Here is a 56,659-nt window from a genome sequence, read left to right on the forward strand (position 1 = left end):
ATGAGCGGGAAGCCGGCGATGTCCTGCTTGATCGCGTCGAAGTCGAGTCGCGCGAGCGGCGTGCCGACCTGGTCGGACAGCGCCTGTCGCAACGCGGTCTCGTCGACGCGGTTCGTGCCCTTCACCTCGATCGTCTGCAGCGCCATCAGCGGCGAGAAGACCGCCACCAGGATCGAGACGCCGAGCACGAGCACGATGCCGGCCGCGGTGATCCAGGCAGCGCGGCGGTGGCGGCTGCGGCGGGTGAAGCGACGGACCTCTGCCCGCTCGAGCAGGCGGCGTCGGCGCTTCGCGACGCGCGCCTCGCGTGCGGTCTCGGCCGCACGGACGCCGGCACCGATCGGTGCGTCGTCGTGGTGGACCGGCCGGGAGGCACTGCCCGCGTCGAGCACGTCCGTCACGGTCGCGTCCTGGTCGCGTGCACTGCCCGCCGCGCCCCCGGACGGTCGTCGCGCCCCGTCTCCTCGGGGCGCGTTGCCCGCGTCGGGGCGCGAATCGCGGTGGTCCTCGTCCGGTGTGTACTCGCGCAGGCGGTCGGCGACGGCCCCGAAGCCGGCGCCGACGCGGCGGCCGGCCGCGCCCGCGAGGGTGCCGACGCGGTCGCGGGACGAACCGGACGCGTCGGTGCCGGCGGTCGTGTCGGGGGTGGGCTCGGCCGTCTCGACGACCGTTGCCTCGTCGGCGGACGCGGGACGGGCCTCCCGGTCGTCCGCGGGGCGCCCACGGAACGGGAGCCGCGGCATCGAGGGACCACGACGCTGCCGGGGCGCGTCGGCGCCTTCAGCCGGGACGTCCCTGCGGACGTCCCCTTCGTCGAACCCCTCTGGTCGCTTCACCGCGTCAGCGCGCCGTCGACGTGGAGGGCACCGAGCACCTGCGGGATGATCCGGTACACGTCACCGCAGCTGAGCGTCATGATGATGTCGCCGTCACGGGCGACCGCGGCGGCACGGGCGGCGGCCTCGTCCCAGTCGGGCAGGAACTCCACGCGGGACTGGTCGGCGAAGCGCTCCTGCACCAGGGCGCCGGTCACGCCGGGCTCCGGGTCCTCGCGCGCGCCGTAGACGTCGAGGACGACGGTGTGGTCGGCGAGTTCCTCGTAGACCCTGGCGAAGTCACCGGCCATCAGGCGGGTGCGGGAGTACAGGTGCGGCTGGTGGATGGCGATGATGCGGCCGTCGCCGACGACGTTGCGGGCGGCCTTCAGTGCTGCCGCGACCTCGGTCGGGTGGTGCGCGTAGTCGTCGTAGACGGACACCCCGCGCTCGACGCCGTGCAGTTCGAAGCGGCGCTGGGTGCCGCCGAAGGCCTCGAGCCCGCGGATCGCGTCCGCGGCGCTGACGCCCAGGCCGGTCAGGACCGCGAAGGCGCCGACGGCGTTGATCGCGTTGTGTCGGCCCGGCACGCGCAGCGTCAGGTGGTGCGCTTCGCCGCCGGAACGGAACTCGACCTCGACGCCCGCCGACTCGATGATCCGCTCGATGCGCACGTCGGCGTCGACGGCCTCGCCGAAGGTGACGACCTCGGGGGCGTCGGCGCGCTGCCGGATGCCGGCCGTGACGGTCTTGGCACCGGCGTCGTCGCTCGAGATGACGATGCGCTCGCTCGCCTTCGCGGCGAACTCGACGAACGCCTCGGTGAACGCTTCCTCGCTGCCGTAGTGGTCGAGGTGGTCGGCGTCGACGTTCGTGATGAGGGCCACGGCGACGTCGTAGAGCAGGAACGAGCCGTCGGACTCGTCGGCCTCGACCACGAACAGGTCGCTCGTGCCCGGCGCCGAGCTCGTCCCGAGCGACTGGATGACGCCGCCGTTGACGAAGCTCGGGTCGAGGCCGAGCTCGACCATCGCGGTGACGATCATGCCGGTCGAGGTGGTCTTGCCGTGGGCACCGGCGACCGCCACGAGGCGGTGCTCGGCGATCAGGGCGGCCAGGGCCTGCGACCGGTGCAGCACCGGCAGAGCGCGGCGCTGCGCCTCGAGCAGTTCGGGGTTGTCCGGCCACAGCGCGCTCGTGACGACGATGGTGTCCGCGTCGCCGACGTTCGCGGCGTCGTGGCCGATGTGCACCGCGGCACCGAGGTCGCGCATGATGCCCGTCGTCTCGGTCTCACGGGAGTCGCTGCCGGTGACGCGGTGGCCGGCGGCCAGGAACATCCGGGCGATGCCGCTCATGCCGGCGCCGCCGATGCCGACGAAGTGCACGGTGCCGAGGTCGTCCGGGATCGGCTGCGTCAGGTCGGGCTTGATGGTCATGGTTCCTCCGTGGTGCTGGCTGCGCCGGTGCCGTGCTGCGCGTGCCTCGCGGCGTCGAGGACGAGGTCGGTCATCCGGTCGGCGCCGTCGCGGTGCCCGACGCTGCCCGCCCGGACCGTCATGTCCGCGATGCGGGACCGGTCCTGCAGGATCGTCAGGAGCTGGAACGTCACCCAGTCCTGGTCGATCTCCCCGTCCGCCACGAGCACCGCTCCCCCGGCGTCGACGACGTCCTTCGCGTTGTGGCGCTGCTCGCCGTTGCCGACAGGGTACGGCACGAGCACGCTCGGCAGCCCGACCGCGGTGAGCTCGCAGACCATGCCCGCGCCGGAGCGCGACACGACGAAGTCACTCGCCGCGTACGCCAGGTCCATCCGGTCGCAGTACGCCAGCACGTGGTAGCCGTCGAGGTCGCTCGGACCGATGTCGGACGCCGCACCGACGACGTGCAGGATCTGCCAACCGGCACCCACGATCGTCGCCGCGGACGCGTTGATCGTGCGGTTGATGCTGCGGGCGCCCGACGAGCCTCCCGTGACGAGCAGCACGGGGTGGGACGGGTCGAGCCCGAACTCCGCGAGGGCCGCAGGCCGGCTCGCACGACGGTCGAGCGACTCGATCTCACGCCGGAGCGGCATGCCAACGACCCGGCCGTGCCGCAGTCGGGTGTTCGAGAAGGTCAGGCCGACGTGGTCGGTGAGGAACGCGGCGAGGCGGTTGGCCAGCCCGGGCTTCGCGTTCTGCTCGTGCACGACGATCGGGGTGCCGGTGCGCCGGGCAGCGATGTACGCCGGTGCCGCCGCGTAGCCGCCGACGCCGAGGACGACCTCGACCTCGCGCTCCCGGATGATCTGCTCGGTCCGCTTGACGGCCGCTGCGAACCGCTGCGGGAAGCGCAGGGCCGCGCCGCCCAGCTTCCGGGGGAACGGGAGACGCGGGATCGTGAGGAGCTCGTAGCCGCGCATCGGCACCAGGCGGGACTCGAGACCCTCGGCGGTGCCCAGGACGAGCACCTCGGCGTCCGGCTCGCGCTCGGTCAGGCGGTCGGCGACCGCGAGCAGCGGGTTGACGTGTCCGGCGGTGCCACCGCCGGCGAAGAGGTACTTGCTCACCGGAGTCGTCCGTTCGTGGTGGTGCTGTCGAGGGGCGGGTTCGTGGTGCGCGGGTCGTTCTTGCCGGGCAGGTCACGGGCGAACGACAGCACGACGCCGATCGCCACCAGGGTCATGATGAGCGCGGACCCGCCGGCCGAGATCAGCGGCAGTGGGACGCCGAGGACCGGGAGCAGGCCGAGGACCACGGCGATGTTCACCAGCGCCTGGCCGATGATCCACGCGAGGATGCCGCCCGTGACGGTCTTCACGAACGGGTCGCGGGACTGCCGGATGATCTTGATCATGCCGACGGCGAGCACGACGAACAGCGCGAGCACGACGACGGCGCCGATCAGCCCGAGCTCCTCGCCGATGATCGCGAAGATGTAGTCGTTGTCCGCCTCGGGCAGCCACGACCACTTCGCCTTGGAGTTGCCGAGCCCGACACCGAACACGCCACCGGACGCCAGCGCCCACATGCCGTGCACGGGCTGCCAGCACAGGTCGGCGTACTGGTTGGAGTCGGTGCAGCCGGACAGCCACGCGCTGATGCGCACCTGACGGGACGACGAGGCCATCGTCACGAACGGCAGCATGACCGCCATCGCCGCCAGGCCGACCAGCAGGTGCCGGGCCCGGGCGCCACCGACGTACAGCGCACCGAGGACCAGGATGAGCATGATCATCGCGGTGCCCTGGTCGCCACCGAGGATCACGAGGCCGAGCGACAGGAGCGAGGCGATCCCGATCGGGATGAACACCTCTTTCCAGTCGTCGAGCTTGTCGCGCTTGACGTACATGATCGCGCCGATGCCGAGCACCAGACCGAGCTTGACGACCTCGGACGGCTGCGCGGTGAACGAGCCGATGCCGATCCAGTTCCGGTTGCCCTGGACGTCGATGCCGAGCGGTGTGTAGACGAGGAGCTGCAGGGCGAGCGCGGCGCCGAGCAGGCGCATCGCCCACTTCCGCCACAGCCGCGTCGGGACACGACTCGCGACGAGCATGAGCGGGACGCCGAGGACCGCGTAGAGCCCCTGGCGGGACGCCGCACCGAAGAAGTCGTGCGTCGCGGCGTACTGCTCGACGCTCGACGACGACAGGACCATCACGACGCCGAAGACGACCAGGAACAGCGTGACGCCGAGGATCGTGTAGAAGGTGCTCGACTCGGCGACGAAGACGTTCTTGACGGCGACGAGTGCGCCGTTCGTGCGACGCGGGGTGCCCGTCGCCGTCGTGCTACGACTGTTCGGAAGATCCGTCGTCGCCATCGGCGTTGCCTCCCAGGTGCTCGTGGACCGCCGCCGCGAAACGACGCCCCCGGTCGGCGTAGGAGCCGAACTGGTCGAACGACGCAGCCGCCGGGGCGAGGAGGACCGTGTCGCCCGGTCTCGCGACCGATGCGGCATGCCGGACCGCCTCGGGCATGACCTGATCAGTGTCCGTCGTCTCCACCTGGAGCACCGGCACCCCGGACGCGTGTCGCGCGAATGCCTCCAGGACGGGGGTCCGGTCGGTGCCGATCACCACGACGGCGCGGACACCCGGGCCGAAGCGCTCGACCAAGCCGTCGACGTCGACCCCCTTGAACAGCCCGCCGACGATCCACACGACCGTGTCGAACGACGCCAGTGACGCGGTGGCGGCGTGCGGGTTCGTGGCCTTGGAGTCGTCGACCCACGCGATGCCGTCCGCCTGGGCCACGAGCTCGGTGCGGTGGTGGTCGGCGCGGAACGCCCGGACGGCCGACTGGATGGCACTCGGCTGGACGGTGCCGGCACGGGCCAGGGCAGCGGCGGCGAGGACGTTCATGGTCATGTGCGGGCTGGCGAGCCCGGCAGCCTCGAGGTCGGCGACGGTCGAGAGTTCGAGCGCGCTGTTCCGACGGTCCTCGGTGAAGGCACGGTCACAGAGGACGTCCTCGACGATGCCGACGTCACCGGGCGCGGGCACCCCGGGCGTGAAACCGACGGCACGGCAGCCCTCGACCACGTCGGCCTCCTGGACCATGTCGCGCGTGACGTCGTCGGCGGTGTTGTAGACGCACGCCATCACGGTGCGCTCGTAGACCTTGGCCTTCGCGGCACGGTAGGCCGCGGCGGAGCCGTGCCACTCGAGGTGGTCGTCGGCGATGTTCAGGCAGGCGCTCGCGAGCGGCACGACCGCACCGTCCCCCGAGGTCGCCATGTAGTGCAGCTGGTGGCTCGAGAGCTCGACCACGAGCACGTCGTAGCCGTCCGGGTCGCGCACGACGTCGAGCACCGGCACACCGATGTTGCCGCAGGCCACGGCACGCAGGCCGCCGGCCTCGTACATCGCGGTCGTGAGCTGCGTGGTGGTGGTCTTGCCGTTGGTGCCCGTGATCGTGATCCACGGCGCGGCGACCGGGCCGCGCACGACCTTGTCGCGCACGCGCCAGGCGAGCTCGATGTCGCCCCAGACGGTGCTGTTCCGGACGGACCACTGCACGGTCGCGTTGTGCGGCGGCAGGCCGGGCGACACGATGACGACGTCGGGCGCCTGCTCCTGCAGCGCGGCCGGGACGGCGTCGAGCGGGGTCTGCACGAAGCGGGCCCCGATGACGTCGAGCAGCTCGACGCTGTCCGACGGCGCGTCGGTCGAGTACACCGTGACCGCGCTGCCGAGCTCGACCAGGGTGTCGGCGACCGAGAAGCCGGTCGCGCCGAGGCCGAGGACGGCGACGTTCAGGCCCTTCCACCCCTCGGCGTACCAGCTGTCGAGGGACTGGAGGCGGGAGGACGAGGACACCGGGTCAACCAACGCGTGCGATCCATTCGAGGTAGAAGAGGCCGACCCCCGCGGCGACGAAGAGCCCCGCGATGATCCAGAACCGGACGACGACCGTCACCTCGGCCCACCCCTTCAGTTCGAAGTGGTGGTGCAGCGGACTCATCCGGAAGATCCGCTTGCCGTGGGTGATCTTGAAGTACGCCCGCTGCAGGATGACCGAGCCGGTGACGATGAAGAACAGGCCGCCGATCAGGATGAGCAGCAGCTCGGTGCGGCTGAGGATCGCGAGACCCGCCAGCGCACCACCGAGGCCGAGCGAACCGGTGTCGCCGAGGAAGATCTGCGCGGGCGACGTGTTGTACCAGAGGAAGCCGATGAGCCCACCGCAGACCGCGGCTGCGACGACCGCCAGGTCGAGCGGGTTGCTCACGGTGTAGCAGGCGTGCTCGGTGCTCGCGTCGAGCCGGGCACCGCCGCAGATCTGGTTCGACTGCCAGAAGCCGATGATCACGTACGAGCCGATCGCCAGGATGCTCGAACCGGTCGCGAGACCGTCGAGACCGTCGGCCACGTTCACGCCGTTCGACGTGGACACCGTCAGCAGGACGATCCAGGCGAGGAACAGCACGGTGCCGATGACGGTACCGAGCGCCATGAAGTCGAGCCACGGGATGTCCCGGACCGCCGAGATCATGGTCGACGCCGGGGGCTTGCCGTTCGACGTCGGCACCACCAGGGCGACCGTGGCGAAGATGACCCCGACGATGACCTGACCGAGGACCTTCGCCCAGCCGCCGAGCCCGAGGCTCCGCTGGCGCCGGACCTTCAGGAAGTCGTCGATGAACCCGACGAAGCCCAGGCCGACCATGAGGAAGAGCACGAGCAGGCCGGACAGCGTGATCGAGTCGCCCCCGACCAGGTGCCCGACGAAGTACCCGATCACCGCACCGATGATGAGGACGATGCCGCCCATCGTCGCGGTGCCGCGCTTCGTGTGGTGCGACTGCGGGCCGTCGTCACGGATGAACTGACCCCACCCGAGACGGTGGAACAGCTTGATGAAGAACGGGGTGAGCAGCAACGTGAACACCAGCGACACAGCGCCGGCGATGAGGAGCGCGATCATTCGGTGACACCTCCGAGGCGGTCGCCGAGGAATCGCAGTTCCGCCGACTTCGAGGACTTGACCAGGACCACGTCGCCGGGGCGGAGCATGTCCTGGAGTGACCGGACGGCGTCGTCGACGTCCTCGATGAACACCGACTCGCCGTCCCACGATCCCTCGAGGGTGGCGGCCTGGTGGATGGGCATCGCGCCGCGGCCGACGACCACGAGCTGACCGATGCCGAGACGGACGACGAGCCGACCGATGCGGTCGTGCTCCTCGGTCGAGAACTCGCCCAGCTCGGCCATCTCGCCGAGCACGGCGACGGTCCGCTCCCCCGGACGCACGATCTGCGCCAGGGTCCGCAGCGCCGCTGCGGTCGAGTCCGGTGACGCGTTGTAGGCGTCGTTGATCACGGTGACGCCCTCGGGGCCGCCCTGCAGCAGCTCCATGCGCCAGCGCTCGGCGCGCGTCATCGACGCGAGCGCCGCGGCGCCGTCGGCGAGCGGGACACCCCAGCGGTGGGCGACCGTCAGGGCGGCGGCCGCGTTCATCGCGTGGTGCTCACCCAGGATCGCGAGGCGCACGTCGACGTGATCCGGGCCTCCCGTTCGGCCTCCGTCTGCAGACGGGTCGCCTGCGGGGACGGGAGGCGCGGTGAGGGTGAAGCGGGTGCCGCTGCGGTCCGTCTCGATGCCGGTGATGCGGTAGTCGGCATCCGCCGACGTGCCGAAGCCGACCACCTGCGCGGCCGTCAGCTCGCGCATCGACGCGACCCGGTCGTCGTCGACGTTGAGCAGCGCGGTCGCGGACGCGGGCAGGTCGGTGACCATCTCGGACTTCGCCCGCTGCGTGGCCTCGATGCCGCCGAACTCGCCGGCGTGCGCGAGGCCCACCTTGAGCACGACCCCGACGTCCGGCTCGGCGATGCGCACGAGCGCGGCGATGTGGCCGACGCCGCTCGCCCCCATCTCGACGACCAGGAACCGCGTGTCGTACGTGACCCGGAGCATCGAGATCGGTGCCCCGACGTGGTTGTTGAAGGACCCCTGGGGCGCGACGGTCTCGCCGTGCTGCTCGAGGATCGTCCGGAGCATGTTCTTCGTGCTCGTCTTGCCGTTCGAGCCGGTGATGCCGACGACCCGCAAGGGTGCCGGCCGTCCCTCGGCGTCGACACGGTCGGCGGAGGCCATCCGGACACGGGTGACGACCTCGTGCGCGAGCGCGGCGAGGGCGGCGTAGCCGTCCGCGACGACGATCTGCGGCGCGGTGGTGTCCACCCGTTCGGGCGTGATGACGAGCGCTGCGCCGGCCTCGGTCGCGGCGGGCACGAAGCGGCGCCCGTCCGTGACCTCGCCGGGCAGGGCGAAGAAGACGCTGCCGGGGCGGACCAGGCGCGAGTCGGTCTCGACCGAGCCCTCGACCACCAGGTCGCCGGGCTCGGCGACGTCGGTCGCCTGGGCGCCACCGATCAGCTCGCCGCCGACCGCGGTGGCGATCTCGGCGAGGGTGAGCGCGATCATCGGAGGTCCTCGGCCGGACCGGAGTTCGGTTCCCAACCCGCTTCGCGCAGGGCCTGACGGGCCTCGTCGCGTGCCGAGTAGGGGGTGCGGACGCCGGCGATGTCGCGGTAGTCCTGGTGGCCAGGGCCAGCCCAGAGGATCGAGTCGCCCTCGCCGAGCAGACCGACGGCCAGGCGGATGGCGGCTTCTGGTGGGCTCACCTCGTGCAGCTCGTGGTCCGGGAACGCCTCGCGCGCGGCGTCGACCAGGGTCTTCCGGATCGATGCGGCGTCCTCGAAGCGGGGGTGGTGGTCGGTGACGACGAGGATGTCGCTGCCGGCCGCTGCGACGCGGGCCATGTCGCCGCGCTTCGTGGTGTCACGGTCACCGTCCGCGCCGAACAGCATGAGGACCTTGCCCGGCGTGAACTGGCGCACGGCGGCGAGGGTGTTCTCGAAGGCGTCGGCGCTGTGCCCGAAGTCGACGTAGACGCTCGGGCCGTGCTCGCCCGAGACGCGCTCGGTCCGGCCGGGCAGGTAGCACTCGATCGCGCTCGTCCGTTCGCCGCGCTGCTCGCGCTCGTCCTCGTCGGGGTAGCGGCGGTGGTTCGTCTCGAGCGCGTGCGCGATCGCACCGAGCTCGAATCCGCCCTCGACCAGCATGACGATCGCCAGCGCGGCGTTCGCGGCCATGTGCCAGCCGATCAGGGGCACACGGGTGGTGAGCTCGCGACCCTCGGGACCGGTGAGACGGAACTCGGTGTAGGCGGCGTGTGCCTCGACGATGTCGACGTGCCACTCGGCCTCGACGTCCGGGTGCACCGTGATCGTCGTGACCGGGATGCGGGAGTCCTGCACCACGCGGTGGCCCCAGTCGGTGTCCAGCGAGACGACGCCGCGACGGGCGTGCTCGGGCTGGAACAGCGGGAGCTTCGCCTGGTAGTACTCCTCCATGTCGGCGTAGTCGTCGAGGTGGTCGTGCGACAGGTTCGTGAAGGCCGCGACGTCGAAGACGATGCCGTCGACCCGGTGGCGGCTGAGTGCCTGTGCGCTCACCTCGACGGCGACCGCGCGCACCTCGCTCTCGCGCATCCGGGCGAGGAGCGCGTGCATCTCGCTGGCCTCGGGCGTGGTGAGGCGGCTCGTCACGCTGAGCGCACCGATGTGGCGCTCGGCGGTCGAGCTCAGGCCGGTGACCAGGCCGAGCTGCTTGAGGATCCCCTCGAGGATGTAGGACGTGCTCGTCTTGCCGTTCGTGCCGGTGACGGCGAACAGCTGCGGCAGGTCGGTGGCCTCGTCCGGGTGGGTGCGGTAGACCCAAGCCGACACGTCGCCCAGGGCAGCACGGGGGTCGTCCACGACGAGCACCGGCAGACCGGCGGCCTGCGCGCTCGCCACACCGGCGTCGTCGGTCAGGACTGCGACGGCACCGCGCTCGGCGGCCTCGGCGGAGAACTCCGCGCCGTGACGGTTCGCACCGTGCACGCCGACGAAGACGTCACCCGGCTGCACCTCGGCGGCACTCAGCGTGACACCGGTCGTCTCGACGGCGTCGACCGAGCCGACGACGCGGAGGCCGAACGCGTTCGCGAGTTCGGCGACCGCCCTCGGGGTGGGGTGTTCGGGCCGGAGGACCGGGGGGATCCGTGCGGACAAGTATTCCTTCTTCCTCACCACGTGGACGGGTAGAGCTTCGCCTCGGACGCGGAGGGGGCTACTCGGTACTTCTCGAGCACCTGGGACATGAGTGTGCGGAACGCCGGAGCCGCTCCGCTCGACCACTTGTTGGTCTGCGGCTTCGTGAACGTCACCGTGACAACATACTGGGGGTCTTCGGCGGGTGCCATTCCGGCCACCGAGGTGATGCGCTGACCGCCGTAGCCCTTCGAGCCCTCGGCCACCTCGGCCGTACCGGTCTTCGCGGCGATGTTGTAGCCCGAGATCGGCTTCATGCCCACGAGCGTGCCGCCCGTGACCACGCTCTGGAGCATGTCGGTGACCTGCGTCGCGGCGGCGGCGGACACGACGCGCTGCTTCTGCACGTCGGGCGCGTCGATCGTCGTGCCGTCCGAGGTGGTGCACCCCTTGACGAAGTGCAGCGGGATCCGGACACCGTCGTTCGCGATGGTCTGGAACACGCTGGCGACCTGGACCGCGGTCGTCGAGATGCCCTGGCCGAACATCGAGTTGATGTTCGTCTGCTGGTCCCAGTTCGGGCTCGAGCCGTAGTCCATCGACGGCTGGCCCGGGTAGTCGATCGCCGACTCCGGCTCGAACAGTCCGAACTTCTGCATGTAGTCGTAGCGCTGCTGAGCCGTCAGCCGCGAGCCGAGCTCGGTGATGCCGACGTTCGACGAGTTCTGCAGGATGCCCGTCAGCGTCAGGTTCTCGGTCTCGTGGAACTCCGAGTCGTGGATCGTGCCACCCCAGGGGAACGTGCGCGAGTAGGGCACGACCGCCTGGTCGGTCGGACTCGACTTGCCCTGGTCGATCAGGGCGGCAGCGATGGCGGCCTTGATCGTCGATCCGGGCTCGTAGCTCGCCGTGAGGGCCCGAGAACCGAACGCTCCCTTGTCGGTGGTGGCGTCCACGTCGTTCGGGTCCACCGTCGGGTAGTCGGCGACTGCGAGCAGCTCACCCGTCTTCACGCTCGTGACCGTGGCCGTCGCGGACTCCGCCTGCAGGGTCTTCGCGGCGGACGCGATGGTCTGCAACGCCATGTACTGCAGGTCGCTGTCGATCGTCGTGACGAGCGTGCCACCGTCCTTGGCCTGTTTCTTCGTCACGGTGCTGCCCGGCAGCTGGACGCCGTCCTCACCGCGCTCGTAGGTCTCCGAGCCGTTCGTGCCGGCCAGGCACTTGTTGTACGCGTACTCCAGGCCGGCCTGCGCGCCGTCGGTACCCATGAAGCCGGTCACGTTGCCCGTGGTCGCACCCGTCGGGTAGACCCGCGACGCCTGCTGCTCCTTGTAGATCCACGGGATGCCGAGGTCGGTCACGGCCTCGTAGTGCTTCACGTCGAGGCCCTTGACCAGGTAGGCGAAGTCCGACTTCGGGTTCGCGGCGATGTTCTTGCGCATGGTCGCGACGTCACCGCCGGAGGCCTTCGCCAGGGCGGTGAGCGCCGTCGACACGCTGATGTCCTTGACCCGTGTCCCACCGAGCTTGCCCGTGAACTTCTTGACGAGTCGCGGGGCGGTGGTGATGTTGTACCGGGTGACGCTGTCGGCGAGTTCGGTCCCGTTGCGGTCCACGATCGAGCCGCGGGTGCCGTAGATGGTCACCGGGATGCTGCGCTTCTGGGTGGACTGCTCGTTGAGGGCCGAGGCCTGCACGACCTGGATGTCGACGAGACGGACCACGAAGACGCCCACCAGGGCGATCACGGCGATCATCACGATGCTGTAGCGCAGTCGGCGGTTGCGGATCGTCTTCGTCACGCGGTGCGGTCCTTCCCGGATGGTGCTGAGGGTGGTGCAGACCCGCAGGTCACCGGGTGGAAGGCGCCTGGAGCTGGTTCGCGTCGGACTCTACGGAGGACTTCGAGGAACCCCCGTCCGACGCGCTGGCGCCGCTCGTCTTCTCAGACGCGGCGCTGTTGGCGGTGCTCGCGCTGCCGGTGCTGCTCGCGCTGCCGGTCGTCGAGCCCGTCTCCTTGCTCGTCGACGTGTCGCCCTGCTTCGCGGCGAGGGGGACGTCGTTCAGCAGCGAGTTCGGCACCTGGTTCTCCGTACTCGCCGTGGCCGGGTCGGCGACCGCGGGCGTCGGCGTGCCGTACACCCGGCCCGTCTTGGGGTCGAGGTACACCGGCGTGGAGTTGGCGATCATCCCGAGCGACTGCGCGTTGCGGGCCAGGTTCTGCGGCGAGTCGAGCACGCGGAGTTCCTCGGAGAGCGACTGCTGCGTGCGGGAGAGGTTCGTCTGCTCGGTGCCGAGGGCGCTCAGCGTGTAGGCCCCCTGACTGAGCACCATGCTGATGCCGAGCTGGGCGAGCAGCAGGATGCCGAGCGCGACGACCGCAGTGACGGCGTAGCCGATGCGGGGCCGTGCACGACGCTGCGCCGCGGTCGGGGTGACCTCGACGAGCTCCGGTCGGCTCTGTCGGTCCGGGCGCGGGGTGCGGGACGGGACGACGGCGGGGTCGACGAGTGCGAGGTTCGTGCTCATGTCACTTCCGGATCCGCTCGGCCGCGCGCAGGCGCACGGGTGTTGCTCGGGGGTTGGCGGCGCGCTCGGCCTCGTCGGCCAGCTCGGCGCCCTTGACGATCAGGGAGAAGGTGGGGGCGTGCTCGGGGAGCTCGACGGGCAGCCCGGCGGGGGCGCTCGACTTCGTGCGCTCCACGAGTGCCCGCTTGACGATGCGGTCCTCGAGCGACTGGTACGACTCGACGACGATCCGGCCACCGACCGCGATGGCGTCGAGTGCAGCCGGGATCGCGCGCTCGAGGACGCTGAGCTCGGCGTTGACCTCGATGCGCAGCGCCTGGAACACGCGCTTCGCCGGGTGGCCCTGGCGCTGGATCGCGACCGGGGTCGCGTCGTGGAGCACCTGGACGAGGTCGCCGGACATCGTGAACGGGGCGCTTGCTCGGCGCTCGACGATGGCGCGGGCGTACCGGCCGGCGAGCTTCTCCTCGCCGTAGCGCTGGAAGATGCGGCGCAGCTGGCCCTCGTCGTAGGTGGCCAGGACGTCGGCGGCGGTCTGCCCCTCGGTCCGGTCCATCCGCATGTCGAGCGGCGCGTCCTGGCTGTAGGCGAAGCCGCGCTCGGCCCGGTCGAGCTGCAGCGAGCTGACACCGAGGTCGAACAGCACACCGTCGACCTGACGGAAGCCCTCGCCCTCGATGGCGTCGACGATGCCGTCGTACACGGTGTGCACCAGACGGACGCGGTCGCCGAAGCGGGCGAGTCGCTCCCCCGCGATGCCGAGGGCGTCGGTGTCGCGGTCGAGACCGATGAGCGTGAGCTCCGGGAACCGTTCGAGCAGCCCCTCGGAGTGCCCGCCCATGCCGAGCGTGGCGTCGACGACGACCTTGCCCGGCCCGTCGAGCGTCGGCGTGAACAGGTCGACGATGCGCTCGAGCATCACCGGCGTGTGCGGGAAGCGTGGCGTCCCGTTGTCGTTGTCGGCCATGTGCAGCCCCTCGTCTCCTGGGCCGCGGGTCCGGATCCCCATCCATGCGACCTGACATCGGGGAAGTGATGTCAGGGCTTCACGGCTGGGAGTCCCGATCCACGGATCAGAAGATCCCCGGGATCACCTCCTCGTCGTTGTCGGCGAACGCCTCTTCGGCTTCGGCGTAGTAGGCCTCCCACGCGGTGGTCGACCAGATCTCGGCACGGTCACCGCTGCCGATGACCGTCAGGTCCCGCTCGAGCCCCGCGTACTCACGGAGGTTCTGCGGGATCGTCACGCGGTTCTGCTTGTCGGGCTGTTCGGCGCTGGCCCCCGAGAGGAACAGGCGCATGTAGTCCCTGGTGCGCTTCGACGTCATCGGTGCGGTCCGGATGCGCTCGTGGAGTTCCTCGAACGTCCGGGCACTGAAGACCACGACGCAGCGTTCCTGGCCGCGGGTCATCACGAGTCCCCCGGACAGTTCGTCCCGGAACTTGGCGGGGAGGATCACGCGACCCTTCTCGTCGAGCTTCGGGGCATGAGTACCGAGCAGCACGTCGGGCCTCCCCTCCGCTCCACCGGACCGTTGCAAGCCCCACTTTACTCCACTCCCCTCCCCACGCGCAGGATTCCGCTCCCTTTTCGCCCCGTGACACCCCTTCTGGGGCCGTTCGAGCGCCGGTTGCCGCTGAGCCATCGCCGCAGATGCCTGTCATGGCGGGGATCTGGGCCGGAATGGAGGGCGTGGAGGAAAGTGGAGGACTTTCGCAGCCGGTGGAGCGTCACGGCGGCGCGGCGGAGCACGGCCCGATGTGGTGCGGGAGGCCCGGCTGCTCACACCACGGCGCCGGCACCGCGCCGAGGTTCCACGACATGCCGCGCGCGAGTCGCCGAGGTTCCACGAACGGACGCCAGGGCGCGCGAGATGCCGAGATTTCGGAACCTCGACGGCGCTCACCCCCGCGAACGCCCCCGGAAACGCGAAAACGGGGCCGACCCGAAGGCCGACCCCGTCACGAGGGAGGAGTGTGGAGGGCTGCTACTGCCCCTGGTCGTTCCGCTTGTCCCAGCGGTCGTTCATCCGGTCCATGAAGGACCCACCGCCACCGTTGGCCGGACGAGCCGAACCACCGGACGCCGGAGCACCCGGCCGAGCGGGCTTCGCCTTCGGGGCTCGCATGCCCGGGCGCAACGCGAAGAGGACACCGGCGAGCATCACGACGAAGCCGAGGATGCCGAGCAGCGGGGCCTTGATCACGAGACCGACGATGACGATCGCGACGCCGGCGAGTGCACCGAGCACGCCGAGCGTGATGGCCGTGTACGTCGGACGACCCTGTCGACGTGTGACACGCGCCACGAAATCGGAATCGTTCTGGTAGAGGCTGCGCTCCATCTCTTCGAGAAGGCGCTGCTCCTGTTCCGAGAGCGGCATCTGGGTTCCCTCTGTTCCTGGGATCGACGCGGGGTTGAACAACCGGGCTGGAAAACACTCGGTTGAGTGGACCGATTCTATGTCCCAACCGCTCCACTAGGGTAGGGACTGTGGCTGAGAGTACGCGATTAGTGGACCTCGTATCGGCGCGTATCGACCGGGCACTCGACGAGCAGCGTGAGCGGCTCCTCGCGATCAGCCCCGATCTCGCCCCGTTCGACCTGTACGCCCGTGATCTGCTGTCCGGCGGCAAGCGCTTCCGGGCGCTGTTCTGCTACTGGGGATGGCAGTCGGTGGCGGGCCGTTCGGGCTCGTTCGACCCGCTCGCCGAGGGCTCCCGCCAGACCACGGCCGAGGCGATCGTCACGGTCGCCGCGGCGCTCGAGGTCTTCCACGCAGCGGCGCTCGTGCACGACGACATCATGGACCGCTCGGACACCCGTCGCGGGCGTCCCGCGGCGCACCGCCGCTTCGAGTCGCTCCACCAGGAGTCCGGTTTCGTCGGCGACCGCGGACAGTACGGCACGAACTCGGCACTGCTGCTCGGCGACCTGCTGCTCTCCCTCAGCGACTCGGTGTTCGACGAGGGCCTCGCGCTCCTCGACCCGGTGCGCGGCCGCATCGTGCGCCAGGAGTTCCACGCCATGCGCCTCGACGTCACCGCGGGCCAGTACCTCGACGTGCACGAAGAAACAGCCTGGCCCGTCATCGACGAGTCCGAGCACCTGCTCCGCGCCCAGCGCGTCATCGTCTTCAAGTCGGCGAAGTACTCGATCGAGGCACCGCTCGTCATCGGCGCCCTGGTGGCCGGCGCGAGCGAGTCGCAGCTCGAGGGCCTCCGCGCCTTCGGACTCCCCCTCGGCGTCGCCTACCAGCTGCGCGACGACATGCTCGGCGTGTTCGGGGACCCCGAGGTCACCGGCAAGCCCGCGGGCGACGACCTGCGCGAGGGCAAGCGCACAGTGCTCATCGCCTCGGCGCGCAAGGCCCTGGCGAGCGGCCCGCGGCAGCTGCTGGACGAGCTCCTCGGCGACCCGGACCTCGACGAGGAACAGGTGCAGATGCTCCGCGCCACCCTCACCGAGTCCGGTGCGGTCGCCGCCGTCGAGCGTTCCATCGACCGGCACGTGCAGCGTGCGAAGGCGGCGCTCGACGCGTCGCCGCTGACGCCGTCGGCACGGGAGCAGCTCGCGTCGCTGGCCGACACGGTCAGCCGCCGGTCGTCCTAGACCCACTCCCAGGACGGACGGGAGGCCCGGTGCCAGCTGGCACCGGGCCTCCCGTCTGCTCGGAACGCGTCTAGAGCAGCGACTGCGCCACGCGGCGCACCTCGGCCTTGCGACCGGCGCGCAGCGCCGCGATGGGCGAGACGCCCATCGAGTCGTCGACGGTGAGCATCCAGCGGACCGCCTCGTCGTCGGTGAAGCCGTTGTCACCGAGCACGGTGAGGGTGCCGCGCAGCTCGGGCAGGGGCTCGCGGTCCTCGAGGAACTCGCTCGGCACGCGCAGGACGCCACCGACGCGGGCCGCCAGCAGGGTCCGCTCCTCGAACAGGCGGTGGATCCGACCGGGGCTGGTGCTGAACAGGTCCACCAGTTCGGGGACGGTCAGCCAGCGCTCGGAGAGGGTCAGGTCGTCGACGGGTGCAGCACTCACACGCCCATGGTGCCAGAGCGGGGCACCGAGTGAGTACGCCTCGTTCGTCACATTCGTCACACGCACCACATCCGGCTCTCTGGTTGACTTGGGAATCACACCATGCCAGCGTTGTGCCACCTGTGAGTGCGCGCATGCACGCGCACGGGACAGTCGAGATCAGGAGAAACCGTGGACCACGCTGCAGACGAAGCCGCCCGACGCGCACGATCCGCCCGGTTCGCGACCATGCCCATCGTCCTCGCGGGCACGATCGCGGTGACCGCCGGCCTGACCGGCCCGGTCGCGCACGCCGAACCGCGACACGACGACGCGGACGCGAACCACAAGCGCCACGTCGACCAGGACCGCAACGTCGGCAACCGTCCGGTGTTCGGTACCGCGGTCGCTCGTCCGTCGCAGACCACCGTCACGACGGTCGCCGCGACGACGAAGTCCCCCACCACGGCTGTGCCCACGAACTACACCGTCCGTCAGGGCGACACGGTCTCGGGCATCGCCGCCCGCTTCGGCCTGTCGGCGCAGGAGGTCCTGGTGCGCAACGGCCTCGGCTGGAACACGATCATCCACCCCGGGCAGACGCTGCACCTGGCGTCGACGCCCGCGGTGACGACGGCGCGCACGACCACGAGCGCCGGATCGACGTCCGGCTCGGGGTCGAGCACCTCGAGCTACCACGTCAAGTCGGGCGACACCGTGTCCGGCATCGCGTCGCGGGTCGGGGTGTCGACGACGGCGCTCCTCAGTGCGAACAAGCTCTCGCAGCGCAGCGTGATCTACCCCGGCCAGACCCTTCGGGTGCCGCACGGCTCGTCCGGTGGCGGCTCGGTGTCGACGGCCGCCGCGTCGTCGGGTTCGTCGGGTTCGTCGAAGTCGAGTGTGAAGATCTCCTCGGGCGACACGATCGGCTCGATCGCCGCGTCCCACCACGTCTCCGTCGCCGCGCTGTTGTCGGCGAACGGCCTGACCTACACGAGCACGATCTACGCGGGCAAGACCCTCGTCATCCCGTCGTCGAGCTCCGCCACGGCGACCGCCGCCGCACCGTCGCGTGCCGCCGTGAGCGCCGCCGTCGGGCTGAGTGCCGAGCAGCGCCAGAACGCGGCCACCATCGTCGCCGTCGGCCGCTCCCTCGGGGTGTCCGACCGCGGCATCGTGGTGGCGTTGGCCGCCGCGATGCAGGAGTCGAGCCTGCGCAACCTGCCCCACGGTGACCGCGACTCGGTCGGCCTGTTCCAGCAGCGGCCGAGCCAGGGCTGGGGCAGTGCGGCGAAGCTGCAGGACCCGGCCTACGCGACGAAGCTGTTCTTCGGCGGGCGGAACAACCCGAACACGGGCAAGACCCGCGGGCTGCTCGACGTGCCCGGGTGGTCGTCGATGAGCATCACCGACGCCGCCCAGGCCGTGCAGCTCTCCGCTTACCCGAAGGCCTACGCCAACTGGGCGAGCGCCGCCGAGGGCTGGCTGGCCACCCTCTGAGTCTCATCCGGAAGATCGAGATTGGGTCACGACCGGTGCGCCGGTGCGGTCCCGTGCAGTCTCGATTCGTAGAATGCCGCCGATGACCACCAACGCCGCCACGGATCCGATGATCGGTCGCATGATCGATCAGCGGTACCGCGTCCGCTCCCGCATCGCGCGCGGGGGCATGGCGACCGTGTACCTCGCGACCGACGTCCGCCTCGAGCGACGCGTCGCGATCAAGATCATGCACGGGCACCTGGCCGACGACCAGGCCTTCCGCGAACGCTTCATCCAAGAGGCGAGGTCGGCCGCACGGCTGTCCCACCCGAACCTGGTCGGTGTCTACGACCAGGGTGCCGAGGACGACACCGCGTACATCGTGATGGAGTACATCCCGGGCATCACGCTGCGGGACCTGCTGCAGGAGCACCACGCCCTGACGCCGGAGCAGGCGACCGACATCCTGCGGGCGGTGCTGGCCGGCCTCGCCTCGGCCCACCGCGCCGGCATCGTGCACCGCGACCTGAAGCCCGAGAACGTCCTGCTCGCCGACGACGGCCGCATCAAGCTCGGCGACTTCGGTCTGGCCCGCGCGACGACCGCGAACACCGCGACCGGCGCCGCCCTGCTCGGCACGATCGCGTACCTGTCCCCCGAGCTCGTGACCCGTGGCGCTGCCGACTCGCGCAGCGACATCTACGCGCTCGGCATCATGCTCTACGAGATGCTCACCGGCGAACAGCCCTACAAGGGCGAGCAGCCGATGCAGATCGCCTACCAGCACGCGAACGACACGGTGCCCGTGCCGAGCGCCGCGGTGTCCGGCGTGCCGCCCGAGCTCGACGAACTCGTCGCCTGGTCGACCGCCCGCGACCCCGAGGACCGCCCGCGCGACGCCCGCGAGATGCTCGACCACATGGCCGGCAACCAGCAGCGTGCGACGGGCCAGTACCGGACCGCCGTGCTGCGGCCCGAGAACGCGACGGCGATCCTGCCGTCCGGCGGCGGCGCCACGGCCGGTACCGGTGCACCCGGCGCCGGTTCACGCGCTGCTGCCGCGGACGCACCGGCGGCGGCGACCGACGCCACGGCCATCATCGACTCCCCCGAGCGGAGCCGCCCGGCGACCCGCAACCGCAACACCGGTCCGGGCCCGCGCCGCACCGGCGCGCAGCCCGGCGTGCTGTCCCCCGCGGGGCAGCGCCTGGCCGACCTGTCCGCCAAGCGTCGCAAGCGCGGCTGGATCGCACTGTCGGTCTTCGTCGTGCTCCTGCTCATCGGCGCGGGCTTCGGCTGGTACTTCGGGCCGGGGCCGGGTGGCAACGTGCGCATCCCCGAAGTGACGGGCAAGTCGGTCTCGCAGGCCCGGCAGCTGCTCGAAGCCCAGGGCCTGCACGCGGCGTCGAAGACCGGAACCCGGTTCGACGCCGTCGTCGCGAAGGGACAGGTGTCCGTCACGAAGCCGGCCGCGGAGCGCGAGGTGCAGAAGGGCACGTCCGTGCAGCTCGTCGTGTCGAACGGCCCGAGGATGATCGCGCTGCCGGCGATCGTCGGGCAGCCGATCTCCACCGTCACCGCCGCGCTCGACGACGACTTCGAACTGCAGGACAACCGGTACGAGTTCTCCGCGGACGCCGCGAAGGACACCGTCATCGCGGCGACCGGCCGTGCGTCGGGCGGCAAGGCGCTCGACCTGACCGCGGTCAAGGCCTACGGCGAGACCGGTCCGGTCACCCTCACGGTGTCCCTCGGGGCCGTGCCCGACGTCGTCGGCAAGACCGTCGACGAGGCGTCGGCCGCACTCGACGACGTCGGACTGATCCTCGGCGCACGCACCGAGGAGTACAGCGAGACCGTCCCCTCCGGCCAGATCGTCTCCGCCGAGGTGCAGGACTCCCCCGCCGTGCGCGGCACCGCGATCGACGTCGTCGTGTCGAAGGGTCCGACACCGATCACCGTCCCCGAGGACGGCGTCGTCGGCGCGACGATCAACGAGGCCACCGCGACGCTCGAGGGCCTCGGGCTCAAGGTCGCTGTACCGGACTGCACGAACATCCTGTGCGGGTTCTACGACTGGAAGTCGAAGCTCCCGGTGACCGGTACCGACCCGGGCGCCGGGGCCACGGTGTACCGCGGCGACACGGTGACGCTCGCCTACGACCAGTAGCGGTCGGGCAGTCCGGTCCGCCGAAGCGACATCCGTCCGCCCAATCTCGCCGAAACCACCGCGAAAGCGACAGTGTGCCGCCGGACATCGGCGGCACACTGTCGCTTTCGCGGACCGGCGCCGCTGACGCCTTGGCGGGGCGGGCAGTGGACGCGACGGCACGGCGGACGGGAGGCGCGGTGCGGAGCCGCCACGGGCCTCCCGTCCGGCACGCGGAAGCGACAGAACCCCGCGAACGGTTCGCGGGGTTCTGTCGCTCTGGCGGGACTGACCCGCTCCGCTGCGCGCTACGCGCGCACGTGCGGGTGCGCGCCGAGCTCCTCGGCCACGAGGAACGCGAGCTCGAGCGACTGCATGTGGTTCAGTCGCGGGTCGCAGAGCGACTCGTACCGGGTGGCGAGGGTGGCCTCGTCGATGTGCTCCGAGCCGCCGAGGCACTCGGTGACGTCGTCACCGGTGAGCTCGACGTGCATGCCGCCCGGGTACGTGCCGACCTGGCGGTGCGCCTCGAAGAAGCCGAGGACCTCGTCCACGACGTCGTCGAACCGACGGGTCTTGTAGCCGGTGGGCGTGGTGAGGCCGTTGCCGTGCATCGGGTCGGTGACCCACAGCGGGTTGGCGTCCATGCCCTTGATCGCCTCGAGCAGCTTGGGCAGCTCGTCGCGGATCTTGCCGGCACCCATGCGCGTGATGAACGTCAGGCGGCCGGGCTCGCGGTTCGGGTCGAGCTTGTCGACCAGGGCCTTCATGTCGTCGACGCTCGTGGTCGGGCCGAGCTTCACGCCGATCGGGTTCCGCACCCGCGACAGGAAGTCCACGTGGGCACCGTCGAGGTCCCGCGTGCGCTCGCCGATCCAGATGAAGTGGCCCGACGTGTCGTAGGCCAGACCCGAGCGCGAGTCGATGCGGGTCATCGGACGCTCGTAGTCCATGAGGAGACCCTCGTGCGACGCGTAGAACTCGACGTGCTTGAGCGCCTCGAAGTCGGCACCGCAGGCGTCCATGAAGCGGATCGCGCGGTCGATCTCCTTGGCGAGGTGCTCGTACCGGGCGTTCGCCGGGTTCGACGCGAAGCCCTTGTTCCACGAGTGCACCTGGCGCAGGTCGGCGAAGCCACCCTGCGTGAAGGCGCGGACGAGGTTCAGGGTCGACGCGGCCGTGTGGTACCCCTGCACCAGGCGGCGCGGGTCGGCCGTCCGGCTCTCGGGCGTGAAGTCGTAGCCGTTCACGATGTCGCCGCGGTAGGCGGGCAGCGTGACGTCGCCGCGGGTCTCGAAGTCGCTCGAGCGCGGCTTGGCGAACTGCCCGGCCATGCGGCCCATCTTGATGACCGGCATCGAGGCGCCGTAGGTCAGCACGACGGCCATCTGCAGGATCGTCTTGACCCGGTCACGGATGGAGTCGGCGGTCGCACCGGCGAACGTCTCGGCGCAGTCACCGCCCTGCAGCAGGAACGCCTTGCCCTGGGCGGCGGCTGCGAGCCGCTCGCGGAGCTTGTCGACCTCGCCCGCGAAGACGAGGGGCGGCAGCGTCGCGATCTCGGCCGAGGCGGCTTCGGCCGCACTCGCGTCGGGCCACGTCGGCTGCTGCTTGATGGGGAGCGTGCGCCAATAGTCGAGCCCCTCGATGACGTCCGGATCCTGCAGGGCGACGAAGTCGGTCGACTCGGGCAAGGGCGTTACCTCGGTGTTCTGTGCGGGCGGCCCGCCGGGCCGCCGGAAGGCGGCAGAACGGGCGTCCCGGCGGAGTGCCGGGACCATCAGAGCCTAACGTGCGGGCGACGACTTCCGTTCCCGCATGACGGCCTCGCGTGCGGAGCTCGCGCGCTCCTTGACGCTGGTGGCGTAGACGTCGACGTACTCCTGCCGGCTCAGCCCGGCGAGCTCGTGCATGACCTCGTCGGTGACGCTCCGCAGGATGAACCGGTCGGTCTCGAAGCCCTGGAACCGCGAGAAGTCGAGCGGCTTGCCGAACACGACGCCGACGCGCTTGATCTTCGGGAAGCGCTGCCCGATCTGCTGCACCTCGCGCGTGCCGACCATGGCGACGGGGACGACGAGGACACGGCCCTCGAGGATCATCCGCGCGATGCCGGTCCGGCCCCGGTAGAGCTTGCCGTCGGGGCTGCGGGTGCCCTCCGGGTAGATGCCGAGCTGTTCCCCGCGGGCCAGCACCTGCAGGCCGGTGCGGAGCGACGCCTCGGACGCTTTGCCGCCGGAGCGGTCGATGGGCAGCTGGCCGATGGCGTTGAAGAACGTCTTCGTCGCCCACCCCTTGAGGCCCCGCCCGGTGAAGTAGTCGCTCTTCGCCAGGAAGGACAGCCGCCGGTCGAGCACGGCCGGCAGGATCACCGAGTCGATGAACGAGATGTGGTTCGACGCGAAGATGACCGGCCCCTTGGCGGGGACGTGCTCGCGGCCGACCACCCAGGGACGGAACAGGGTGAGGATGAGCGGGCCGAGCAGGAAGTTCTTCAGCAGCCAGTAGGTCATCGACGACTCCAGGTGGTGGGGCGGGCCAGAGCGACCTTACGCGGTGCGGACGCGGATGCGCCTACGCCGTGCGGGCGTGGATGCGGGCCAGGTCGGCGGCACCGACGACCCCGGCGTCGTTGACCAGCTCGGCGATCACGAAGTCCGGCTCGGGGTGGTAGCCACGCGCCGGCAGGTTGTTGAGGTACGCCTGCTTGATCGGGTCGAGCAGCCGGTCCCCCGCGCTGGCGACACCGCCGCCGAACACGAAGAGCTGCGGGTCGAGCACCGCCGACAGTGAGGCGCAGGCTTCACCGAGGTGCCGGCCGAGACGGCGGAGGGCCGCGAGGGCACCCGGGTCGTCGGCCAGGATCAGGTCGCCCACGATGTGACCGTCGAGCTCGCCGCCGTTGGCTTCGCGCGCGTCGGCCAGGGCCGAGCCGATGCCGCCGGCGTCGGCGACGTCGTTCGCCATCCGCTGCAGGGCACGGCCGGATCCGTACTGCTCGATGCAGCCACGGGCACCGCAGCCGCAGGGCAGACCGTTCGGCACGATGCGCAGGTGCCCGATCTCGCCACCGGTGCCGAAGCCGCCGCGGAACAGGCGGTCCTCGGTCACGATGGCGCCGCCGACGCCGGTGCCGATGGTGAGCATGGTCATGTCGGAGACGAGGCGGCCGGCGCCGAAGCGGAACTCGGCCCACCCGGCGGCGTTGGCGTCGTTGTCGACCGTGATGTGCAGGTCGCCGAGACGCTGCTGCAGCTTCTGGCGCAGTGGCTCGTTCCGCCACCGGATGTTCGGCGTGTAGTAGACGATCGACTGCGAGGCGTCGATGAACCCGGGAGCCGCGACGCCCACGGCGCCGACCTCGTGTCCCGAACTGAGTCGCTCGACCATCGAGACGACGTCGTCGAGCATGGCGTTCGGGTCCGCAGCGTTGGTGGCCACGCGGTCCTCGGCGATGATCTCGCCGAGTTCCGTCACGACCGCTCCCGCGATCTTGGTGCCCCCGATGTCGATTCCGATGGCGTGCACGGTCCAAGAGCCTACCGGTTCGCCGCGAACTCACGGAACGCCCGGTCACGCGCCCTATGCTGACTGTGACGCCTCGCAGGATGAGGCGCCCTCGAATCGAACCGGCAGACAAGGGAGTCACCGTGAACGATCAGCGACCCGTACCCGGCACCGAGGCGTCGACCGGGAGGCACGCATCGCGTCCGACCAGCGGCCCCGTCGCTCCTGACCACGGCTCCGCAGCGCGGCTGCTCGGCGACCGCGCCCGACTGACGCCGTCGCGTCCGATCCTGGCCCAGCGCCACGGCGACACGTGGACGACGATCACCGCCGGCGAGGTCCTGGGGCGGGTCCGCGGCATCGCGAAGGGCTTCGTCGCCGCCGGCCTCGAGCCCGGCGCCCACGTCGCCATCCTGTCCCGCACACGCCTCGAGTGGACCCTCGTCGACTTCGCGGTGTGGACCGCGGGGCTGGTCTCCGTCCCCGTCTACGAGACGAGCTCCCCCGACCAGGTCCGGTGGATCCTCTCCGACTCCGAGGCCGTCGCGATCGTCGTCGAGCAGGAGGAGCACGCGCGCCGGGTCGCCTCGATCGCACCGGACCTGCCGCACCTCGGACAGCACTGGACGATCGACGGCGGTGGGCTCGACGACCTGACCCGGCTCGGCGAGGACGTCACCGACGACGAACTCGACGCCCGGACGGCGACCGTGCACGGCCACGACGACGCGACGATCATCTACACCTCCGGGTCGACCGGACGCCCGAAGGGGTGCGTCCTGCGGCACGACAACTTCACCGCGACGGTCGAGAACGCCAGCGTCGCGATGCCCGAGGTCGTCGCGGACGGCGCCTCGACCCTGCTCTTCATCCCGATGGCCCACGTGTTCGCCCGGTTCATCGCGGCGATGTCGGTGTCGGCCGGTGTCCTGGTCGGCCACGAGCCGGACACGAAGGACCTCATGCAGGCGGTGTCGTCCTTCAAGCCGTCGTTCCTGCTGGCCGTCCCCAGGGTCTTCGAGAAGATCTACAACGCGTCCGAGCAGAAGGCCGACCTCGGCGGCAAGGGGAAGATCTTCCGGGCCGCGGCGGACACGGCGGTCGCGCACTCCGAAGCGCTGGCCGCCGGGCGGGTGCCGCTCGTGCTCGGCCTGAAGTTCAAGCTCTTCGACAAGCTGGTCTACGCGAAGCTCCGGAACGCCCTCGGCGGTCGGACCGAGTACGCGGTCAGTGGTTCGGCGCCGCTCTCACCGCGGCTGTCGCACTTCTTCCGGTCGATCGGCGTGCTCATCCTCGAGGGCTACGGGCTCACCGAGACGACGGCCCCCGCGACCGTGAACCGCGCTGCAGAGCTCCGCATCGGCACGGTCGGCCGCGCGCTGCCCGGCGTCGAGATCCGGATCGCCGACGACCAGGAGATCCTGATCCGCGGGGTCGACGTGTTCGACCGCTACTGGCGGAACGACGAGGCCACGGAGCACGCCTTCACCGACGACGGCTGGTTCCGCACGGGCGACCTCGGGCGGCTCGACGCCGACGGGATCCTGACGGTCACCGGCCGAGCCAAGGAGCTCATCGTAACCGCCAGCGGCAAGAACGTCGCCCCCGCGCCGCTCGAGGACGGCATCCGCGAACACCCGCTCATCGGACAGGTCGTGGTCGTCGGCGAGGGCAAGCCCTTCGTCGCCGCCCTCGTCACGCTCGACCGCGAGATGCTCCCGGGGTGGTGCGAGAGCCGCGGGATCACCCCGGCGCTCTCCGCGCACGAGGCCGCGTACGACGAACGCGTGCTCAGCGCCGTGCAGGAGGCCATCGACACCGCGAACGGCCGGGTCTCACGAGCCGAGTCGGTCCGGTCGTTCACGATCCTGGACACCGAGCTGTCCGAGGGCTCTGGACACCTGACGCCGAAGCTCACGATCAAGCGGTCGGTCATCCTCCGCGACTTCGCGGCGGACATCGACCACATCTACTCGGGGTCGAAGGTGCAGACGACCGCGACGCCGGTCATCGAGGAGCGTCGCGGGCGCCGCGCGTAGCGCCCCATCGTCTCGGCGTACCGGGGCGTTTCGTGCGTACCAGGTCGTTTCTTCTGACCAGGTACGCCCGATTCCGCCAGGTGCCGCGCGGGTTGCAGGGGGGCTCAGGCCTCCGGCGACTGCTCCGTCGCAGGGGCGTCGAGGACGGCGGTCGCACCGGTGGCGACGGTGGTGTCGGCCGGACGACGGTTGGTGCGGGTGCGGTGGGAGCTGAGCTCGTCAGTCTGACTGGTCATGCGGGAGTCCTGGGGGGATGGGATGGTCGTCGGTGGGAGGCCGACGCCGATACGGTACCGCTTCGTCAGGACAAAGCGACAATCCCCCGTGGGGGTGTCATGAGCAGGTGCTCAGCGGCACCCGGTCAGTGGAACCACTCCTGCGCCCGGATGTCCCGCAGCGCCTGCCGTCGGACCTCGGGATCGAGCGTCATCACGTAGACGGTGCCGTCGAGGTGGTCGACCTCGTGCTGCAGTGCCTCGGCCATCAGCCCGGTGCCCTCGAGCACCACCTCGGCGCCGTCGACGTCGACGCCGCGGACCTTGGCGTAGGGGTGTCGTCTCGTCGGGTAGCCGAGGCCAGGGACGGACAGACACCCCTCCTCCATGAGTTCCGGCTCCCCCGAGACCTCGACGATCTCCGGGTTCAGGACGTAGCCGACCTCGCCGTCGACGTTGTAGGAGAAGGCGCGCAAGGCCACACCGATCTGCGGCGCGGCCACGCCGGCGCGGCCGGGCTCCTTGACGGTGTCGATCAGGTCCTGCACGAGGTCGCGGACCCCGCTCGACCCGAGTGCGGCCGGAGTGATCGGGTCGGCGGACGAACGGAGGACGGGGTCGCCGAACAGGCGGATGGGACGGACGGTCAATTTACTGCAGCACCACCAGGAGGTCGCCGGCGTCCACCTGCTGGGTCACCGGGATCGCGAGACGGCCGACGGTGCCCGCCACGGGCGCCGTGATGGCCGCTTCCATCTTCATCGCCTCGATGCTCGCCACGGCCGCTCCGGCCTCGACGACGTCACCGACGGCGACCTTGAGCGTCACCACACCGGAGAACGGTGCAGCGACGTGCTTCGGGTCGGACTTGTCGGCCTGCTCGGCGACCTTCGTCTCGACCTCGATCGACCGGTCACGGACCGAGACCGGGCGGAGCTGCCCGTTCATCGTCGCCATGACCGTGCGGATGCCCTTGTCGTCGACCTCGCCGATCGCCTCGAGCCCGACGAACAGGTTGACGCCCTTGCCGAGCGGCACGACGTGCTCCTGCCCGGGACGCAGCCCGTACAGGTAGTCGACGGTCGGCACCACGGACAGGTCGCCGTACTGGTCGCGGACCCGCTCGAACTGCGCCGTGGGCTGCGGGAACAGCAGTCGGTTCAGCGCCTGCTGACGCTCGGGCCCCGGGGTGTCGAGGTGCGCGCGCTCGGCGTCCGGCACCGAGGTGATCTCGAGGCGGACGTCGCGGCCCGCCAGGACCTTCGTCCGGAACGGCTCCGGCCACCCACCGGGCAGATCGCCGAGCTCGCCGGCCATGAACCCGACCACGGAGTCCGGGATGTCGTACTTGTCCGGGTTCTGCTCGAAGTCGGCGGGGTCGGCGTCCACCGCGGCGAGCTGCAGCGCGAGGTCGCCGACCACCTTCGACGACGGTGTCACCTTGGTCGGGCGTCCGAGGATCCGGTTCGCCTCGGCGTACCAGTCCTCGACCTGCTCGAACCGGTCGCCCAGGCCGAGCGCGATCGCCTGCTGGCGGAGGTTCGACAGCTGACCGCCGGGGATCTCGTGCTTGTAGACACGACCCGTCGGCCCGGGCAACCCGGACTCGAACGGGGCGTAGGCCCGACGGACCGCCTCCCAGTACGGCTCGAGGTCGCCGACCGCGTCGAGGGACAGGCCGGTGTCGCGCTCGGTGTGCGCCAGGGCGGCGACCAGGGCGGACATGCTCGGCTGACTGGTCGTACCGGCCATCGGCGCCGAGGCGACGTCCACCGCGTCCGCGCCGGCACGCGCGGCGGCGAGGAGTGTCGCGAGCTGACCGCCGGCGGTGTCGTGCGTGTGCACGTGCACCGGCTGGTCGAAGCGCTCGCGCAGCGCGCCGACGAGCTTCTCGGCGGCGCCGGCGCGGAGCAGGCCGGCCATGTCCTTAATCCCGATGACGTGCGCGCCGGCCACGACCATCTGCTCCGCGAGGCGGAGGTAGTAGTCCAACGTGTACAGGTCCTCGGCAGGATCGAGGAGGTCGGCGGTGTAGCAGAGCGCCGCTTCGGCGACGGCCGTGCCGGTCGCGAGCACCGCCTCCAGGGCCGGTCGCAACTGGCTGACGTCGTTGAGCGCGTCGAACACGCGGAAGACGTCGACGCCCGTGGCGGCGGCCTCGGCGACGAAGGCGTCCGTCACCTCGGTCGGGTACGGGGTGTAGCCGACCGTGTTGCGGCCGCGCAGCAGCATCTGGATCGGGATGTTCGGCATCGCCTCGCGCAGCGAGGCCAACCGCTCCCACGGGTCCTCGCCGAGGAACCGGAGGGCGACGTCGTACGTCGCCCCGCCCCAGGCCTCGACGCTGAGCAGCTGCGGCGTGAGCCGCGCGACGTACGGCGCGACCGCGACGAGGTCCTTCGTGCGGACGCGCGTCGCGAGCAGCGACTGGTGTGCGTCGCGCATCGTCGTCTCCGTCACCGCGAGCCGGGTCTGGGCGCGGAGTGCCCTCGCCCACTCGGCAGGGCCGCTCGCCAGCAGCAGGTCGCGCTGGCCCTCGGGCACCGGGGCGCTGAGGTCGAGGGCGGGGAGCTTCGCGCTCGGTTCGGTGACCAGCGGCGACCGCTCGCCGTTCGGCTTGTTCACCGTGACGTCGGCCAGCCAGTTCAGGACCTTGGTGCCGCGGTCCTTCGACACGTGGCCGCTGAACAGCTGCGGGCGCTCCTCGATGAACTTCGTCGAGACGTCGCCTCGGGCGAAGTCCGGGTCCTCGAGCACGGCCTGCAGGAAGGGGATGTTCGTGCTGACGCCGCGGATCCGGAACTCGGCGAGGGCGCGCTTCGCACGGGCGACCGCCGTCGGGAAGTCGCGTCCGCGGCACGTCATCTTGGCGAGCATCGAGTCGAAGTGCGGGCTGATCTGCGCACCGGTGGCGACCGTGCCGCCGTCCAGTCGGACGCCGGCGCCGCCGGGGCTGCGGTAGGTGGTGATGCGGCCGGTGTCCGGGCGGAAGCCCTGCGTCGGGTCCTCGGTCGTGATGCGGGTCTGCAGCGCGGCCCCGTGCACGGCGACCGTGTCCTGGGACAGGCCGAGATCGGCGAGCGACTCGCCCGAGGCGATCCGCATCTGCGACTGCACGAGGTCGACGTCGGTCACCTCTTCGGTGACGGTGTGCTCGACCTGGATGCGCGGGTTCATCTCGATGAAGACGTGCTGTCCCTCGCGCTCGCCTTCGGTGTCCAGCAGGAACTCGACGGTGCCGGCGTTGACGTACCCGATCGACCGGGCGAAGGCCACGGCGTCACGGTGCAGCGCCCGCGCGACCGCGGGGTCGAGGTTCGGCGCCGGAGCGATCTCGACGACCTTCTGGTTGCGACGCTGCACGGAGCAGTCCCGCTCGAACAGGTGGATCGTGCCCGCCTCGGTGCCCGTCGCGTCGGCGAGGATCTGCACCTCGATGTGCCGGGGCCGGATCACCGCCTGCTCGAGGAACATCGTCGGGTCGCCGAACGCACTGTCGGCCTCGCGCATCGCCGCTTCGAGCGCCGCACGAAGCTCGGGCTTCGTCTCGACCCGGCGCATGCCGCGACCGCCACCACCGGCGACGGCCTTGGCGAACACCGGGAACCCGATGGCGTCGGCGCCGGCGAGGAGCTCCTCGATGTCACGACTCGCCGGGGTGCTCGCGAGCACCGGGACACCGGCCGCGATCGCGTGCTCCTTCGCGGTCACCTTGTTGCCGGCCATCTCGAGCACGTGCTCGCCCGGGCCGATGAACGTGATCCCCGCTGCGGCGGCCGCGGCGGCGAGCTCCGGGTTCTCGGACAGGAATCCGTACCCCGGGTAGATCGCGTCAGCCCCCGACTCGCGCGCCACGCGGATGATCTCGGAGACGTCCAGGTACGCCCGGACCGGGTGGCCCCGCTCACCGATCAGGTAGGCCTCGTCGGCCTTCAGACGGTGCAGGGAGTTCCGGTCTTCGTACGGGTAGACGGCGACGGTGCGCGCCCCCAGTTCGTACGCGGCACGGAACGCACGGATGGCGATCTCACCACGGTTCGCCACGAGGATCTTGCTGAACACGACGTCCCTTTCAGCCCGGGTTGAGGTGAGACAACCCTAGTGGCGGTAACGTTGCTGATCGTGCATGTACTCAGCGTGAGCTCCCTCAAGGGTGGTGTCGGCAAGACGACGGTGACGCTCGGCCTGACTTCGGCCGCCTTCGCCAAGGGACTGCGCACGCTGGTGGTGGATCTCGACCCGCAGTCCGACGTCTCCACGGGCCTCGACATCAACCTCGCCGGACACCTCAACGTGGCCGACGTCCTCGAGAACCCGAAGGAGAAGATCGTCCGTCAGGCGATCGCCCCCTCGGGCTGGACGAAGGGATCGCAGGGCAAGATCGACGTGATGGTCGGGTCACCCTCCGCGATCAACTTCGACGGTCCGCACCCGTCGATCCGCGACATCTGGAAGCTCGAAGAGGCGCTGGCCAACGTCGAGCAGGACTACGAGCTCGTCCTCATCGACTGCGCGCCGTCGCTGAACGCCCTCACGCGCACCGCGTGGGCAGCGTCCGACCGCGTCACCGTCGTCACCGAGCCCGGCCTGTTCTCCGTCGCCGCCGCCGACCGTGCGCTCCGGGCCATCGAGGAGATCCGCCGCGGTCTCTCCCCCCGCCTGCAGCCGCTCGGCATCATCGTGAACCGCGCCCGCGTGCAGTCGCTCGAGCACCAGTTCCGCATCAAGGAGCTCCGCGACATGTTCGGCCCGCTCGTGCTGTCGCCGCAGCTGCCCGAGCGCACCTCGCTGCAGCAGGCGCAGGGTGCCGCGAAGCCCCTGCACGTCTGGCCCGGCGAGTCCGCGCAGGAGATGGCGCGCAACTTCGACCAGCTGCTCGAGCGCATCATGCGCACCGGCAAGATCGGTCCGTACGCCGACGGTGCGGGTGCGGCCGGCGCGTAGTCGGTAGGTCGTTCGGCGTCGGGGTCGTTCGGCGCAGGCGTTGCGACGCGCCGGGGTCGTTCGGTGCCGTGTGTGCGACGCGCCGCTCGCGTTCGCCGAGGTTCCAGGACATGCCGCTCAGGTTCGCCGAGGTTCCACTCCCGAGCCCCGAGCGCGCCGAGGTTCCAAGATCTCGGAACCTCGCGGGCGCACGGATCGGGACACCCGTCCGAGTGTCGCGCCCGAGTGTTGCGTCTGCTGACGTCACGCGGTCGGTCGCTCGCGGGCGCGAGGTTCCAGGACATGCCGCTCAGGTTCGCCGAGGTTCCACTCCCGAGCCCTGAGCACGCCGAGGTTCCGAGATTTCGGAACCTCGAGGGCAGGCGTCGGGGCGGGCGCGGACCCGGGGTCAGGACGCGCGGGAAGCGCGACGAGCGGCGAGCTCGTCGGAGGGGTCGGCCGCCGCGGTGGCGTCGAGCTCGACCAGGGAGGTCTCGACCTCGCGCAGGACCTTGCCGACGGCGATGCCGAAGACACCCTGGCCGCGGGACACCAGGTCGATGACCTCGTCGTCGGAGGTGCACAGGTACACCGAGGCGCCGTCGGACATCAGGGTCGTCTGGGCGAGGTCGGACACGCCCGACTCGCGGAGCTGGTTCACGGCGGTGCGGATCTGCTGCAGCGAGATGCCGGTGTCGAGCAGGCGCTTCACGAGCTTGAGCACGAGGATGTCGCGGAAACCGTAGAGACGCTGCGACCCGGAGCCGGCAGCACCGCGGATGGTGGGCTGCACGAGTTCGGTGCGGGCCCAGTAGTCGAGCTGACGGTACGAGATGCCGGCTGCACGAGCGGCGACGGTGCCGCGGTACCCGTTCTGCTCGTCGTGTTCGGGGAGGCCGTCGGTGAAGAGCAGCCCGAGGTCGTACCGCGTCGTGTCCGACTCGGTGCCTGGGGTGTCGTTCCCACTCATGCGCTTGCCTTCCACGACGATCGAGCTCCCACCCGAAGGTTCAACGACGGGTTGAGAGTTGTTCCGAGGTCAACGGTAGCGACTCCGACCGCTCCCGCGCGGGACATCCGACTCGGCGCGTCCGGCGTGTCGAGGATACGCCCCACCCACTGACGCACAAGCCCCCGCGGAGCACCGGAACGGATCATGCGTCGAGACGACCGATCGCCGCGCGGATGAGGCTCGAGCGGATGACCTCGAGCTGGACGGCGATCTCGCGTGCCAGTTCGGTGGCCTTCGCCCGCGACGTGGCGTCGCCCCGGCGGGACACTGGCATGAGCGCGGATTCGATGAGCCCGACCTCGCGCTCGGCGGTGCTGCGGAGCGTGCGCAGGTGGCGCGGCTCGATGCCGGTCCGCTGCAGCTCGACGAGCGCCTTGAGGACGGACACGCTGTCCTCGCCGTAGGTCTCGGTGGCGGGGAGCAACGAGGCGGAGACCGCGTCCGCCAGGAGCATCGGGGACGCGCCGGCCGCGCGCGCGGTCTCGTCGCGGGTGTACCGACGTTCGCGCCCGAGGATCGAAGGGCGAGGGGCGTCCCCACCACCGGGCAGGACCGGCTCGCGCCCCGCGTCGAGGTCGGCGAGGTAGTCCTTGATGACCTTGAGCGGCAGGTAGTGGTCGCGCTGCAGGCCGAGGATCACCCGGAGGCGGTCGACGTCGGCCGCCGAGAACTTGCGGTACCCGCTGGCCGTGCGGATCGGCGTGACGAGCTCACGCTCTTCGAGGAAGCGCAGCTTGGAGCTCGACAGGTCCGCGAACTCGGGCTTGAGGCGAGCGAGGACCTGCCCGATCGTGAGCAGGTCCGGTGCCGCTGACCCCGCCCGGGCCGCAGCGGACCGTGCGGCCACTACGCGTTCGCCAGGCGCGCCAGGTCGACCCGGGACGCGTAGAACGTCAGACGGAACTTGCCGACCTGGACCTCGGCCCCGTCGGTGAGCGGCGCTTCGTCGATGCGTGCACCGTCGAAGTACGTGCCGTTCAGCGAGCCGTTGTCCTTGACCGTGAAGGCCGTGCCCTGCCGCAGGAACTGCGCGTGCTTGCGGGACACCGTGACGTCGTCGAGGAAGATGTCGGCGTCGGGGTGTCGACCGGCCGTCGTGACGTCGGAGTCGAGGAGGAACCGCGCACCCACGTTCGGACCGCGGCGCACGACGAGCAGCGCCGATCCGGACGGTAGGGCGTTGACCGCCTCGCGCTCTTCGGCTGAGACACCGGACTCGGCGGTGAGCGCCGCGCCCATGTCCATGCTGAAGGTCAGCGTGGTGTCGACCAGCCGCTGCTCCGGGGTCTTCTGACCGTCGGGCTGCGGGACCACTGGATCTGGCATCGGTGGACCTCCTCCTCTTGGCCCACCAGCGTATCGGAAAGGAGGGCTCCAGCGGCAGCCCCGAACTGGGCCTGTGGACGATCGTCCGCGGTGCGCGAACGCGCGGTCCGGGTTCAGCGACCGCGCGCGAGCAACCAGAGCAGGTACGGGGCGCCGACGACGCCCGTGACGACACCGACGGGCAGGGCGTTGCCGGGGATCGCGAACTGGGCGATGAGGTCGCTGCCGAGCGTGATCGCCGCCCCCACCGCGGCGGCCGGCCCGAGGGCGACGCGGCCGCCCCCGACGAGGCGACGGGCGATCGGCGCCGCCATCAGCGCGACGAACGACACCGGCCCCGCCGTGGCCACCGCGGCGGCGGTCAGGCACACCGCGGTGAGGAGCAGCAGCACCTTCGCGCGGTCCGGCCGGAGCCCGAGGGCCGCCGCGACCTCGTCGCCGAGCGTCAGGACGGTCAGGCGCGACGACTGCAGCAGGGCGAGCAGGAACAACACGACGAACGCGACAGCGAGCACCCCGAGCAGGTTCCGGTCGACGGCGTTCAGGCTCCCGGACAGCCAGAGCAGCGCGGTGCCGGCCTGGGTGACGGTACCGCTGGTGAGCATCCACCCCGTGATGCTCAAGCAGATCGCCGCGACGCCGATCCCGACGAGCACGACCCGGTTGCCGGTGATCCCCCGGCGCCAGGCCAGACCGGCGATCACGACCGAGACGACGACCGCGCCGACCAGCACGACCGAGAACAGGGTGCCGCCGGAGGCCCCGAACAGCACGATCGCGGTGAGACCCGCCGCACTGGCACCCGAGGTGATGCCGATGACGTCCGGGCTCGCGATCGGGTTGCGGACCACGCTCTGCACGATGGCGCCGGCGACTCCCAGGCTCGCGCCGACCAGCACCGCACCGAGCACCCGCGGACCGCGCAGCTGCCCGATGACGAAGTCCGAGATGCGGTCGCCCTGACCGAACAGCGCGCCGGCCACCTGCGCCGGGGTGAGCGGGATCGAACCGACACCGAGTCCGACGAGCACCAGCGCGACGAGCACGACGACGACGGCCGCCAGGACCACGAGCTCGCGCCGGACACCGACGAGCGCGCCCCGAATGGACGTCGACACCGTCACAGGCCCCGCACCGCCCTCGACCGCACGAGCGCGATGAACACCGGCGCACCGATGAGCGCCGTGACGATGCCCACCTGCAGCTCGCCCGGGTACGCCACGACGCGCCCGATGACGTCGGCCACCAGCAACAGCGCCGGGGCGACGATCGCGGAGAGCAGGATCGTCCACCGGTGGTCGGGGCCGCTCAGGCGACGGACGGCGTGCGGCACGGCGAGCCCGACGAACGCGACCGGCCCGGCTGCGGCCACCGCGGACCCGGCGAGCAGCACCGTCACGAGTCCGCCGACGGCCCGCACGAGCACCACGCGCTGTCCGAGCGACGCCGCGAGCTCGTCGCCGAGGGCGAGGGTGTTGAGCGACCGTCCGAGGCCGAACGCGATCACGAGACCGATCAGCACGGGGGCCGTGATGATGCCCGCGGTGCCGAGGTCCTTGCCGGCGAGTGCGCCGACCTGCCAGAACCGCAGCTGGTCGAGCAGACTCGCGTTCGTCACGAGCACCGCGGTCGTGATCGACGACAGCGCGGCGGCGACCACGGCGCCGGACAGCGCGAGGCCGACCGGTGACAGCCCGCGGCGGGCGACGGCGGCGATCCCGTAGACGAGCAGTGCCGCGAGGGCAGCACCGACGAACGCGAACGGCAGGTAGGCGGCCGTGCCGCTCACCCCGAAGAGCGCGATGCCGGCGACCACGGCGAGGGCCGCCCCGGAGTTGATGCCGAGGACGCTCGGGTCGGCGAGCGGGTTGCGGGTCACCCCCTGCATCACCGCGCCGGCGACACCGAGGGCCGCACCGGCGAGGAGCCCGACGACGGTGCGCGGGACGCGGTTGCCGAGCACGATGAGCCCGACCTCGTCGTTGCGCCCCGGGTGCAGGACGGTGTCGAGCACGGTGCCGAGCGGGATCGGCCGGGATCCGTAGGCGATCGACAGCGCGCACGCCACGGCGAGGACGACGACGGCCAGCACGGTCGCCCCGACCAGGCGGGAGACGGAGGCGGGCGCCGGAGGCGCGGACGTGGAGGAGCGCATGGGGAGTAAGGCAACCCTAACGGACGCCCACGCGACCGACCGGGCAGCACACTCGGCGTCCCCCGAGCAAGCCCGGAGCATCCGCTGGGCCCGTTCATAGGCTCGTCATCGGATCGCCGCCTGTACTGGTCTCCATCGACACCCGCCCGGGTCGTCGAGGGACGACCGGAGAGCACCGATGAACGAGACCCCGAACCCCGCCGCCGACGCCGACCGCGAGCACGACGAGCAGGGCAGCGCCCGGACCGACGGCGCGGAGCAGCAGCGGCAGCAGCAGGCGTACGGGATGCGCTGGGAGGCACCGCACGCCGACCCCGCCACCCTCCGTCCGGCCTACGCCTTCGACGGCTCCGGCCCGTACCTGTACGGCCCGGACGGCTCCGGCCCGTACGCCTACTCCCCCGACGGCCGCGGCCCGTACCTGATCGGCAGCCCGGCGCTCACCGGCACCCACCACGCCTGGGCGCACACCGCGGCGACGGCGAACCACCCGGGTGCGGTCACGAAGCGCCCACGGCGCCTCGGGCTGATGATCGGCTCCGGGATCGCGGCACTCGCCATCGTGGGCGCCGCCGGCGGCACCGCACTGGGTCTGTCCTCGCAGAGCACGACGACCACGTCGAGCCAGTCGCAGGGCACCACGACGCTGCCCGACAGCGGGTCCGGTACCGGCGGTACCGGCAGCAGCGACGGGACGAACGGCTTCACGGTGCCCGGCGACGGCACCGGGAGCGACAGCGGCACCGGGACCGGGACCGGGACCGGGACCGGGACGACCCAGTCCACCGCCACCGCAGCGACGGCCGCCCAGAAGAAGGGGGTCGTGACGATCAACACCGTCCTGAACTACGACGAGTCCTCGCAGGCTGCTGGCACCGGCATGATCCTCAGCGCGAACGGCACGGTCCTGACGAACAACCACGTCATCCAGGGCGCCACGAGCATCACCGTCACCGACGAGACCACGGGCAAGGAGTACAAGGCCGACGTGGTGGGCACCGACGCCACCAACGACGTCGCCGTCCTGAAGCTCGAGAACGCGTCCGGCCTGTCCACCGTCACGCTCGACGACGACGGCGAGCCGAGCACCGGCGACACCGTCACCGACGTCGGCAACGCGGAGGGCACGGGCAACCTCGTCGCCGCCGAGGGCACCGTCACGGCCACCGACCAGGACATCCAGGTGCAGAGCGAGTCCGGCACCGGCACCGAGTCGCTGTCCGGTCTGATCGAGATCGCGGCGGACATCGTCTCCGGCGACTCCGGCGGCCCCGTCGTCGACAGCGAGGGCGAGGTCGTCGGCATGGCGACCGCGGCGTCCTCGGGCACCGCGGACGTCACCGGGTACGCCATCCCGATCACCACCGCGAAGGCGATCGCCGAGAAGATCCTGGACGGGGAGTCGTCGAGCACGATCACCATCGGCCTGCCCGCGTTCCTCGGGGTCCAGGTCAGCAGCACCGCGGGCACCACGAGCGGTGTGGCCGTCGCCGGCACGGTCGAGGGTTCCGGAGCCGCGAGCGCCGGCCTGGCCGAGGGCGACACGATCACGAGCCTGGGCGGGACCACGGTCACGACCTCGGACGAGCTCACCGCCGCCGTGCAGTCGCACTCCGTCGGTGACAAGGTCGTGGTCGGCTACACCGACAGCACCGGCGCCGCCAAGACCGTCACCGTCACCCTGACCGCCGGCCCGGCCGCCTAAGCGGAAGGAAGCAGCGCCCGCACCACCGACCGGTACACGTTGGCCGGGGAGTCCGTCTGGAAGACGGTCTCCCCGGCCTCCGTCTTGCCCACCCGGGCGAAGCCGATCCCCTCGGCGCGCACGATCGTCACGGGCTTCGGCTTGCCCGGCCGCCGCAGGTACGACACCGTCCACGGCGCCGCCCAGAAGCGCGCGAGCCGCGGGTCCGCCTCGACGAGTGCCTCCGGCAGGTCCGGTGCGTCGGAGCCGCCGGCCAGCCGGCGGCCGAGCAGGTGCCCTGGCAGCGACCCCGTGCGGAACGGGAAGGTCCACGTCGGACCGATGCCGAGCCTCCCGGCCGTCAGCGCGACCGCGCGGTCCGGCGTGACGGACGCGACCACCGCGCCCGCCTCGGCGGTCCCGTCCACGACGGTCTGCGACCAGGCCTGGAGGCGCGACTCGCCACCGTCGGGCAGGTGCTGTTCCAGCGTGACCGGCTGGGCATCGCCCTGCCACGGTTCGAGCAGCGTCTGCGTCGACTCCGGCAGCGTGCCGAGCCGGCCGACGAAGCCCGCCTCGATGAGTTCGCGGCCCGCCGCGGTGCGGAGGAGCGTCGGGTTCCAGCGGCGTCCGGCGAGGCTCTTGAGCGTGCCGACCGCGTCGGCGCTCAGGCGGGGGCCGTCGAGCTCCGGGCCGGGCACCGGGGCGGGCAGCGGTTCGAGGTCGCGCTCGGGGCGGACCGGGGACGGCTCGGTCGCGCGGACACTGTCGAGGACGGCGAACACGAGTTCGTCGGTCTCGAGCAGTCGGGCCAGGGGCCGTTCGATCGTCAGGTCGACGCGGTGCCGGCCGGTGACGAAGAGCAGGTGTGCGCCGGCGACGTCGCCGTGTTCGTCGGGACGGACGTACTCGACCAGGCGTGCTGGAGCACCGGCGGCGGTCCAGGTGTCGCAGCCGACGAGCAGCAGGCCCTCGACGGAGCCGGGCAGTCTCGCGAGGAGCCCCGTGTTCTCGTCGCCGATCGCACGGTCGCTGGGGCGGGATCGGACGGTGAGGACGATGTCGTCGCCGGTGACGCGCAGGTCCGCCTGGGCTGAGTCCTCGCGGCGCCACTGGTCGGGGCGGCGGAGGGTGAGGCGGGCGGTGCGGTCCTCGGTGCCGAGCGGGACGGGGACTGCCATGGCACGAGGCTACGTCGGGTGCGGGGCGCGGAGGGGTGCGGCTCGCCGTGTGGGCGCGGCGACGCGAAACGTGCACGGTGCGTCTGCCGCCAACCGGTGCGAGGTTGGCGGCTCCGTGCAGCGCAGCAAGCTCGCACCGAGCAACCTCGCTCGCACGGCCTGACGAACCCTGCACCGTGCGAGCGCGACCAACGGCGCACGAACCTCGCACGGTGCGAGGTCAGCGGCGGGGCGCGCGCGGGGCCGGGGGCGGTGGGACGGGCTTCGCGGCGACGACCTCGGCGAGCCGGACCTCGACCAGGCCGCGGCGGGTGGCGATCGTCACGGTGTCGGGGGTGCGGGCGACGAGGTCCCCGAGGGCGTCCTGTGCACCGTCGCCGTGGTGCGCCCGGACGACGAGCCGGTCCCCGATCGCGGCGGCGTGCAGCACGCCGAGCGCTCGGGCCCGCGCGATCGCCGCCTGCTCCCCGGTGCTCACCCGCCCAGCGTAGGGGCCGCCTAGAGTGAGGGGATGGCCAAGGCTCGCGTGGACAGCTGGATCTGGGCGGTGCGGATCATGAAGACCCGCTCCGCCGCGACCGCCGCGTGCAAGGCCGGGCACGTCCGGGTGAACGGCGAGCGCGCGAAGCCCGCGCAGCCGATCGGCCCCGGCGACGAGGTCCGGGTGCGGCAGAACGGCTTCGACCGGATCGTCATCGTCACGGGCATCATCCTGAAGCGGACGAGTGCGCCCGAGGCCGCGAAGCACTTCGAGGACAAGACCCCACCGCGGCTGTCCAAGGAAGAGGCCGGGTTCGTCCCGATGCGTGACCGCGGTGCCGGACGCCCGAGCAAGCGGGAGCGCCGAGACCTCGAGAAGCTCCGCGGCTACTGACGCCGAGCACCGAGGCGCGCCGACCGCCGACGCCCGCCGGGAATCAGACGAAGCGGACGGTCTGCTGCAGGCGGTCGCGGATCTCGAACACGTCGACCGATCCGGGCGGGGACCACACGCCGTTCAGGACCTGCCCGAGCGCACTGCGACGGACGACGAGCGCGGTCGGCTTCTTCGGGGAGCCGACGAGCTGCACGTCGACCTCGACGGCGGAGTCCGGCACGACGAGCAAGCGGCCGGTGAACCGCACCCGGGTCTGCTTCTGCACGGCACGGGCGGCGCGGACGAGCTCCTTGACCGGTCGTTCCCCCGGCGCCAGGGTCTCGCCGACGATGTCGCCGTGCTCGACCCGCACCGGGGCGCCCCAGTCGATCGACTCGACGGCCCAGAGTCCGCTCGGGGTCAGGACGGCGTGGTCGAGCTTGCCCTCGGCGCCGGCGTCCAGGTCGTGCCACACCGTCACGCCGATGCCCATGTCCGAGACGATCGAGGCGGTGGCCTCCTCGGCGAGTGCTTCGCCGAGCAGCCGCCGGATGTGCCGGGGCGCCGACCGGATGAGGGTGGGGTCGTAGGGGTCCTCGATGGGGTCGCCGAGTCCGACCCACTCGCGTTCCGCCTGCAGGAAGACCTCGCGGGAGCGTCCGCCGGGGTGTCCGTGGGACCGCGCGCGGGGGCGGGTGTCGCGACGGGCTGACGGAGGTGCGTAGGCGTCGCGACCGGAGTCGGGCCTCCCGGTCGACGAACCGGACGCACCCGACGCACCGGACGCACCGGACGTGCTGAACGGCCCGGTACCGCTGCTGCCGAACGAGCCGCGGGAGCCGGCGTCGTAGGCGCGGCGCGCAGCGGGCGTGCCGATGCGTTCCCAGGCGAGCTGGACGCGCCGGAAGTGCTGCGCGTCACCGCCGAGGTCGGGGTGGGATTCGCGGGCAGCGCGCCGGTAGGCGCGGCGGAGCGCGTCGTCGTCGGCGGTCGAGGGGACGCCGAGGACTTCGTACGGGGTGGCGTCGGCCGGGCTGTCGGTCATGGCCCTGCGACATTACCCGAGGCAGGGTACGAGTCCGCCGCGTGGTTGCTGGGGACGGTCTGGAGGAACGGATGGACTCGACCTGACCGGCTGCGGTCAGCGGCTGGTCGCCTCCACGACCCCGAACGCGACAGGCGCATCGAGGAACCGCGCGTACCGTGCGGCGGCCGCCTCGAGCGCGCGCACCGCAGCGGTGTCGAGTGCCGCGAAGGGCGTGACGGTGACGAGGGCCCCGCCGGCGCGCTCGGTCCGCTTCCAGGTGCCGACGACCCGACCGCGGACGACGGCCATGGGCAGGAACATGCCGTTGGCCCCCGGCACCACCCGGTCGGCGTGTGCGGGGTCGAGCTGGGCGGAGCGGTCGGCGTACCCGAGCAGGTACTCGTCGAACCCGGGCAGCAGGTGCCCGGTGGGTGTCCCGCCGGTGGTGGGACGGTCGGCCAGCGCGAGGAGTCCGTCGCCGAGGTCCTCGACGGCGTCGCCGGCTACGGCTCGGGCACGGCGGAGGTCGCCGAGCGGGAGCTTCGTCCAGCTGGCGGCGTCGGTCTCGGTGGCGGGACCCCGGCCGCGCAGGTAGCCGACGAGGACGCGGCGGAGTGCTTCGTCGCGGTCGGGGACCTCGGCGGCCGCCGGTGCCCACTCGTCGAGGAGCACGAGTCCCTGGCCGACGCGGGCGGTGGGTCCCCAGGCGACGAGTCCCTCCTGCGAGAGCTGCAGCAGCAGGTGGTAGCCGCGGCCGGCGGCGGGGTCGATGCCGGCGGCGCGGTACTCCTCGAAGAGTTCGTCGCGGACGAGGGCACGACCGCCGGAGAGTGCGGCGACGGTGGTGTCCCGCGCTCGGTCGAGCAGGGGCCGGTCGATGCCGAGTTCGGTGGCGCGTCGGACGATGCTCCGCAGGGTCCGTTCGGCGGTCAGGGAGAGCAGGAGTCGCAGGTCGTCGGGGCGCACGGCGTGCAGGGTGCCCCGCATCGGCCAGGAGCGGACGAGTGCACCGCGGTCGAAGGCGGCGCGGACGTCGTCGCGGGTCGCTCCAGGTGCGCGGACCCCGATGGCCCAGAGCGCCTGGCCGAGGTCCTGCCCCTGCACGGCGGTCATCCGCTCGACGGCGGCGGTGGGGTCGAGCCCGGGGACCGCGATCCCCTGCGCGGCGAGCCGCAGCGTGCGGAGCTGCGCAGGGGTCGGGGTCACGCGACGGCGGCGGCGATGGCGTCGGCGTGCTGCTCGAGGTAGGCGACGTCGGCCCGGTACAGGTCGGCGTGCCCGTGTGCCAGGTCGCTGACGAACTTCGGGTTGCCCGCGGCGGCCTCGGTCTCCATGGTGGTGACCATCGCGACGAGTGACGCGGTCATCGTCTCGGCGAGGACGCTGCGGGAGCGGGCGTCGAGGTCGTAGGCGCGGCAGAACTCCGCGGCACGGGCGAGCCGGTCCTCGAGGGCGGGGGCGGTCATGCCCTCGACGGCCCCGGTCGTGAACGGGGCGAACCGGTACACGGCACTCGCGACGTCCCAGACGCGGGGCCCGGGGTGTGCGGTGTCGAAGTCGATGAGCCCCACAGCCTGGATGCCGTCGTAGACGCAGTTGTACGGGGCGAAGTCGCCGTGCACGATCGTCTCGACGGGTGTGCGCTCAGCCTGGGACCAGCAGTCCCGCGATGCGTCGAACGGATAGGTGGCTGCGGCGTCGTGGAACTGCCGGAGCAGCCGGGCGCTCGTGACGAGGGCGGCTTCGCTCGCGACGTCCTCGGTCCACGGGTACTCCCCCGCGACCCCGGGGACGAACGACACCGTCTCGAGGGTGTCGCCGTGCTCGATCGGCTCCGGTGCCGCGACGAACCCCTGTTCGTGCAGGTGTGCGAGCAGCCGGTGGACGGTCGGTGTCCACGGCCCGGCCGGGCGGTGGACCCGGTCGTCGGCCCTGGTGATCCGCTCCATGGAGAACCTCCTGTGTGTGCGTCTCCGTTGACGTCCGGCCAGCGTACCGACGAGTGGGTCCGCTCGTGACACAGCGGTGTGAACAACACGTCACGGCGAGTGACACGGCGCGCCGGGTCACCCCGCCCCGCTAGGACTGGTCGCGCAGCCAGGACGGTCCGTGCACGACGGCGCCGATCGTCTCGACGCGGGCTCGGAGCTCGCGGTCGGCGGTGACGACCACGACGGGGCCGTCCCCCGCGTCCATCGCGGACTGCGCAGCCGACACGATCGCGTCGTCGCCGGAGCCCGGAGCCTGCACGACCTCGACCGGTCCGGACCCGTCGGTCCCGTCCGCCGAAGCACCACGGGCTGCACCCTCGAGCACCACCGTCCACCGCGGCCACCACCGGGCGAACGGCAACGCGAGCAGGTCGGCCGGCACCCCGGACGCGGCGAGCGCCGTCACCGACGACAGCAGGCGCGCAGCGGCGCCCGCGCGGTCCTTCCACCACCCGTCGGGCACGCTGCCGACGACGTTCGCGGCGTCGACGACGATGTGCGGCGTGGTGGTGATGGACGCACGGAGGGCCGGCCACGACTTGCCGAACCCGGGGTGCAGCGGGAGGTCGTCGACGTCGTCGACGGGGATCCAGGAGAGCGCGATGCTCTCGCGGTCCGCGATGACCGGTTCGAAGGGCCGGGAGGCGCGCCCCACGACGGTCGTGTAGGTCCAGAACCCCAGGTCGAGCAGTGCGGTGTGGCGCAGGTCGACGCCGTCGTGCGGCACCCCGGCTTCCTCCGCGGACTCGCGGAGTGCGCCGGTGACGGCGTCCTCGCCCTGGTGTCGTGCACCGCCCGGGATGCCCCAGGTGCCGCCGTGGTGGCTCCACTCGACGCGGTGCTGCAGGAGCACGCGTCCGGCGCCGTCGTCGACGAGCAGTCCGGCGGCGCCGAAGAGTCCCCAGGCCTTGGTGCCGTCGGGGCCGACCGCCCAGGCGTCGCCGGGGTCGCGGGGGCCCGGGGGCGGTCCGGGAGGCGTGGTGTCTGGCACCCGTCAACCCTGTCACACGGGGCCGGACATGTGACCGGAGACGGCGGCGGTAGCACGACGCACCGGCTCGTGTACGGTGTCGCTCGAGACACGGGGTGCCGCAACCAGCGGCTGAGATCACACCCGTCGAACCTGCTCGAGCTCGTACTCGCGAAGGGATCGTCCATGGAAACCGCTGCGCCCTCCCCTGATTGGGCCCACCGAACCGCCGAACTGCTCGAGGCCGTCCGTGCCCGGAGTCCGTTGGTGCAGTGCATCACGAACACCGTGGTGCAGAACGTCACCGCGAACGTGCTGCTCGCGCTCGGTGCGTCGCCCGCGATGGTCGACGTCCCGACCGAGGCGGGGCCGTTCGCCCGGGTGGCCGACGCCCTGTTGGTGAACACCGGGACCCCGCACGCGGAACCGCGGGTGGCCGCGCTCGAGGCCGCGCACGCCGCCCGCGACTCGGGCACCCCGTGGGTGCTCGACCCCGTCGCCGTCGGCTCGCTGCCGGTGCGCACCGCCCTGGCCCGCGACCTGCTCGGGTTGCACCCGACGGTGCTGCGGGGCAACGCCTCCGAGGTGCTCGCCCTGCTCGGCGACTCGGCCGGTGGCCGCGGCGTCGACAGCACGGTGGGCACCGAGGACGCCCGTCTCGCGTCCGTGCAGGCGTCGACCGGGAGGCTCGTGGCTGCGGTGGCCGTGTCGGGTCCCGTCGACCTGCTGGTCGCGCGGGGCACCGGTGTGGTGCGGGTCGCCAACGGCACCGACCTGTTGACGCGGATCACCGGAGGCGGGTGTGCCCTCGGCGCGGTCGTCGCCGCGTTCACGTCGGTCGCGCCCGACGACGCCGGCGCGGCCGCCGTCGCCGCGACCGCGGTGCACACCATCGCCGCGGAGCTCGCCGCACGCGAGGCCGGCGGCCCCGGCACGTTCCAGCCGCTGTTCCTCGACCGGTTGGCGTCGCTCACCCCGGAGGACGTCGTCCGCGAGGCCCGGATCACGGTCGAGGCCGAGCCCGCGTCCCTGGTGGTGCCGGCATGAGCGGGCCGCGGCGGGACGTCGGCGTCTACCTGGTCACCGACGGCGCGCTGGCCGACCGGCACGGTGTCGGGGTGCTCGGGGTGGTCCGCGCCGCGGTGCACGCCGGGGTCGGGATCGTGCAGGTGCGGGACAAGGACGCCTCGGCGCGTGACCTGCTCGCCCTGACCGCCGCCGTGGCCGATGCCGTCGGGGACCGCGCGACCGTGGTGGTCGACGACCGGCTCGACGTCGCCCTCGCCGCTCGGCACGCGGGGCACCGGGTCGCCGGGGTGCACCTCGGCCAGTCGGACGTGCCCGTGACCGCCGCCCGGGCGCTGCTCGGGCCGGACGCGCACGTCGGGTTGACGGCGAACACGCTCGAGCACCTGGCTGCCGTCGAGCGGCTGCCCCGCGGCACCGTCGACCTGCTCGGCGTCGGGGTCGTACACCCCACGGCGACGAAGGCCGACCACCCGCCGGCGCTCGGCCACGACGGGTTCGCCCGGCTGGCCGCCGCGACCGAGGTACGGTGCGTGGCGATCGGCGGCGTCACGCTCGACGACGTCGTGCCGCTCCGGGCAGCGGGCGCTGCCGGGGTCGCGATCGTGTCGGGCATCTGTGCCGCGGCCGACCCGGGATCCGCGGCGGCCGCGTACGTGACCGCGTGGGGCTCTGGAACCGGGCACGGGGCGGAGCGGGGGCGGTCCACCCAGGGTGATCCGTTCCTCCCGGCCTCCTCGCACCACGGGGCGGACTCGTGACCGTCCCGCGCGTCCTGGCCGTCGCCGGGACCGACCCGACCGGCGGCGCCGGGCTGCAGGCCGACCTCAAGGCGATCGCCGCGCACGACGGCTACGGCATGGGGGTGGTGACGGCGCTCGTCGCGCAGAACACGCACGGTGTGCGGTCGGTGCACGTGCCGGACGTCGGCTTCCTGCGGGAGCAGCTCGACGCGGTGTCCGACGACGTGGTGATCGACGCCGTCAAGATCGGCATGCTCGGCACCGCCGAGGTCGTGCGGACCGTGACGGACTGGCTGCGGGAGCACCGGCCGCCCGTGGTCGTCGTGGACCCGGTGATGGTGGCGACGAGCGGGGACCGGCTGCTGGACGAGGACGCCGCTGCCGCGATGGGCACGTTGTTCGCCCTGGCCGACCTGGTCACGCCGAACCGGGCCGAGCTGGCGGTGCTGGCGGAGCTCGCCGGGGCTCCGTCGCGTGCTCCGCTGTCGTCGCTGGAGGCTGCGCGGCTCGTGGCGTCGACGTGGGACGTCCTCGTGCTGGCGAAGGGCGGGCACGACGAGGGGCCGACCTCCGACGACGTGCTCGTGTCGCCCTCGGGGTCCGTCCGGCGGTTCACGGCTCCCCGCGTGGCGACGACGAACACGCACGGCACCGGGTGCTCGCTGTCGAGCGCGATCGCGACGCTCGCCGCCCGGCACGGGGACTGGGAACTCGCGGTCGGGGTGGCGAAGCCCTGGCTGACGGCGGCGCTGCAGGGAGCCGATGGGCTGCAGGTCGGGTCGGGGAACGGGCCGGTCGACCACGGCGCCGTGGTCCGCGCCGCGCTGCCCGTGGTCCCGACCACCGACGTGTGGTGGGACGACGTCGGCTCCATGCTGCGGTCGACGATCGAGTGCGGGTTCCTCGTGGGTCTGCGGGACGGGACGCTCGATGCGGACGTGTTCGCGGGGTACCTCGCACAGGACGTGCACTACCTGCGGGCCTACGAGCGGCACCTCGCGGCGCTGTCGGCGAGCGCTGCGGCTGTGGGCGCCGGTCGTGGTCCTGCGGCTGCGGCCTTCTGGGCTGCCGCGTCCGAGGGGTGCGCCGCCGAGGCCCGCGACCTGCACCACCGACGGCTCGCCGGCACCCACGCCGACGACCCCGTCCACCCGACGTGCGCCGGGTACCTGGCGCACCTGCAACGGGCGGCGGACTCCGGGTCGGCGGCTGTGCTCGCCGCGGCGGTGCTTCCCTGCTTCCGGGTCTACGCCTGGGTGGGCGCGCAGCTCGGCACGGCGCCGGACGGACACCCGTTCGCGGACTGGATCGCCGCGTACGGTGACGAGGGCTTCGCGGCGTCGAGCGCCGAGGCGACCCGGTTGGTCGAGGAGATGGCAGCAGCCGCGACCCCGGCCGAGCGAGGACGGATGGCGCGGGCGTTCCGCCGCTCGACCGAGTGGGAGCTGGCGTTCTTCGAGATGCCGCTGGGGTTGGGTGCCGGCGCTGGTGCCGGGGTCATTGCCGCGGAAGCGTCACTTCTACGCTGACGACCGCCGACCACCCCGCGAAAGCGACAGATGTCCGCCGATGTTCCGCGGGGATCTGTCGCTTTCGCGTACGGGGTGGCTGGGGCGGATCTCGGGTCAGCGCGCGGGCGGCGGCAGGCGCACCAGCTCGACGGTCAGGTCTGCGCCGGTCACCGTCCCGCGCATCCACGTGAAGTCGGGCTGCCGGCGACGATCGGTGGGCGACCCGGGGTTGAGCAGCCGCAGGCCCGACGGCGCGACGGTGTCCCACGGGATGTGCGAGTGCCCGAAGACGAGCACGTCGACGTCCGGGTACTCGGCGGCCATCCGGCGCTCCCGGCCCGTCGCGGCGCCGGTCTCGTGCACCAGGGCGAAGCGCAGGTCCTCGACAGCGAAGCGGGCGACGAGCGGGAGCCGCTCGTCGAACTCGGGGCCGTCGTTGTTGCCGCGCACCCCCTCGAACCGGCGCGATCGGGCCTGCACGGCATCGAGGGTGGCGAGGTCGACCCAGTCCCCCGCGTGCACCACGAGGTCGGCGGCGTCGACGTCGGACCAGAGCGCCGCGGGCAGGTCCTTCGCCCGCTTCGGCAGGTGCGTGTCGGAGAGCAGGACGAACGAGGTCGTCACGTCGACGCGCGCCCGGGCATCGGCAGCCCAGCCTCGTCCGAGGCGCCGAGCCGTTCCAGCAGGCCGGCGAGCAGGGCGATGTCGTCGTCGGACCAGCTGGCGAGCCGCTCCTCCAGCGCGTCGCGGTGCAGTTGCACGGAGCGTTCGAGCGCAGTGCGGCCGGCGTCCGTCGCCTCCAGCGGCTTCGCGTTGCCGGTGCCGCCGTCGGTCGTCCGGATCAGGCCCGTGGCGAGGAGCCCGGAGAGCTGGCGGGAGATCGTCGAGCGGTTCAGGCGCAGGTACCGGGCGATGTCGATGGCCATGCAGCCGGGGTGCTGCACCACGAAGTCGACGAGGGACTGGTCGACGACACTCAGTGCGTCGTCGGACCCGCGGGCACGGATGCTCGCGCGCCGGGTGATCCGGGCGAGTTCGGTGTACGCCCGGCCGATCTCACTGTTCCGGATCTGGGAGCTCGGGTGGTCCATCGTGGCTCCAGCCTGTCGGTGCCGGCGCCGGCCGGCGGTCTTCCGTGCCGACACCATACCGGGCGGTACGCGAGGTTCGGATTCAGTGGCCGGCGGCTGCGGCCCGGAGGGCGGAGATGTCGAGCTTCTGCATCGTCATCATCGCCTGGAAGACACGGGCGTTCGACTCGGGGTCGCCCGACCCGGTCATCAGCTCGCCCATCATCGACGGCGTCACCTGCCAGGCCACACCCCAACGGTCGAACAACCAGCCGCACATGGTCGGCTTCCCGCCGTCGGCGAGCAGGGCGTCCCAGACGCGGTCGAGTTCGTCCTGCGTGTCCACGTCGACCTGGAACGAGACGGCGTCGGTGTGCGGGTGTCCCGGGCCGCCGTTCATCGCCCGGTACGGCTGCCCGAGCAACGTGAACTCGACGACCAGCGTCGCGCCGTCCGGGGTCTTCGCCACGCTGTCGATCGAGCTGCCGGGGAACAGGTCGACGTAGTACCGGGCAGCCTGCTCGGCCTGGTCGTCGTACCAGAGGAACGGGGTGATGGTGGGCATGTGGCCCTCTTCTCGCGTCGGCTCAGTCCGCGGCACTGCGGATGAGCAGGTCTGACTTCTCGGGGTGCTCGTCGAACCACTTGCCGACGAACCAGCACATCGGCACGACCCGCTTCGTCGAGTTCGACTCGACGTCCGCGACCGCGTACTCGACGAGCTCGGCCGCGTAGCCGTGCCCGCGGTGCTTCGGCACCGTGTACGTGTGCGGGAACGCGATCGCGTCGCCGTTCTCGCGGTAGTCGAGCACGCTCACGAGCTCGCCGCCGACGTACATGGCGTAGCGGTCCTGGTCGGGCTCGTCGCGGAACTCGTGGTCCATGCCGCCATCATGCTCCGCCCCGGGCGCACGCGCTCCACGGGGAATGCTCGTGGCCGCCGAGCGTTGGATGGACACCATGACAACGATCGGCATCATCGGCGCAGGCAACATCGGATCCCAACTCGCACGACTCGCGGTGCAGCACGGCCACCAGGTGGTGATCGCGAACTCCCGCGGCCCCGAGACCCTGACCGACCTGGTCACCGAGCTCGGCGACCAGGCCCGTGCGGCCACCCGCGACGAAGCCGCTGCGGCGGGTGAGGTCGTCGTCGTCACCGTGCCGCTCGCCGCGATCGACACGGTCCCCGCGGAACCGCTCGTCGGCAAGGTCGTCATCGACACGAACAACTACTACTGGGAGCGCGACGGCCACATCGCCGCGCTCGACGACGGGTCGACGACGACCGCCGAGCTGCTGCAGGACCACCTGCCCGGCGCCCGGGTCGTCAAGGCGTTCAACCACATCGGCGCCGCGGACCTCACCGGCCACGCCACCCCGGCCGGCACCCCGGACCGCCGCGCCCTCGTGGTCGCGGGCGACGACGCCGAGGCGAAGCAGGTCGCCACGGACCTCATCGACCAGTTCGGCTTCGACGTCGTCGATGCCGGCCCCCTCGCCGAGGGCTGGCGCATCCAGCGGGACACGCCCGGCTACGGCCCGCGCCTGACCGCCGACCAGCTGCGCGAGGCCCTGCGGGCAGCGACCCGCTGACGCCCCGAGTCTCGGCCCCGGCGGCGGGCGGCGGGCACTACGCCCGGTCGAAGATCTCCGTCATGTCGGCGATGTCGTCCTCGGTCGGCGTCCAGGTGGTGCCCGCCTCGACGTTCTGCGTGATCTGCTCCGGCTTCGTCGCACCGGCGATGACGCTCGACAGCCCCGGCTGCGCGAGCAACCAGGCGAACGTCGCCTGCAGCATCGTGACGCCGCGGTGGTCGCAGAACCGCTGGTAGTCGTCGAGGACGTCCCACGGGGCGTCCTCGAGCAGCTGCGGCTTCGACGTCGACAGGCGCCCGTCGGCCGGGCCCCCGGCCTTCGTGTACTTGCCGGTGAGCAGCCCGTTGTACAGCGGGAAGAACGGCAGGAACCCGAGCGCGTACGCACGGACGGCCGGCAGCACCTCGGCCTCGGCGGCTCGGGCGAGCGGGCTGTACTCGTTCTGCGCGGACACGAACGCGGTGGTGCCGGCGATCGATGCCGTCAGCTCGGCCTCGGCGATCTGCCACCCGGCGAAGTTCGAGTGTCCGACGTACCGGATCTTGCCCTCGCGGACCAGGTCGTCGAGGACGGACAGCGTCTCCTCGATCGGCGTCACGTCGTCGGGTCGGTGCATCTGGTACAGGTCGATCCAGTCCGTGCCGAGGCGACGGAGCGACGACTCGACGGCCAGCCGGACGTACCGCCGCGAGCCGCGGACACCCCAGTCCGGGCCGTTCGCGCCCTGCATGTCCATACCGAACTTCGTCGCGAGCACGATCTCGTCCCGCCGACCCGCGATCGACCGGCCGAGCATCTCCTCGGACATGCCGGGCCGGCCGCCGTAGATGTCCGCGGTGTCGAAGAGCGTGACACCGGCGTCGAGGGCCGCCCGCACGACGGCGTCGGTGCCCTCCTGCGACTCGGAGGCGGTCCCCGGTCGCCCGAAGTTGTTGCAGCCGAGGCCGACGGTGGAGACGACGAGTCCCGAGGGGCCCAGTGGACGGTGTTCGATTCCGGTCATGCCCCGAACGTACCGGCGACCCCGGAACTGGGGCTGCGACATCCGCGACCGTTGCCGCTAGAACTGACGATGGATCAGTCGACGAAGGGAGCACCGCAGTGGCGTCGCATCGCATGCAGGATTCGGAACGGCCGCGCCGTCCCGTCCCGTCCTGGGTGACCGCACCGGTCGTCGAACCGGCCGTGGCCGTCGAGCGGCTCACCCCCGACGTCGCAGCGAGCACCGGCCAGGAGGCCCGTCACACCCCCGCCACGTCGCGCGCCGCCCACGGTGCGCCGGCCCCCACCGCCGTGGTCGGCTCCGCCCCGCAGCCGACGACCACGCTCGCCCCGACGGCCGTGCCGACGCCGGAGCCCGCGTCGATCGCGGCCCTCGTCGAGGACGACGTCGCGGTCCCCGACTACCCGCCGCAGGAGGACCTCCTGCCGCCGGCGCCGACCTCACCGTCCGTGCACACCGTGCCGTTCGACACCGCCGCCGTGGCCTCCACCCCCGCCCCGGTCTCGCCGATCGACGCCGCTCCCCGCACCGCACCGGCTCCCGCGCCGTCGCCCGTGCCCACCGCCGGCCAGCCCCGGTTCTCGGTGCCCGGTCTGGAGCACGTCGTCGTCGAGGGCACCGAGCCCGAACCCGTCGGCCCGATCGGCTTCCGCACGCCCCGCCGCTTCGCCCACCAGCAGGCCGCCGCCACCGTGACACCGGCACCGACGCCGGCGTCCGCCCACGTGCGTTCCTTCGACGCGGTCCTGCAGGCGCCGTCGGTGCCGACCACCTCGTCGACCGCACCGATGGCGCCGAACCCGGTCGTGCCCGTGACCGCACCCCGTGCCGAGGCGAGTGCGTCCGTCGGGGCCGAGCCGGGCCTCCCGACCGAACTGCTCGACCAGCCCGTGGCCGCAGCCGCTGCGCCGGAGCCGCGCCGTGCACTCGGTGCGACGCCCGGGGCGATCCTGGGCGCCGTGGCGGGCATCGCGACGCTCGGACTCGCGGCGTGGTGGTTCACCTCGCCGTCGACCGTGCACGGCGTCGGTGTCGTGCTCGGACTGCTCGCGCTGCTGCTGTCGCTCGTGACGCTGCGCGACCGCGCGGCGACGTGGCAGCGGCCGGTCGCACTGCTCGGCGCCGTGCTCGGCGGCGTCGGGACGCTCGTGCTGCTGTGGGCCGTCGCCTCGGCGCTGCTGCCGCTCGCCGGCGTGACGCTGCCCGACCTGACCGGCACCGGGACGACCCCGACCCTCGCGCCGTAGCCCGCGCGTCCGCTGCACGCCGGTCGCGGTCAGACCGCGCGGACGACCCCGCGGGACAGGATCGCGTTCGTCAGGGCGTCGATCGGCTCGCGCTGCACCGTCGGGTTGGCGATGAGGACGTAGTCGACCGCCGGCAGGTCCGGCAGCCCCAGCCGCTGCGACACCTTCACCAGGTCCGCCGGGATGAGCGAGTGCGGGAACACCGCCACGCCGATCCCCGCCCGCACCGCGGCCAGGACGCCGTTGACGTCGCGGGTGTTGCAGGTGATCCGCCAGGTGCGGCCGGCGGCCTCGAGGGCGTCGATCGCCATCTGCCGGCTGATGCTCGGCGCCTGGTACGCGATGAGCGGCACGGGCTCGTCGCGTTCGACCGCGATGCCGTCCTGCGCCATCCACACCATCTGGTCGGTCGCGACGCGGGTGCCCTCGGCGGACTCCCCTGCGGTCTGCTTGATGAACACCAGGTCGAGCTGGCCGGCGTGCACCCGGCGCAGCAGCGGCGACGACTGGTTCACCGTCAGCTCGAGGTTCACCTGCGGGTGCAGCCGCCGGAAGTCGCGGAGGATGCGCGGCAACTGCGTGATCGCCAGGTCGTCGGCCGCGCCGAACCGGAGCCGCCCGCGGGTCGCCGACCCCGAGAAGTACGCGTCCGCGGTGGCGTGCGCGGCGAGGATCGTCCGGGCGAAGCCGGCCATCGCGTCGCCGTTGTCGGTGAGGGTGACGCCACGGGTGTCGCGTGCGACGAGGGTGCGGGACACCGCGGTCTCGAGCCGCCGGACGTGCTGGGACACGGTGGGCTGACTGATGCCGAGGCGGGCTCCGGCCTGCGTGAAGCTCTGCGTCTCGGCGACGGCCAGGAAGGTCTGCAGTAGGACCGGATCGAGCACGGGGCACCTCGTTCGTTCGCGCGGGTGTTCGCGCGGGCGTTCGCGCGGTCATTCGACATCGCAATGGATTGATAGCCACCATAGGGGTGTCGAATGGACCGCGGTCACGTAGTTTCGTTGGGGTACCAGATCCGCAACGACGTCCGGAGAACCCCTCACCGTGAGTGCGTCATCGACGACCCTCCCCCCGCCCACCGAACCGCTCCCGATCCAGGCCACCCGCCCGCCCTGGCGGCACACGCTCATCGCCCTGTCCGTGCCGAACTTCCGGCTGTTCACGGCCACCAACCTCGTCGCGATGACCGCCGGGTGGATGCAGCGCATCGCCCAGGACTGGCTCGTCCTGCAGCTGACCGGCTCGGTCGCGCAGGTCGGCATCACCGTCGCCTGCCAGTTCGCGCCGATGCTGCTGTTCGGGCTGCTCGGCGGGGTGCTCGTGGACCGGTTCTCGAAGCGCGCGCTGATGATGATCACGCAGGGCGCCTTCGCGGTGCTGTCCGCGCTCCTCGCCGTGCTGACGCTGGCCGGGGTCGTTGAGGCCTGGCACATCTGGGTGATCGCGTTCCTGGTCGGCATGGTCACCGTGATCGACAACCCCGCCCGGCAGGTGTTCGTCACCGAGATCGTCGGGCACCAGCACCTCCGGAACGCGATCAGCGTGAACTCGTCGGTGTTCCAGCTGGGCGGCATGATCGGACCGGCGCTGTCCGGCGCACTGCTCGTCGCCGTCGGGGCGGGGTGGTCGTTCGGCGTGAACGCGATCGCCTGCGTCGCCGTCGTCGTGACACTCGGGTTCCTGAAGGTCTCGGAGCTGCACCGGACGCCCCCGGCGCCCCGCGGCAAGGGGCAGCTGATCGAGGGGCTCCGCTACGCCGTGAACAAGCCGACGATCATCGTGCCGGTGATCCTCGTCGCGTTCTTCTCGGTGTTCGCACTGACGATGCCCGTGCTGCTGTCCGCCTTCGCGTCACAGGTCTACGACGTCGGCGCCGCCGGGTACGGCGTGTTCAACTCCGCCGTGGCGATCGGCGCACTCGTCGGCGCCCTGCTCTCCACGCGGCGGGCGGTCGTGCGGCTCCGGACCATCGTGGGCGGGGTCTTCTGGACCGGGGTGCTGCTCGTGGTCTCCGGGTCCATCCCCGTGATCGCGCCGTTCACCGTGGCGCTCGTCGCCGTCGGGATGTCACAGCTGCTGTTCCAGACCGCGTCGAACTCGCTCGTGCAGCTGTCCTCGAACGTGGCGATCCGGGGACGGGTGATGTCGCTCTACGTGCTCGTGCTGCTCGGCGGCCAGGCGATCGGCGGGCCGCTGATGGGCCAGGTCGTCGACCACTTCGGGGCGCACGTCGGGATGATGGTCGCCGGCGGGGTGCCCGCTGCGGCCGCCGCCGTGATCGCGCTCGTGCTCGCCCGCCGCGGAGGCCTGCACGTGGCGGTGCGCATGCGCCACCACGTGCCGCTGCCGGCCATCGTCGCGCACTGAGCGGAAGCGCGGTCGCGAGATGGTCTGCCGGAACCAGGTTCCGGACACTGAACCACGCAGATCCGCGGTGCTGTGTCCGGAACCTGGTTCCTGAGCGGGGTGTGCCTCAGTAGGCGACGCCGAAGCGCGTCTGGTGGTGTGCCGGGTTCGCGATCTCGTCGACGAAGGCCAGACCGAAGTCGTCACCGGAGATGTCCGAGTTGCCCTCGGCGTCGGCGAGCAGGATCTCGTCGGTCGTGCGGTACGTGCCGCGACGCTCGCCCGGGTTGTAGCTGCCGTAGCCGGCGGCCGGGCTGACGTAGAACCAGTCGACGTCGGTGTCTGATGCACGGAGCGCGTCGAGGATCTGCGCGTGGCTCTTCGCCTCGCCCTTGAACGCGTCCGGGAACTCAGCCGAGTCGAACAGGCGCGGACCGCCCTCGGCGACGAGCAGCGAACCGGCGCCGCCGACGATGCCGAGCCGCGCACCGGCGCTGGCCGCAGCGTCGACGAAGTGCTGGAACTTGTCCTTGAGTTCGCTGCCGTCCGACTGGACCGCGTGCAGCGCAACGACGATGACGTCGGCGTCCTTCGTGACCTCGGCCACGAAGTCGGCGTCGAACGCGTCGCCCTGCGCGAGGGTCAGACCCTCGGCGGCGTCGAGCTTGCTCGTGTCGCGCGCGACGGCGGTGACGGCGATGCCGCGGGAGAGGGCTTCGCGGGTGATGGCGGAGCCGGCGTAGCCGGTGCCTCCGAAGACGACGATGCTGGTCATGCTGTTCCTTTCGTGGGGCTGGTGCTGCTCACCGTACAAGAGTTACTCTCTTTGAGTAAGTAGGCACCTCACAGTGCGTTACGGAGCCCGTCGTCACGGAGGCCAGGCCAGGATGTCAGCACTCGAGTACAGCCCCTACGCGGCGGACTGCCCCAGCCGACAGTTGCTCGACCGCATCGGCGACCGCTGGAGCGTGCTGACGATCGGCACCCTCGCCGACGGGCCGCGACGGTACTCGGCGATCGCGAACCGGGTGCAGGGCGTGTCGCAGAAGATGCTCACGCAGACACTCCGCGCGCTCGAACGGGACGGGCTCGTGACGCGCACGGTGTTCCCGGAGATCCCGCCGCACGTCGAGTACGAACTGACCGATCGCGGGCGGTCACTCCGCCGGGTGCTCGAGCCGCTCGAGGCATGGGCGACGTCCCACATGGACGACGTCGCCGTGTCGCGCGAGGAGTACGACGCGCGCTGAGCTCCGGCGGCGGCGGGGGCGCGGGGCGCTTCGTGAGCAGAAATGGTCGGGTCCGCCGAACGCACCCGACCATTTGTGCTCACGAAGTGCCGCCACGCGCACACTCGGAATCCCCGACGGCGGCGAGTGGTTGCCTGGGGGCATGCGATCGATCGTCTACACGAAGCCCGGTGACAGCAGCGTCCTCGAACTCGTCGAGCGGGACGTCCCCGAACCCGGCGCCGGCGAGGTCCGCGTCCGCGTCGTCGTCTCCGGCGTGAACCCGACGGACTGGAAGGCGCGGGCCGGCGGCACCTACGGCGACGGCCTGCCGTTCCCCGAGATCACCCCGAACCAGGACGGCGCCGGTGTCGTCGACGCGGTCGGCCCGGGTGTCGAGGACCTCGCCGTCGGTGACCGCGTCTGGCTCTTCATGGCCGCCGCCTCGCGCCCCACCGGCACCGCGCAGGAGTACACCGTCGTGCCGGAGAGCCGCGCGGTCCGCCTGCCCGACGGCATCTCGTTCGACGTCGGCGCCTCGCTGGGGGTGCCGGCGATGACGGCGCACCGTGCCCTGACCACGCACGAGGACGGTCCGTCGCGACTCGGCCCCGGATCCCTCGACGGCTTCACCGTGCTCGTCGCGGGTGGTGCCGGCGCCGTGGGGCATGCCGCCATCCAGCTCGCCCGCTGGGCCGGCGCGACCGTCATCACGACGATCAGCTCGGACGGCAAGGCCGCGCTCGCCACCGCCGCGGGCGCCCACCACGTCGTGAACTACCGGCAGGACGACGCAGCGTCCCGTGTCCGCGAGATCGCTCCTGACGGCGTCGACATCGTCGTGGAGGTGTCGATCCCGCAGAACGCCGCCCTGGTCGCCGACGTGCTCGCGAACCACGGCGTCGTGTCGATCTACGCGAACAACGGCGGCGACGAGGCCTCGCTGCCGATCCGCCCGAACATGAGCGTCAACGCGCGGTACCAGTTCCTGCTGCTCTACACGATCGGCGACGAGGCCCTGGCCGCCGCGGCCGAGGACGTCACCGAGGCACTGCACGACGGCGTGCTGCCGGTCGGCGAAGACGCCGGGCTCCCGCTCACTCGTTTCACGCTCGAGCAGACCGCCCAGGCGCACGACGCGGTGGAGCAGGACACCGTCGGCAAGGTCGTCATCGACGTGACGAAGGCACCGTAGTCGCGACGTCCGGCGCCTCGACGCTCCACGCCGAACGGCTCCCACACCCGTGGGAGCCGTTCGTCGTGGAGGATGCGGGAAGGGTCAGCGACCCAGGCGCGCGGCGATGGCTGCGGCGACCCGGATCCGGGCTGCTTCGCGCTCGCGCTCGATGTTGGCGGCGATGACGTCGAGGTCTTCGTAGTCGGCGTCGGTGGTGGTGTCGTTCCAGTTGGGCGATGAGATCCGGGCACGCCCGAACGACGGCGGAGCAGGGTTCACGGTCGTCATGGGGGC

At 71.7% G+C, this 56,659-nt stretch carries 54 protein-coding genes and 1 riboswitch (1 of these 55 only partly in view); of the genes, 15 read left to right on the forward strand and 39 right to left on the reverse strand.

Translation table 11 applies throughout. The features are described from left to right. The 13 genes from EDF63_RS10520 to EDF63_RS10580 form a co-directional block, all read right to left on the reverse strand. Positions 1 to 743 carry the 5' portion of an FtsQ-type POTRA domain-containing protein gene (locus tag EDF63_RS10520; RefSeq protein ID WP_123312949.1) on the reverse strand. 463 nt of this gene lie to the left of the window's left edge, so the window shows 743 of its 1,206 coding nt (coding positions 1-743); it begins with the start codon at positions 741 to 743; its stop codon lies beyond the left edge, outside the window. Between the two features lie 89 nt (positions 744 to 832). Next, positions 833 to 2,254 carry a UDP-N-acetylmuramate--L-alanine ligase gene (murC, locus tag EDF63_RS10525; RefSeq protein ID WP_123312950.1) on the reverse strand — a complete coding sequence of 474 codons (1,422 nt, stop codon included), beginning with the start codon at positions 2,252 to 2,254 and terminating at the stop codon, positions 833 to 835. Further along, on the reverse strand, positions 2,251 to 3,366 hold the full coding sequence (gene murG, locus EDF63_RS10530; RefSeq protein ID WP_123312951.1) for an undecaprenyldiphospho-muramoylpentapeptide beta-N-acetylglucosaminyltransferase: 1,116 nt from the start codon (positions 3,364 to 3,366) through the stop codon (positions 2,251 to 2,253). The genes murC and murG overlap by 4 nt, the downstream gene beginning before the upstream one ends. Then, positions 3,363 to 4,622 carry a putative lipid II flippase FtsW gene (ftsW, locus tag EDF63_RS10535; RefSeq protein WP_123312952.1) on the reverse strand — a complete coding sequence of 420 codons (1,260 nt, stop codon included), beginning with the start codon at positions 4,620 to 4,622 and terminating at the stop codon, positions 3,363 to 3,365. Before ftsW ends, murG begins: the two co-directional genes overlap by 4 nt. Next, on the reverse strand, positions 4,591 to 6,120 hold the full coding sequence (gene murD, locus EDF63_RS10540) for a UDP-N-acetylmuramoyl-L-alanine--D-glutamate ligase (protein WP_123312953.1): 1,530 nt from the start codon (positions 6,118 to 6,120) through the stop codon (positions 4,591 to 4,593). The genes ftsW and murD overlap by 32 nt, the downstream gene beginning before the upstream one ends. A 4-nt stretch (positions 6,121 to 6,124) precedes the next feature. Further along, positions 6,125 to 7,228: a phospho-N-acetylmuramoyl-pentapeptide-transferase gene (mraY, locus tag EDF63_RS10545; protein WP_123312954.1), complete on the reverse strand. Its 1,104-nt coding sequence runs from the start codon at positions 7,226 to 7,228 to the stop codon at positions 6,125 to 6,127. After that, positions 7,225 to 8,730, reverse strand: coding sequence for a UDP-N-acetylmuramoyl-tripeptide--D-alanyl-D-alanine ligase (murF, locus tag EDF63_RS10550; protein WP_123312955.1), 1,506 nt, complete (start codon positions 8,728 to 8,730; stop codon positions 7,225 to 7,227). Before murF ends, mraY begins: the two co-directional genes overlap by 4 nt. Beyond that, on the reverse strand, positions 8,727 to 10,364 hold the full coding sequence (locus tag EDF63_RS10555; RefSeq protein WP_123312956.1) for a Mur ligase family protein: 1,638 nt from the start codon (positions 10,362 to 10,364) through the stop codon (positions 8,727 to 8,729). The genes murF and EDF63_RS10555 overlap by 4 nt, the downstream gene beginning before the upstream one ends. A gap of 14 nt (positions 10,365 to 10,378) precedes the next feature. Continuing rightward, positions 10,379 to 12,148 (reverse strand): penicillin-binding protein 2, encoded by a 1,770-nt coding sequence (locus tag EDF63_RS10560; protein ID WP_123312957.1) that lies wholly within the window; start codon positions 12,146 to 12,148, stop codon positions 10,379 to 10,381. A gap of 49 nt (positions 12,149 to 12,197) precedes the next feature. Next, positions 12,198 to 12,875: a hypothetical protein gene (locus tag EDF63_RS10565; RefSeq protein ID WP_123312958.1), complete on the reverse strand. Its 678-nt coding sequence runs from the start codon at positions 12,873 to 12,875 to the stop codon at positions 12,198 to 12,200. 1 nt (position 12,876) lies between these two features. Continuing rightward, positions 12,877 to 13,842, reverse strand: coding sequence for a 16S rRNA (cytosine(1402)-N(4))-methyltransferase RsmH (gene rsmH / locus EDF63_RS10570; protein WP_123312959.1), 966 nt, complete (start codon positions 13,840 to 13,842; stop codon positions 12,877 to 12,879). A 106-nt stretch (positions 13,843 to 13,948) separates the two neighbouring features. Beyond that, on the reverse strand, positions 13,949 to 14,380 hold the full coding sequence (mraZ, locus tag EDF63_RS10575) for a division/cell wall cluster transcriptional repressor MraZ (RefSeq protein ID WP_071254530.1): 432 nt from the start codon (positions 14,378 to 14,380) through the stop codon (positions 13,949 to 13,951). Between the two features lie 483 nt (positions 14,381 to 14,863). After that, on the reverse strand, positions 14,864 to 15,259 hold the full coding sequence (locus EDF63_RS10580; RefSeq protein WP_123312960.1) for a DUF3040 domain-containing protein: 396 nt from the start codon (positions 15,257 to 15,259) through the stop codon (positions 14,864 to 14,866). 110 nt (positions 15,260 to 15,369) lie between these two features. Between EDF63_RS10580 and EDF63_RS10585 the strand changes: the two genes are divergently transcribed. After that, positions 15,370 to 16,488: a polyprenyl synthetase family protein gene (locus EDF63_RS10585; RefSeq protein WP_123312961.1), complete on the forward strand. Its 1,119-nt coding sequence runs from the start codon at positions 15,370 to 15,372 to the stop codon at positions 16,486 to 16,488. Positions 16,489 to 16,558: 70 nt separating this feature from the next. Here EDF63_RS10585 and EDF63_RS10590 read toward each other — a convergent pair whose 3' ends face one another. Beyond that, complete coding sequence (locus EDF63_RS10590) at positions 16,559 to 16,915, reverse strand: Rv2175c family DNA-binding protein (protein ID WP_123313150.1); 357 nt, start codon at positions 16,913 to 16,915, stop codon at positions 16,559 to 16,561. Between the two features lie 171 nt (positions 16,916 to 17,086). On the opposite strand from EDF63_RS10590, the gene EDF63_RS10595 reads away from it, so the two are divergent. Both EDF63_RS10595 and pknB read left to right on the forward strand, forming a co-directional pair. After that, entirely contained in the window at positions 17,087 to 18,394 is a 1,308-nt protein-coding gene (locus EDF63_RS10595; protein WP_260233055.1) for a LysM peptidoglycan-binding domain-containing protein, read from the forward strand. 82 nt (positions 18,395 to 18,476) lie between these two features. Then, on the forward strand, positions 18,477 to 20,546 hold the full coding sequence (gene pknB, locus EDF63_RS10600; RefSeq protein ID WP_123312962.1) for a Stk1 family PASTA domain-containing Ser/Thr kinase: 2,070 nt from the start codon (positions 18,477 to 18,479) through the stop codon (positions 20,544 to 20,546). Positions 20,547 to 20,833: 287 nt separating this feature from the next. On the opposite strand, the gene EDF63_RS10605 is transcribed toward pknB, so the two are convergent. The 3 genes from EDF63_RS10605 to EDF63_RS10615 form a co-directional block, all read right to left on the reverse strand. After that, positions 20,834 to 22,219: a class II 3-deoxy-7-phosphoheptulonate synthase gene (locus EDF63_RS10605; RefSeq protein WP_123312963.1), complete on the reverse strand. Its 1,386-nt coding sequence runs from the start codon at positions 22,217 to 22,219 to the stop codon at positions 20,834 to 20,836. A 93-nt stretch (positions 22,220 to 22,312) separates the two neighbouring features. Beyond that, on the reverse strand, positions 22,313 to 23,038 hold the full coding sequence (locus tag EDF63_RS10610) for a 1-acyl-sn-glycerol-3-phosphate acyltransferase (RefSeq protein ID WP_123312964.1): 726 nt from the start codon (positions 23,036 to 23,038) through the stop codon (positions 22,313 to 22,315). 61 nt (positions 23,039 to 23,099) lie between these two features. Continuing rightward, positions 23,100 to 24,053, reverse strand: coding sequence for an ROK family glucokinase (locus tag EDF63_RS10615; protein ID WP_111085799.1), 954 nt, complete (start codon positions 24,051 to 24,053; stop codon positions 23,100 to 23,102). A 122-nt stretch (positions 24,054 to 24,175) separates the two neighbouring features. Between EDF63_RS10615 and EDF63_RS10620 the strand changes: the two genes are divergently transcribed. Then, entirely contained in the window at positions 24,176 to 26,071 is a 1,896-nt protein-coding gene (locus EDF63_RS10620; RefSeq protein WP_260233056.1) for a long-chain fatty acid--CoA ligase, read from the forward strand. Between the two features lie 104 nt (positions 26,072 to 26,175). Here the strand turns inward: EDF63_RS10620 and EDF63_RS18970 are convergent, their stop codons facing one another. The 3 genes from EDF63_RS18970 to EDF63_RS10630 form a co-directional block, all read right to left on the reverse strand. After that, positions 26,176 to 26,307, reverse strand: coding sequence for a hypothetical protein (locus EDF63_RS18970; protein WP_260233057.1), 132 nt, complete (start codon positions 26,305 to 26,307; stop codon positions 26,176 to 26,178). Positions 26,308 to 26,432: 125 nt separating this feature from the next. Next, a complete protein-coding gene (locus EDF63_RS10625; RefSeq protein WP_123312965.1) occupies positions 26,433 to 26,936 on the reverse strand; it encodes a peptide deformylase in 504 nt (167 codons plus the stop codon). 1 nt (position 26,937) lies between these two features. Continuing rightward, positions 26,938 to 30,348, reverse strand: a complete 3,411-nt coding sequence (locus tag EDF63_RS10630) for a pyruvate carboxylase (RefSeq protein WP_123312966.1) — start codon at positions 30,346 to 30,348, stop codon at positions 26,938 to 26,940. 60 nt (positions 30,349 to 30,408) lie between these two features. Here EDF63_RS10630 and EDF63_RS10635 point away from each other — a divergent pair, with 60 nt between their 5' ends. Then, entirely contained in the window at positions 30,409 to 31,230 is an 822-nt protein-coding gene (locus tag EDF63_RS10635) for a ParA family protein (RefSeq protein WP_111085803.1), read from the forward strand. A gap of 388 nt (positions 31,231 to 31,618) precedes the next feature. Here EDF63_RS10635 and EDF63_RS10640 read toward each other — a convergent pair whose 3' ends face one another. The 5 genes from EDF63_RS10640 to EDF63_RS10660 form a co-directional block, all read right to left on the reverse strand. After that, positions 31,619 to 32,179, reverse strand: a complete 561-nt coding sequence (locus EDF63_RS10640; protein ID WP_123312967.1) for a MerR family transcriptional regulator — start codon at positions 32,177 to 32,179, stop codon at positions 31,619 to 31,621. A 184-nt stretch (positions 32,180 to 32,363) separates the two neighbouring features. Then, positions 32,364 to 33,068: a MerR family transcriptional regulator gene (locus tag EDF63_RS10645; protein ID WP_123312968.1), complete on the reverse strand. Its 705-nt coding sequence runs from the start codon at positions 33,066 to 33,068 to the stop codon at positions 32,364 to 32,366. Beyond that, a complete protein-coding gene (locus EDF63_RS10650) occupies positions 33,068 to 33,547 on the reverse strand; it encodes an FHA domain-containing protein (protein ID WP_111085805.1) in 480 nt (159 codons plus the stop codon). The genes EDF63_RS10645 and EDF63_RS10650 overlap by 1 nt, the downstream gene beginning before the upstream one ends. Before the next feature lie 113 nt (positions 33,548 to 33,660). Next, positions 33,661 to 34,665 (reverse strand): iron chelate uptake ABC transporter family permease subunit, encoded by a 1,005-nt coding sequence (locus EDF63_RS10655; RefSeq protein WP_260233058.1) that lies wholly within the window; start codon positions 34,663 to 34,665, stop codon positions 33,661 to 33,663. A gap of 2 nt (positions 34,666 to 34,667) precedes the next feature. Beyond that, positions 34,668 to 35,702 carry an iron ABC transporter permease gene (locus tag EDF63_RS10660; protein WP_123312969.1) on the reverse strand — a complete coding sequence of 345 codons (1,035 nt, stop codon included), beginning with the start codon at positions 35,700 to 35,702 and terminating at the stop codon, positions 34,668 to 34,670. A 178-nt stretch (positions 35,703 to 35,880) separates the two neighbouring features. Here EDF63_RS10660 and EDF63_RS10665 point away from each other — a divergent pair, with 178 nt between their 5' ends. Next, positions 35,881 to 37,407 (forward strand): S1C family serine protease, encoded by a 1,527-nt coding sequence (locus tag EDF63_RS10665; protein WP_260233059.1) that lies wholly within the window; start codon positions 35,881 to 35,883, stop codon positions 37,405 to 37,407. On the opposite strand, the gene EDF63_RS10670 is transcribed toward EDF63_RS10665, so the two are convergent. Further along, positions 37,404 to 38,567, reverse strand: a complete 1,164-nt coding sequence (locus EDF63_RS10670) for a hypothetical protein (RefSeq protein WP_123312970.1) — start codon at positions 38,565 to 38,567, stop codon at positions 37,404 to 37,406. The genes EDF63_RS10665 and EDF63_RS10670 overlap by 4 nt on opposite strands. 220 nt (positions 38,568 to 38,787) lie before the next feature. After that, positions 38,788 to 39,045, reverse strand: coding sequence for a hypothetical protein (locus EDF63_RS10675; protein ID WP_260233060.1), 258 nt, complete (start codon positions 39,043 to 39,045; stop codon positions 38,788 to 38,790). Positions 39,046 to 39,078: 33 nt separating this feature from the next. On the opposite strand from EDF63_RS10675, the gene EDF63_RS10680 reads away from it, so the two are divergent. Continuing rightward, positions 39,079 to 39,441: an RNA-binding S4 domain-containing protein gene (locus EDF63_RS10680; protein ID WP_123312971.1), complete on the forward strand. Its 363-nt coding sequence runs from the start codon at positions 39,079 to 39,081 to the stop codon at positions 39,439 to 39,441. A 43-nt stretch (positions 39,442 to 39,484) separates the two neighbouring features. On the opposite strand, the gene EDF63_RS10685 is transcribed toward EDF63_RS10680, so the two are convergent. The 4 genes from EDF63_RS10685 to EDF63_RS10700 all read right to left on the reverse strand — a co-directional run bounded on the left by EDF63_RS10685 (position 39,485) and on the right by EDF63_RS10700 (position 43,432). Next, a complete protein-coding gene (locus EDF63_RS10685) occupies positions 39,485 to 40,468 on the reverse strand; it encodes a DnaJ domain-containing protein (protein WP_123312972.1) in 984 nt (327 codons plus the stop codon). Positions 40,469 to 40,564: 96 nt separating this feature from the next. Further along, complete coding sequence (locus EDF63_RS10690; RefSeq protein WP_123312973.1) at positions 40,565 to 41,656, reverse strand: winged helix DNA-binding domain-containing protein; 1,092 nt, start codon at positions 41,654 to 41,656, stop codon at positions 40,565 to 40,567. Next, positions 41,653 to 42,399, reverse strand: a complete 747-nt coding sequence (locus tag EDF63_RS10695; protein ID WP_123312974.1) for a phosphotransferase enzyme family protein — start codon at positions 42,397 to 42,399, stop codon at positions 41,653 to 41,655. The genes EDF63_RS10690 and EDF63_RS10695 overlap by 4 nt, the downstream gene beginning before the upstream one ends. A 130-nt stretch (positions 42,400 to 42,529) precedes the next feature. Continuing rightward, on the reverse strand, positions 42,530 to 43,432 hold the full coding sequence (locus tag EDF63_RS10700) for an NUDIX domain-containing protein (protein WP_123312975.1): 903 nt from the start codon (positions 43,430 to 43,432) through the stop codon (positions 42,530 to 42,532). A gap of 81 nt (positions 43,433 to 43,513) precedes the next feature. Further along, a riboswitch (TPP riboswitch) is annotated at positions 43,514 to 43,609 on the forward strand. On the opposite strand from EDF63_RS10700, the gene thiM reads away from it, so the two are divergent. The 3 genes from thiM (at position 43,598) to thiD (ending at position 46,709) form a co-directional block, all read left to right on the forward strand. After that, positions 43,598 to 44,458, forward strand: coding sequence for a hydroxyethylthiazole kinase (gene thiM, locus EDF63_RS10705; protein ID WP_185021372.1), 861 nt, complete (start codon positions 43,598 to 43,600; stop codon positions 44,456 to 44,458). (Overlaps the previous riboswitch by 12 nt.) Then, positions 44,455 to 45,198, forward strand: coding sequence for a thiamine phosphate synthase (thiE, locus tag EDF63_RS10710; RefSeq protein ID WP_123312976.1), 744 nt, complete (start codon positions 44,455 to 44,457; stop codon positions 45,196 to 45,198). Before thiM ends, thiE begins: the two co-directional genes overlap by 4 nt. After that, positions 45,195 to 46,709, forward strand: a complete 1,515-nt coding sequence (gene thiD / locus EDF63_RS10715; protein WP_123312977.1) for a bifunctional hydroxymethylpyrimidine kinase/phosphomethylpyrimidine kinase — start codon at positions 45,195 to 45,197, stop codon at positions 46,707 to 46,709. Before thiE ends, thiD begins: the two co-directional genes overlap by 4 nt. Positions 46,710 to 46,805: 96 nt before the next feature. Here thiD and EDF63_RS10720 read toward each other — a convergent pair whose 3' ends face one another. The 4 genes from EDF63_RS10720 to EDF63_RS10735 all read right to left on the reverse strand — a co-directional run bounded on the left by EDF63_RS10720 (position 46,806) and on the right by EDF63_RS10735 (position 48,645). After that, on the reverse strand, positions 46,806 to 47,315 hold the full coding sequence (locus EDF63_RS10720) for a metallophosphoesterase (RefSeq protein WP_123312978.1): 510 nt from the start codon (positions 47,313 to 47,315) through the stop codon (positions 46,806 to 46,808). Next, complete coding sequence (locus EDF63_RS10725) at positions 47,312 to 47,782, reverse strand: MarR family winged helix-turn-helix transcriptional regulator (RefSeq protein WP_185021373.1); 471 nt, start codon at positions 47,780 to 47,782, stop codon at positions 47,312 to 47,314. Before EDF63_RS10725 ends, EDF63_RS10720 begins: the two co-directional genes overlap by 4 nt. 82 nt (positions 47,783 to 47,864) lie before the next feature. Next, positions 47,865 to 48,326 (reverse strand): VOC family protein, encoded by a 462-nt coding sequence (locus EDF63_RS10730; protein ID WP_123312980.1) that lies wholly within the window; start codon positions 48,324 to 48,326, stop codon positions 47,865 to 47,867. 22 nt (positions 48,327 to 48,348) lie between these two features. Next, a complete protein-coding gene (locus EDF63_RS10735) occupies positions 48,349 to 48,645 on the reverse strand; it encodes a GNAT family N-acetyltransferase (RefSeq protein WP_123312981.1) in 297 nt (98 codons plus the stop codon). Positions 48,646 to 48,721: 76 nt separating this feature from the next. Here EDF63_RS10735 and EDF63_RS10740 point away from each other — a divergent pair, with 76 nt between their 5' ends. Further along, positions 48,722 to 49,357, forward strand: a complete 636-nt coding sequence (locus tag EDF63_RS10740; protein WP_123313157.1) for an NADPH-dependent F420 reductase — start codon at positions 48,722 to 48,724, stop codon at positions 49,355 to 49,357. Positions 49,358 to 49,394: 37 nt separating this feature from the next. Here EDF63_RS10740 and EDF63_RS10745 read toward each other — a convergent pair whose 3' ends face one another. After that, positions 49,395 to 50,363, reverse strand: coding sequence for an aldo/keto reductase (locus EDF63_RS10745; RefSeq protein ID WP_123312982.1), 969 nt, complete (start codon positions 50,361 to 50,363; stop codon positions 49,395 to 49,397). 113 nt (positions 50,364 to 50,476) lie between these two features. Here EDF63_RS10745 and EDF63_RS10750 point away from each other — a divergent pair, with 113 nt between their 5' ends. Then, positions 50,477 to 51,610, forward strand: coding sequence for a hypothetical protein (locus EDF63_RS10750; protein ID WP_185021374.1), 1,134 nt, complete (start codon positions 50,477 to 50,479; stop codon positions 51,608 to 51,610). Between the two features lie 29 nt (positions 51,611 to 51,639). Here the strand turns inward: EDF63_RS10750 and EDF63_RS10755 are convergent, their stop codons facing one another. Beyond that, complete coding sequence (locus tag EDF63_RS10755) at positions 51,640 to 52,497, reverse strand: LysR substrate-binding domain-containing protein (protein WP_123292823.1); 858 nt, start codon at positions 52,495 to 52,497, stop codon at positions 51,640 to 51,642. A gap of 160 nt (positions 52,498 to 52,657) precedes the next feature. Between EDF63_RS10755 and EDF63_RS10760 the strand changes: the two genes are divergently transcribed. Beyond that, a complete protein-coding gene (locus tag EDF63_RS10760; protein ID WP_123312984.1) occupies positions 52,658 to 53,980 on the forward strand; it encodes an MFS transporter in 1,323 nt (440 codons plus the stop codon). 106 nt (positions 53,981 to 54,086) lie between these two features. Here the strand turns inward: EDF63_RS10760 and EDF63_RS10765 are convergent, their stop codons facing one another. Further along, the gene (locus EDF63_RS10765) at positions 54,087 to 54,734 is read right to left on the reverse strand and encodes an NAD(P)-dependent oxidoreductase (RefSeq protein ID WP_123312985.1); all 648 of its coding nucleotides are present in this window, start codon (positions 54,732 to 54,734) and stop codon (positions 54,087 to 54,089) included. Positions 54,735 to 54,846: 112 nt separating this feature from the next. Between EDF63_RS10765 and EDF63_RS10770 the strand changes: the two genes are divergently transcribed. Both EDF63_RS10770 and EDF63_RS10775 read left to right on the forward strand, forming a co-directional pair. Next, entirely contained in the window at positions 54,847 to 55,209 is a 363-nt protein-coding gene (locus EDF63_RS10770) for a helix-turn-helix domain-containing protein (protein WP_123312986.1), read from the forward strand. 142 nt (positions 55,210 to 55,351) lie between these two features. Beyond that, positions 55,352 to 56,383, forward strand: coding sequence for an NADPH:quinone reductase (locus EDF63_RS10775; RefSeq protein WP_123312987.1), 1,032 nt, complete (start codon positions 55,352 to 55,354; stop codon positions 56,381 to 56,383). 84 nt (positions 56,384 to 56,467) lie between these two features. Here the strand turns inward: EDF63_RS10775 and EDF63_RS10780 are convergent, their stop codons facing one another. Beyond that, complete coding sequence (locus tag EDF63_RS10780; protein WP_123312988.1) at positions 56,468 to 56,653, reverse strand: hypothetical protein; 186 nt, start codon at positions 56,651 to 56,653, stop codon at positions 56,468 to 56,470. Positions 56,654 to 56,659: the final 6 nt, after the last annotated feature.

Source organism: Curtobacterium sp. JUb34 (assembly GCF_003755065.1).
Lineage (GTDB): Bacteria > Actinomycetota > Actinomycetes > Actinomycetales > Microbacteriaceae > Curtobacterium.

What these genes read in the sequence shown, in the direction of transcription:
- murC (WP_123312950.1), bottom strand. Translation starts at nt 2,254, where the DNA reads ATGACCATCAAGCCCGACCTGACGCAGCCGATCCCGGACGACCTCGGC.
- ftsW (WP_123312952.1), bottom strand. Translation starts at nt 4,622, where the DNA reads ATGGCGACGACGGATCTTCCGAACAGTCGTAGCACGACGGCGACGGGC.
- mraY (WP_123312954.1), bottom strand. Translation starts at nt 7,228, where the DNA reads ATGATCGCGCTCCTCATCGCCGGCGCTGTGTCGCTGGTGTTCACGTTG.
- murF (WP_123312955.1), bottom strand. Translation starts at nt 8,730, where the DNA reads ATGATCGCGCTCACCCTCGCCGAGATCGCCACCGCGGTCGGCGGCGAG.
- EDF63_RS10565 (WP_123312958.1), bottom strand. Translation starts at nt 12,875, where the DNA reads ATGAGCACGAACCTCGCACTCGTCGACCCCGCCGTCGTCCCGTCCCGC.
- rsmH (WP_123312959.1), bottom strand. Translation starts at nt 13,842, where the DNA reads ATGGCCGACAACGACAACGGGACGCCACGCTTCCCGCACACGCCGGTG.
- EDF63_RS10580 (WP_123312960.1), bottom strand. Translation starts at nt 15,259, where the DNA reads ATGCCGCTCTCGGAACAGGAGCAGCGCCTTCTCGAAGAGATGGAGCGC.
- pknB (WP_123312962.1), top strand. Translation starts at nt 18,477, where the DNA reads ATGACCACCAACGCCGCCACGGATCCGATGATCGGTCGCATGATCGAT.
- EDF63_RS10610 (WP_123312964.1), bottom strand. Translation starts at nt 23,038, where the DNA reads ATGACCTACTGGCTGCTGAAGAACTTCCTGCTCGGCCCGCTCATCCTC.
- EDF63_RS18970 (WP_260233057.1), bottom strand. Translation starts at nt 26,307, where the DNA reads ATGACCAGTCAGACTGACGAGCTCAGCTCCCACCGCACCCGCACCAAC.
- EDF63_RS10640 (WP_123312967.1), bottom strand. Translation starts at nt 32,179, where the DNA reads ATGAGTGGGAACGACACCCCAGGCACCGAGTCGGACACGACGCGGTAC.
- EDF63_RS10650 (WP_111085805.1), bottom strand. Translation starts at nt 33,547, where the DNA reads ATGCCAGATCCAGTGGTCCCGCAGCCCGACGGTCAGAAGACCCCGGAG.
- EDF63_RS10660 (WP_123312969.1), bottom strand. Translation starts at nt 35,702, where the DNA reads ATGCGCTCCTCCACGTCCGCGCCTCCGGCGCCCGCCTCCGTCTCCCGC.
- EDF63_RS10665 (WP_260233059.1), top strand. Translation starts at nt 35,881, where the DNA reads ATGAACGAGACCCCGAACCCCGCCGCCGACGCCGACCGCGAGCACGAC.
- EDF63_RS10670 (WP_123312970.1), bottom strand. Translation starts at nt 38,567, where the DNA reads ATGGCAGTCCCCGTCCCGCTCGGCACCGAGGACCGCACCGCCCGCCTC.
- EDF63_RS10680 (WP_123312971.1), top strand. Translation starts at nt 39,079, where the DNA reads ATGGCCAAGGCTCGCGTGGACAGCTGGATCTGGGCGGTGCGGATCATG.
- EDF63_RS10685 (WP_123312972.1), bottom strand. Translation starts at nt 40,468, where the DNA reads ATGACCGACAGCCCGGCCGACGCCACCCCGTACGAAGTCCTCGGCGTC.
- EDF63_RS10695 (WP_123312974.1), bottom strand. Translation starts at nt 42,399, where the DNA reads ATGGAGCGGATCACCAGGGCCGACGACCGGGTCCACCGCCCGGCCGGG.
- thiM (WP_185021372.1), top strand. Translation starts at nt 43,598, where the DNA reads ATGGAAACCGCTGCGCCCTCCCCTGATTGGGCCCACCGAACCGCCGAA.
- thiE (WP_123312976.1), top strand. Translation starts at nt 44,455, where the DNA reads ATGAGCGGGCCGCGGCGGGACGTCGGCGTCTACCTGGTCACCGACGGC.
- EDF63_RS10725 (WP_185021373.1), bottom strand. Translation starts at nt 47,782, where the DNA reads ATGGACCACCCGAGCTCCCAGATCCGGAACAGTGAGATCGGCCGGGCG.
- EDF63_RS10730 (WP_123312980.1), bottom strand. Translation starts at nt 48,326, where the DNA reads ATGCCCACCATCACCCCGTTCCTCTGGTACGACGACCAGGCCGAGCAG.
- EDF63_RS10735 (WP_123312981.1), bottom strand. Translation starts at nt 48,645, where the DNA reads ATGGACCACGAGTTCCGCGACGAGCCCGACCAGGACCGCTACGCCATG.
- EDF63_RS10740 (WP_123313157.1), top strand. Translation starts at nt 48,722, where the DNA reads ATGACAACGATCGGCATCATCGGCGCAGGCAACATCGGATCCCAACTC.
- EDF63_RS10745 (WP_123312982.1), bottom strand. Translation starts at nt 50,363, where the DNA reads ATGACCGGAATCGAACACCGTCCACTGGGCCCCTCGGGACTCGTCGTC.
- EDF63_RS10750 (WP_185021374.1), top strand. Translation starts at nt 50,477, where the DNA reads ATGCAGGATTCGGAACGGCCGCGCCGTCCCGTCCCGTCCTGGGTGACC.
- EDF63_RS10765 (WP_123312985.1), bottom strand. Translation starts at nt 54,734, where the DNA reads ATGACCAGCATCGTCGTCTTCGGAGGCACCGGCTACGCCGGCTCCGCC.
- EDF63_RS10770 (WP_123312986.1), top strand. Translation starts at nt 54,847, where the DNA reads ATGTCAGCACTCGAGTACAGCCCCTACGCGGCGGACTGCCCCAGCCGA.
- EDF63_RS10775 (WP_123312987.1), top strand. Translation starts at nt 55,352, where the DNA reads ATGCGATCGATCGTCTACACGAAGCCCGGTGACAGCAGCGTCCTCGAA.
- EDF63_RS10780 (WP_123312988.1), bottom strand. Translation starts at nt 56,653, where the DNA reads ATGACGACCGTGAACCCTGCTCCGCCGTCGTTCGGGCGTGCCCGGATC.